This is a genomic window from Amycolatopsis anabasis, from assembly GCF_009765355.1.
Taxonomy (GTDB): Bacteria; Actinomycetota; Actinomycetes; order Mycobacteriales; family Pseudonocardiaceae; genus Amycolatopsis; species Amycolatopsis anabasis.
Map to the genome: position 1 here is coordinate 56244 of NZ_VTHK01000026.1, position 56304 is coordinate 112547.

Consider the following 56304-nt stretch of genomic DNA (forward strand, 5'->3'; position numbering starts at 1 on the left):
TCCCGGCGGCGGTCTGGACGTCGGTGCGATGAATCGTGGTCTCATGTGCCATCCGCCTTCGCCAGAATCCGTAGGTTTCGTCCGCCGGCCACCAGGTCGACGCGTGCTCGTCCGGCTCGTGTTCGCCCAGTTCGCCGAGCAGCTCGGCGAGCCCGGTGCTCAGGTACTCGCCGAGCGACTGACCGGGCCCGGGCTCCCGCTGCCATTCCCGCGGCCGGTTTCCCCCGCGGAGCCAGGCCAGTACGACCCGGTAGACGCTGCCGACGTGCCGGACGGTCTCCCCGACGGTCAGCCCCGGGCAGGTCGGCACAGTCGCATCCGCCGGGGCGACGTGCGCCAGGCCGCCCAGCAACTCGCCTTCGATCCCGAGCACGTCCAGCAGCCGGCCGTGATCGATCAGCGCTTGCCCGGCCATCACCCACTCCTGCTTCTCTTCGGAGCACGCGGCCGCTGGGGGCACGGGGTGGCCCGGGCGGACGGACGCTCCGAAGCGGTGCCGATCCCCGCACCACCACGCTGGTAGATCGACCGGCGAGCCAGCTCGACGAACCGCCCGGCCTGGCCGAACAGTTCCGCGGCGGCCTCCTCGGTCACCCGGCGGGTGATCCCGGACTGAGCGGCCGCCTGGAGGGCCGAGTTCGAGGCGAAGAACGCGGCCCACTCCCGCAGCTCCGGCGCGGCCGCCTCGAGCAGGACCCACACGCTCGCCGGTTTGGCCCGGCCGCGGTGCGGCCGCCCGCGCGCGGCGAGGATCGCGGCGGCGGCACGCAACGCGGACAAGTACGAGGCGATGAACCGCTGAGCGGGCTCCCGCTCGCTTCGGGCGTCGGCGAGCCCACGCCTGGCCTGCGCGAGCAACGCCACGGCGGCGGGCGCCACCGGCGGATGCATGGCGATCGGCAGCTCGGGCTGCAACGCGTCCGCGTGGGGCACGACGGCAACGGACATGACCCCTCCTCCCTGGAGCGCGGCGGGTGGCACCCGGCGCCGAGGCGCTTCCCCCGCCCTGCGCCGGGTACCGGTCCGGTGAGCGCTCCACCGAAGCTCGAACGTATGTTCGAGCACCTTCCACAGTAGCTTCGAACACCTGTTCGTTCAACCCTCGCGTCGGGTGACCGCGATTACGGCCTCGACGTGCTCGTAGCCCGAGTTCCCTGCCGAGCGCGGATACGCCTTCGCGGCCACGTTCGGTTCGTGATCTGATAATCACCATGAGCAGCTCCGACCATCCCGCGGTGGCCAAGGTCGCCGCCGCGCTAGCCGAAGCGGGTCAGCAAGAAGCCGCCGAAGGAATCCGCATCCTGCCCGCCGAGGTGCGCACCGCCGCGCAGGCCGCGGAGGCGCTCGGGACCGAGGTCGGCGCCATCGCGAACAGCCTCGTCTTCCGCGCGGACGGCGCGCCGCTGCTGGCGCTCACCTCGGGCGCGCACCGCGCCCGCACCGAAACCCTCGCCGCCCTCACCGGGGCCGCGCACGTCGAAATGGCGGACCCCGCGTTCGTCAAGGAGCACACCGGCCAGACGATCGGCGGAGTGGCGCCGGTCGGGCATCCCGCCCCGCTGCGCACGCTGGTGGACACCGCGCTGCGGCGCTACGACGTGATCTGGGCCGCCGCGGGACACCCCAAATCGGTTTTCCCCACCACGTTCGACGAGCTCGTCGCGCTCACCGGAGGACAGGCCGCAGGTGTCGCGGAGGCGAGGCCGTGACCGCGATGTCCGCGAGTCACACCCGGTTCGTCCAGCTCTCCGCCGACGAATTCCGCGCGAGGTTGCGCGAGGCGCTGGACATCTACGTGAGCGCGATGCGCTACCCGGCGGGCACGGCGGAGCAGCGGGCGCCGATGTGGCTGACCCACGCGCTGCGCGAGGGCTGGCGGTGCATCGCGGCGCTGGACGCCGACGGGCGGTTGCTCGGCCTCGCCTACGGTTACCGCGGCTCCCCCGGCCAGTGGTGGCACGAACAAGTGCGCCGGGGCCTGCTCAAGGCCGCGGGCGAGCACGCCGCCACGCACTGGCTCACCGACTACTTCGAGCTGACCGAGATCCACGTCCGGCCGGCCAGCCAAGGACTCGGCATCGGCGAGGATCTGTTGCGCCGGCTGCTCGACGGCGTGCCGCACCAGCACGTGCTGCTGTCGACCCCGGAGGGGACCAGCCGGGCCTGGAAGCTGTACCGCCGGGTCGGCTTCGCCGATGTCCTGCGCGACTACCACTTCGCGGGCGATCCGCGGCCGTTCGCGATCCTCGGCCGGACGCTGCCACTACCCGATTCGGGCGCGACCGGAACGTGTGATTCGCACTAGCTGTCCGCTATGGGCGGAACGCACCGGGCGGGGTCCCGCGTTGACGTCCCATGGACGTTTCGACCACGGATCACCGGCCCACCGGCTCCCTCCGGCTGCTGATCGAACGACGGGAGCTTCTGGTCGTCGCGGGATTGCCGGGCGCGGGGAAGAGCACCCTGCTCCGCAACACCCGGGCCAGCGCGCCGGTCGAGATCCTGGACACCGACCAGATGCGCGCCTGGCTGGCCGCGCGGTTCCCGCCGGGCACGCCGTACGGCCGGTACCGTCCGCTGGTCCACGTGCTGCACGAACTGCGGGTGCTGCGCGCCCTGCTGCGGGCGCCCGGCCCGGTGGTGGTGCACGATCCGGCGACCGGCGCCGCGGCCAGGGCCGTGCTGGCCGCGCTCGGCGCCCTCACCGGACGCCCGCGGCGCCTGCTGTGGATCGACTGCTCGGCGGAGGAAGCGTTGCACGGCCAGCGTTCCCGCGGCCGGGTCCTGCTCGGCTGGTCGTTCTCCCGGCACGCGCGCCGGGCGCCCCGCGTCCGCGAGCGGCTGCTCGCGGGCAGGTCACCGAGGGGCTGGCGCACCGCCTCGGTGACCTGCCGCGCCCAGACGCGGGGCGGCCTGTACCTCCAGGTCGCTAGCGCCGCCAGTAGCTGACCGCCAGCGCGCTCACCAGCAACGCCGCCCCGCACCAGCCCGGCACGCCGAGCCGCTCACCGAGCAGCGCCGCCGACAGCAGGGCGGCGGTCAGCGGTTCGAGCAGCGCCGACAGGGCGGCCAGCACCGGTTGGGCGTCCCGCAGGCCGCGGAAGTACGCGCCGTAGGCCACCGCGGTCGGCACCAGGCCGAGGTAGAGCGCGACGGCCAGCACGTCGAACCGCGACGGGAGGGCCATCCCGAACCACAACGCCACCGGCAGCAGCAGGAGCCCGCCCACCAGCAGCCCGAATGCCGTGGTGCGCACCGGATCCAGGCCCTCCACCGGGCGGCGCGTGGCGAGCGTGAGCGTCGCGAACCCGCCCCCGGCCAGCAAGGCGAACGCCACCCCGCCGGCCAGCCGCCACCCACCGCCCGTGCCGTCCGGCGACCAGCGCAGCAGCACCAGCCCGGCGATCGCGGCGCCGATCGACACCACGGTCGCCGTCCCGGGCAGGCGCCGGTCCCGGACCGCGGACGCGAACGCGACGAACACCGGCACGCTGCCGATCGTCGTCATCGTCGCGATGCTCACCGAACTCAGGGCGACCGCGGCGAAGTAGCACGCCTGGAACATGCCGAGCAGCGCGCCCGCGACGCCGAGGCGCCGCACTACCGGCCGCGTGCACCGGAATCCGCGCAGGCCACCGCTCAGGGCGAGGAACAGCACCACGCAGGCGCCGCCGATCAGCAGGCGATAGGCCGCGACCGAGAACGGGTGCAGGTCCGCCCGGGCCGCGAGGATCGATCCGGCCAGTCCCCCGGTACCCCACAACACTCCGGCAACGATCAGCGTCAGCGCCGACCGTTGCCGCACGGGCACAGCAACAACCGAAGACATGAGAATTCCGCTCCAACGTCGAAGTAATGGGGAAATCGACGACGGGGCGAAACCGCACGGGTCAACGCGCGCTGCGACTGGACGTCAAAGATCAGCCGTGCGACGACCGCACGGCTGGTGTCCCGCCCCGCTCAGGAGCGCGGCGGTGGGGTGACGAGAAAAACCCGGTGCATGATCCGCACTCTACCCGCCGGTCACGGCAGATCGGCGAGTTGTTCGCGCAGGGTGTCCAGGCCCATCCCGCCGAGCCGCAGGGCGCGGGTGTGGAAGTCCTTGATGTCGAAGGACTCCCCCTGGCGGCGGCGGGCGTCCTCGCGCGCGGCCAGCCACAGGCGTTCGCCGAGTTTGTACGACGGCGCCTGCCCGGGCCAGCCGAGGTAGCGGTCGATCTCGTCGTGGACGTGGTCCGCGTCGGTGATGGTCCGGGTCAGCATGAACTCCAGGCCGAGCTCCGGGGTCCAGCGTTCCCCCTCGTGGAAACCGGTTCCGGCGGGGATCTCCAGCTCCAGGTGCATGCCGAGGTCCACGATCACCCGCGCCGCGCGGAACAGCTGCGAGTCGAGCATGCCGAGCAGGTTTCCGTCGTCGGCGAGGAAACCGAGGTCCTGCATCAGGCGCTCGGCGTACAGGGCCCAGCCTTCGCCGTGCCCGGAGGTGAACGACAGCATGCGCTGGAACTTGTTCAGCGTGCCGGACTGGTGGACGGCGGTCGCGATCTGCAGGTGATGACCCGGGACGCCCTCGTGGTAGACCGTGCTCACCTCGCGCCAGGTCGGGAAGACCTCGCGGTCGGCCGGGACCGACCACCACATCCGCCCGGGGCGCGTGAAGTCCTCGCTCGGGCCGGTGTAGTACGCGCCGACCGTGCCGCCGGGCGGGGCGATCTTGCACTCCAGCGCCATGACCCGGTCCGGGATGTCGAAATGCTTGTCCCGCAAGGACTGCAGCGCGGCGTCCGACAGTTCCTGCATCCACGCGGCGAGCGCCTGCTGACCGCGCACCTGGTAGCGCTCGTCGGCGTCGAGGGCCGCGGCGACCTCGGCGAACGGGGCGCCCGGTTTGATCCGGTCCGCCACCTCGCGCATTTCGGTTTCCAGGCGGGAGAACTCTTCCCAGCCCCATTCGTAGGCCTCGCGCAGATCGAGCGCGGCGCCGGTGAAGTACCGCGACCAGAGCCGGTACACGTCCACGCCGACCGCGTCCTTCGACGGAGCCTTCGGGGCCAGTTCGGCCCGCAGGAAACCGGCCAGTTCGGCGTAGGCCTGCTGGGCCCCGTGGGCGCTCTTGTCGAGTTCGGCGCGCAGCGACTCGGGCACGCCGTTCGCGCCCGCCACGAACCGGCGGAAGAAGCCCTCGCCGCCGTTCAGCCCGGCCCATTCCTCGGCCTGCTCGGCCACCTTCGCGATCTGCCGCAACGCCGCGACCTGCCCCGCGTCCGCGGCGGCCAGGAACGAGGCACGCAGACCGTCCAGCGCGTCCGGGACCTTGGCCAGCCGGGCGTTGATCACGCTCCACTGCTCGGCGGTCTCGGTCGGCATCAGGTCGAACGCCATGCGCAGTTCCTGCACCGGGCTCGCGATCACGTTCAGCTGCGCCAGATCCAGCCCGGCTTCGTGGAGTTCCACGTCCAGGCCGACCCGCTCGGTGAACACCGCCTTGGCGGCGCGTTCCGACTCGTCGGCGGGCTCGGTTTCGCCGATCGCCCGCAACGCCCGTTTGGCCAGCGCCGCGCGCGCCGCGTGGCCCTCGGGCGAGTAGTCGGTGAGCTGGTCTTCGTACCCGGTGATCCCCAACTCCGTCGCCGCGACGGGGTGTGCCGCGGCGAAGTCGTCGACGAACCGGTCACAGATCTCGTGCACGCCGGTGCGCGCGGACGTATCAGCCATGTCCGGCACGCTACCGGGAAAGGGCTCAGGTGCGCGCCGGGACCAGCCCCAGCCTGCTCACCACTTCCCGGGTCGCCTTCGACCGGTTGAACGTGTAGAAGTGCAGGTCGGGCACGCCCTCGGCGAGCAGCCGCTCGCAGAGTTCGGTGACCACGTCGATGCCCTCGGCCCGGAACGCCTTGGCGTTCTCGGTCAGCGGCTCCAGCCGATCGAGCAGTTTGCGGGGCGCCTGGGCCCCGGACAGTTCGATCGTCTTGCGCAGCGTGCGCGGGGTGGTCAGCGGCATGACCCCGGGGATCAGCATCGCGTCGCAGCCCGCCGCGGCCACCCGGTCCCGCAACCGCAGGAAGTCGTCGGCCTCGAAGAACAACTGCGCGATCCCGAAGTCCGCGCCCGCCCGGAACTTCCGCACCAGGTACTCGGTGTCGGTGTCCAGATCCGGGGATCGCGGGTGGCCGTAGGGAAACGCCGAGACCCCGACGCAGAAGTCGCCGAGCGAACGGACCAGTTCGACGAGCTCCTCGGCGTAGTTCAGGCCCTCCGGATGCGCCACCCACTCGCCGTACGGGTCGCCGGGCGGATCGCCGCGCAGGGCGAGGATGTTGCGCACGCCCACGGCGGCGTACCAGCCGATCACGTTGCGCAGCTCGGCGACCGAGTGGTTGACCGCGGTCAGATGCGCCATCGGCACCAGGGTGGTCTCGGTCGCGACCCGGGCGATGTTGCGGATCGTGCCGTCCCGGCTGGTGCCGCCGGCGCCGTAGGTGATCGACATGTAGGCGGGGTCGAACGGCTCGAGTTCGCGCACCGAACGCCACAGAATCGCCTCGTCGGCGGCGTCGCGGGGCGGGAAGAACTCCACCGAGAACACGGGGCGCTCGCCCCGGATGCGCTCCACTACCGACGTCATGGCACTCATGCTATCGGCCGAAGTCCGCAGAATGGGAGAATCCTCCCGCAACGTGGAACACAGTTCCGCCCACCGGGCACCTCCGTGGCGTGTCGTCGTCACTCCTCGCGATCACTCATAGTGCCGCAGTGACGAGGGCGCTGACTACCCTTATTCTTCGCAATCCCCAGGATGGCAGGCATCCCTCAAGGCGCGCTGGAACCCGGACCGTCCACAGTGGAGCAGGCACCCCGGCGACAGCCGGTGCGGGCCGAACCTTGACGATAGGTCCATGACCGAGCCGGGCTACGACCACGACCTGCCGGAGCACGTGGAACGCGTGCTGACCGGCTTCCTCCGCGAGGCCGCCGAACCGATCCTGGACGTCGAGCCCGGCGTCGGCGCCGGGGTGGCGGCGCTCACGGACTTCGTGCTCGGCGGCGGGAAGCGGCTGCGGCCCACGTTCGCCTGGTGGGGATGGCGCGGGGCGGGCGGCGATCCGGCGGGCCCGCTCGCGGACGGGGTCCTGCGTGCGGTCGCCAGCCTGGAGCTGATCCAGGCCTGCGCGCTGATTCACGACGACCTGATGGACTCCTCCGACTCCCGCCGCGGCTTCCCGACCGTGCACGTGGCCTTCGCCCGCCGGCACGCCGAACAGGGCTGGCTCGGCTCGCCCGCGAACTTCGGGCTGGCGGCCGCGGTGCTCATCGGCGACCTGGCCCTGGCCTGGGCCGACGACATGTTCGCCGACGCCGGGCTGCCCGCGGCCAGGCTCGCCGCCGCCCGGCCCGCCTGGCGGGCGATGCGCACCGAGGTGCTCGCCGGGCAGTACCTGGACGTGCGCACGCAGGCCATCGGGGACGCGTCGGTGGAGGCCGCGTTGCGGATCGACCGGCTGAAGACGGCGGCCTACACCGTGCAGCGGCCGCTCCACCTGGGCGCCGCGCTGGCCGGTGCGGACGAGAAGCTGATCGACACGCTGCTGGAGTTCGGCGGCGACCTCGGGGTGGCCTTCCAGCTCCGGGACGATCTGCTCGGGGTGTTCGGGGATCCGTCGGTCACCGGCAAACCGGCCGGGGACGATCTGCGCGAAGGCAAGCGGACCCTGCTCGTCGCCCTCGGGCTCCGGCACGCGAACGACCAGGGACGCACCGCCGAGGCCGAGCTCATCGCCGGCGCGATCGGCGACGCCGGGCTCACCGAGTCCACAGTGGACGCGGTGCGCGAGGCGCTGACCTCGGTCGGCGCGGTGGACGCGGTGGAGCGGCGGATCGACGAGCTCACCGGCAGCGCATTGGCCGCGCTGGAGCGGGCCGAACTGGCCGAACCCGCGGCGACCCGGCTCACCGAGCTGACCGCCAAGTCGACCCAGCGCAACTACTGACAGGCATGCTGGACTTACTCGAGGTCGCGGGCTCGCGGGCGCCGGGCATAGGGTGCGAAACATGACCACTGTCAAACGACCCGTGCGCGTGGGTGTCCAGATCCAACCCCAGCACGCCGAATACGCGGCCATCCGGCGAGCGGCGGCCGAGGCCGAAGAACTCGGCGTCGACATCGCGTTCAACTGGGACCACTTCTACCCGCTCTTCGGCGATCCCGACGGCCTGCACTTCGAATGCTGGACGATGCTGGGCGCCTGGGCGGAGTCCACCTCCCGCGTCGAAATCGGCGCCCTGGTGTCCTGCAACAGCTACCGCAATCCGGAACTGCTCGCCGACATGGCCCGGACCGTCGACCACATCAGCGGCGGGCGCCTGATCCTCGGCATCGGCTCCGGCTGGTTCGAGAAGGACTACGACGAGTACGGCTACGAGTTCGGCACCGCCGGCGGCCGCCTGGACGACCTGGCCGAGGCCCTGCCGCGCATCGAAAACCGCCTCGGCAAGCTGAACCCGGCGCCGACCAGGAAGATCCCGGTCCTCATCGGGGGCGGCGGCGAGAAGAAGACGCTGCGCATGGTCGCCGAGCACGCCGACATCTGGCACGGCTTCGGCGATCCGGACGTGGTGGAACGCAAGGTGAAGATCCTCGACGAGCACTGCGCCGCGGTCGGCCGCGACCCGGCGGAGATCGAACGCTCGGTCGGAGTGGACGGCACGCCCGAGGAGCTCGGCGACCGGCTGCTCGGACTGGGAGTCAGCCTCTTCACCGTCGGCACCGACGGCCCGGACTACGACTTCGGCAAGCTGCGCGAGTGGGTCGCGTGGCGCGACGAGCAGAACAAGAACGCCTGAGTCACCGGGCGCGCTTCCGGTGCGCGGCCACGCGTTCGCGGGTCGCGCACCGGGCCGAGCAGTAGCGCCGCGGCCCGCCGCTCCCGGTGTCCACAAAGGACTTCCGGCAGGACGCCGACGCGCAGATCCCGCCGGGCCGGGCCTGCCGGTCGGCCAGCAGCACGGCGAGCGCCAGGCAGGATGAGGTCAGCAGCCATTCGCCCCACGGGGCGTCGTCGTGGCTGTCCACGTGCAGATGCCACGGGAACGTGCCGCCGTGCGTGGTCAGCCGCGGCGCCCGGGCGTGCCGCGCGAGCAACTCGTTGAGCACCTCCGCCGCCCGGTCCACGTCGGGGGCCGCGAACACCTCGTACAGCGCGAGCGCGGCCTCGTGCAGTTCCTCGACATCCGCCGCGGTCAGCGTGATCGGCTCCGGCTCCCCGTAGGCCCGCAGCACCGCCAGCACGCTCGCGACGTCGCCCGGCCCGGGCAGCAGCACGTCGAGCAGGTCCACCGCGCGCTGGGCGGCCGTCCGCGCGGAACGCCCGGGAAGAAAATCCTGTTGGGGTACGGGCACGCCCACAGTGTAACGTGCTGACAATGCGAGGCCGTTACCAGCTCGTGCGTTACCTCGGCGGCGCGGCGCTGGCCAGGACCGGCGACGAGATGTCCGGTCCGGCGCTGCTGTTGCTCGGGCTCGCCGTCACCGGTTCGGCCACCGCCGCGTCCGCCCTGCTGGCCGGGCTGACCGTGTCGGCGGCCGTGGGCGGTCCGGTGTTCGGCGCGCTGCTCGACCGCAGCCCGCGCCCGGGACGATTGCTGGCCGGGGCGCTCGTCGCCTACGCGGCCGGACTGGCCGCGATCCTGGGCGGACTGGGGCACGTGCCGGTCGCCGCCGCGGTCGCGGCGGCGGTGCTCACCGGCCTGCTCAACCCGGCGCTCACCGGCGGCTGGACCGCCCAGCTGCCGCACGTCCTCGGCGGCACCCCGCTCGAGCGCGGCAGCGCGCTGGACGCGCTGACCTTCACCGCCGCGAGCCTGGCCGGCCCCGCGCTGGCCGGGCTCGCCGCTCAGCTCCTCGGCGCGCCGGTCGCGGTCGCCGCGGCGATCGCCCTCGTCGCGCTCGCGACGCCCGCGGCCTGGTTCCTGCCCCGGCGCCCGGCGCCCGCCCGCGCCACGAACCTGGGGCGCGAGCTGGCGGCCGGATTCGCCGCGATCGCCGCCCGCCGCACCCTGTTGCGGGCCACGGCGGCCTCGGCGGTGTCGTTCGCCGGGGTCGGCATGCTGACGGTCTGTTGCCCGCTGCTCGGCGAGCAACGGCTCGGCGGGGCCGCCCGGGGCACGCTGCTGCTGACCGTGATCGCCGTCGCGGCGCTGCTCGCCAACGCCGCGCTGGCCCGGCGCCCGCCGAAACCGGACGCGACCGTCCTGGTCAGCGTCCTGGCGCTGGTCGCGAGCACGGCACTGGCCGCGGTGAGCTCGTCCGCCGCGCTCCTGGTCGCCGCCGCGGCACTCGCCGGGCTGAGCGAGGGCCCGCAGCTGACCGCCCTGTTCGCGATCCGGCACCGGGAAGCCCCGGACCACCTGCGCGCGCAGATCTTCAGCACGGGCGCGAGTGTGAAGATCACCGGGTTCGCACTGGGATCCGCGATCGCGGGACCACTCGCCACCTGGTCGGTGACCGCGTGCCTGCTCGCCGCGGCGGCCGTCGAACTGACCGCCGCGCTCGCCTATCTGGCGTTGGGCAGGGCTAGAAGGCCCTAGAAGGCCATTGCCTGCGCGCGCCGCTTGACTTCCGTGCCGTGGCTGGTTCGCAGGGCCATGATCGGCGTGCTGCCGGGCAGGGTCTCGTCCGCGGTGAACAGCCACCGCAGCATTTCGGTCCGGCTGAACCCGGCGTCGGCCAGCACCGTGATGGTGCCGCCGAGTCCCTTCACAACACCATCCTTGACCAGGAAGTCCGCCGGGACGAGCAGTTCACCGTCGCGGCGCACCGCGATCAGCTGGCCGTCCCGCAGCATCTGCCGCACCTTGTTGGCCGACAGCCCGAGCGCGGTGCCCACCTCGTCGAGAGGAAGCACGGCGACCGCGGCGTCGAGCACGTCATCAGCGACTGGGATCGCACTCACAGCTGACACTGTGCCACACCTGGCGTCACACGCAGCAATATCGCACCAATGGCGTAACGAAACCTGAACCTAACGGGTCCGATTCAGAACCCGGGGCGCGTCCACTCCGCACACCGCTATCCGTACGATCGGTAACCGTGACAAGCACGGACACCAGCCTGGTCGGCACGCTGCTCGACCGGCGGTACCGGGTCGACCGGCTGCTCGCCCGCGGTGGCATGTCTTCGGTGTACCGGGGCATGGACACCCGGCTGGATCGTCCCGTGGCGATCAAGATCATGGATCCGCGGTTCGCGGACGATCGGTCCTTCGTGGAGCGCTTCGAGCGCGAAGCCCGGTCGGCGGCGAAACTGCACCACCCGCACGTGGTCGCCGTGCACGACCAGGGTGTGGACGGCGTCGGGGAGAACAGCCGCGCGTTCCTGGTGATGGAACTGGTCGACGGCGGCACCCTGCGCGACCTGCTGGACGAACAGGGCGCGCTGGACGTCCCGCTGGCCCTGAGCGTCGCCGAGCCGGTCCTCTCCGCGCTCGCCGCCGCGCACCGGGCGGGCCTGGTGCACCGCGACGTCAAACCGGAGAACGTGCTCATCGGCCGCGGCGCCACCCCGGGCGCCGGGGTGGTCAAGGTCGGCGACTTCGGCCTGGTGCGCGCGGTGGCGAGCGCCGGGACCACGAGTTCGAGCATCATCCTCGGCACGGTCGCCTATCTGTCGCCGGAGCAGGTGACCACCGGCGCGGCGATGGAACGCGGCGACGTGTACTCGACCGGGATCCTGCTCTACGAGATGCTCACCGGCCAGGCGCCCTACACCGGCGACACCGCGATCTCGGTGGCCTACCGGCATGTGAACGACGACGTCCCGGCCCCGAGTTCGGTGCGGCCGGGCATCCCGCGGGCGCTGGACGATCTCGTCCTGCGCGCCACCCGGCGGGACGACCAGGCCCGCCCCGCCGACGCGGGCGCCTTCCTCGAAGAACTGCAGCAGGTCCGCACCGCGCTGGGGATCTCGCCGGTGCCCGTGCCGGTGCCGCCTCCGCCGGATGTCGACAAGGTTTCCGACGTCGAGGCCACCACCCCGAACATCCCGGCCGTCCAGGACACGTCGCCGATGTCCGGCCCGCGCGGCACCCGCGCCCTGATGCGCGGCGAAGCCCCGCCGTGGCAACGGACTCCCCCGGCCGTTCCGCCGCCCCCGGGGACGCCGCCGCCCGGGAACCCGATTCCCGCACCGGAAACCCCGGACAAGAAGAAGAGCAGAACCGGCCGCCTGATCGCGTTGTGGGCCGTGGTCGCGCTGGTGCTCGGCGGGCTGATCGGCGCGGGCATCTACATCTTCGCGGGCGATAAAACGGTCCCGGTGCCCCAGGTCGCCGGGCTGAGCCAGGCCGACGCCGGGAGCGAGCTGCGCAAACTCCAGCTGAACCCGAAATACGCGCCACGGGAGCGGAACAACACCGTGGCGATCGGCAAGGTCATCCGCACCGATCCGGAGGCCGGGACCAAGCTGAACCCCGGCGAAGAGGTCACCGTGGTGGTCTCGGCGGGCCGTCCGGCCGTACCGGACATCCAGCCGGGGACGACCGTGGAGTCCGCCGAACAGCAGATCCGGGCGCAGCAGCTGGAGCCGGTGCGCGCGGCCGAGGCCTACGACGCCAAGGTCGCCAAGGGCCAGGTGCTGAAGGTGGATCCGACGCCGGGCACGCAACTGGACATCGGCACCAAGGTCAACCTGACGATTTCCAAGGGCCCGCCGCCGAATCCGGTGCCGAACGTGGTCGGCAAGCCCAAGGACGACGCGTTCAAGGCGTTGCGCGCCGCCGGTTTCGAACCGGTCGACGGCGGCGCCGAGTTCTCCGCCGACGTGCCCGCCGGCAGCGTCACCCGGATCAACCCCGCGGCCGGGACCACTCCGGCCGAGGGCGGCGACCGCCGCGTGACGGTCTGGGTGTCCGAGTCCTCGGAGGTGCCGTCGGTCATCGGGCGCATGATCCCGGAGGCGATCCAGATCCTCACCCAGGCGGGGCTGCAGCCCGACGTCAAGGGCCGCGGACACGGCGACGATGACGACGGCGGCAGCGGTTTCGGCTGGGTGATCGACCAGGATCCGAAGCCGGGCTCGCGCGTGCAGAAGGGCACCACCGTCAAGCTGAAGACGTTCCCGTGATCGGGAGAACGTTTCGAATCCGGTACCGAAATTCCGGTCGTCGGCTTCGAAGCGCCGCGTACGGTCTACGGGGAAGGCGGTAACCGATTACCGGGGGTGACTCGGCGATGAGCTTCTTCGACGCCGACCCGGTGGAACGGTCCCTTCCCGAACCGGACCGCGAACTGTACGCCTACGCGGACGGCTCGGACTTCGGCCCGACCGGCGACCACTTCGTCCCCGCGCTGCTGCCGTGGCGGGTGGAACTGGCCCGGGCCGACCGGGTGCTCGTGCGGCTGCAGGGCGTCCGGGTGTGGCCCGCGGCGGTCACCCTCGTCCTGACCGTGCACAGCCGGGACGATTTGCCGCGCCCGCCGGGTATCTCGCTGTTCGACCGGCGCCGCCCAGCCGAACCCGGTGACTTCCGGATCGGCGTGCTCTTCGCCGACGGGGCCCGGGCCGCCGTGACCGGGCACCTCACCAGCGGCCCGGCGCGGCCGGAGCAGCCGAGGCTGGTGGTCATCGGCGGGACCGGCGGCCAGTTCCACACCCAGCACGACCTGCGGCTGCGACCGCTGCCGCCGGAGGGCCCGCTGACCGTGGTGACCCAGTGGCCGGCCCGGGGCGTCCCGGAGACCCGCACCGAGCTGGACGGCACGGCGATCCGGGCGGCCGCCGCCGAGGCGCTGGAGCTCTGGCCGGACCTCCCGCGGCGGCCGACCTGAGAGTCCTTTGTGGACTCAACGCGGCGGCGATGGTCCCGCCGGGCGCGGAAATCGATTACCACGGCCGCTGAACGGACCAATACCGGGCCCCGGTGTTTCGACACGTTCGGGTGTTGCGGTATCCGTTAGCACCGTGGAAACACGTCGACCACTTCCCGGTCACGTCCGGCTGCTGGAGTGGTGATCGGCGCCGCACCCCTTGTGAGGAGGTCGATCATGACCGGAACCCAGCTCAGTGGACTGGATGTCGCTTTCCTTTGCCTGGAAAGCGAAAGCTCTCCGATGCACATGGGTGCGGTGGTGACCTTCCGCCCGCGGCGGCCGGTCGATCCGGATCGGCTGGCGGCGCTGCTCGCCGAGCGGGCGGCCCGGACTCCCCGGCTGCGCCGGCAGGTCCGGCCGACGATCTTCCCGCCCGGCGGTGCCATGTGGACGGAAGATCCGGCGTTCGACGCGCGCGAGCACATTCACGTGCACCGGCTCACCGATCTGTACGAATCGGAACCGCTCGCCGAGTACGCCGCCGAATGGATCGAGCAGCCGCTGGACACCGGCCGCCCGCTGTGGGACGCGCACGTGGTGACCGGGCTGCCCGGCGACCGCTTCGCGCTGCTGCTGAAACTGCACCACGCGCTGACCGACGGGGCCGGGGCGTTCGCGGTGGCCTGCGGGCTGCTGGACGAGACCGCGGTGACCCGGCGCGCCGCGGCGGCCGAAGCCCGGACCGAGGGCCGGGCCGCCTCACCGCTCGCCGCGCTGCGCGCGGGGGTTTCCGCGGCGATCAGCGAGGCCGGGGAGAACGCCGGGATCGCGTCCGCGGTGCTGCGCGCCGCCCGGCCGTACCCGGTGTCGCCGCTGTCCGCGCCGAATTCGCCGAGCCGTCGGCTGGGCTTCGTCCGGCTCGACCTCGCCGACGTCCGCCGGATCCGCGGGGCGCACGGCGGCACCGCGAACGACGTGCTGCTCGCGGTGCTGAGCGGGGCGCTGCGCGAGTGGCTGCTCAACCGGGGCCGGCGGGTCGACGACCGGCCGCTGCGCGCGCTGGTCCCGGTGAGCCTGCGGGGCCGGGAGGGCAACCGGGCGGCGAACCAGCTTTCCGGCTACCTGTGCGAGCTTCCGGTGCACGTCGACGATCCGGTGGAACGGTTGCGCGCGGTCCGGCGTTCGATGAACCGGAGCAAGGCGGCCGGATCGTCGGCCGGAGCCGGCGCGATCCCGATCCTGGCCGACCGGCTCCCGCCCGCGGTGCACCGCGTCGCCACCCGGTTCGCCGGTCAGGCCGCCGGCCTGCTGTTCGACACGGTGATCACCAACGTGCCCCTGCCGAGCGTTCCGCTCGCCCTGGACGGCGCGCCGCTGCGCGAGGTGTACCCGCTGGTGCCGCTCGCGCCCCGGCACGCGGTGGGCATCGCGGTCTCGATCTACCGCGACTGGGTCCACATCGGACTACAGGCGAACGGCGAGGAGGTCCCCGACCTCGGTTCCCTGCGCGACGGCGTCGTCAAATCCGTCGCCGCCCTGCACGACCGCTGCCCGTGAGGTCAGCTGCGCAGCATCTCGGCGACGAGGAACGCCAGTTCGAGTGACTGCTGCGTGTTCAGGCGCGGGTCGCAGGCCGTCTCGTAGCGGCCGGACAGGTCGAGGTCGGAGATGTCCTGCGCGCCGCCGAGGCATTCGGTGACGTCCTCGCCGGTCAGCTCGACGTGGATCCCGCCGGGGTAGGTGCCCAGTTTGCGGTGTACCTCGAAGAAGCCCTGCACCTCGTCCACGATCCGGTCGAAGTGCCGCGTCTTGTACCCGGTCGACGATTCGTGCGTGTTGCCGTGCATCGGGTCGCACTGCCAGATGACCTTGTGCCCGGCCGACTCCACCTTCTCCACGATCGCGGGCAGCACCTCGCGGACCTTGCCGTTGCCCATCCGCGAGATCAGCGTCAACCGGCCCGGTTCGTTGCGCGGGTCCAGCCGGCGGACGTACTCGACGGCCTGCTCGGGCGTGGTCGTCGGGCCGATCTTCAACCCGATCGGGTTGGACAGCAGCTCGGCGAACGCGATGTGCGCGCCGTCGAGCTGGCGGGTCCGCTCGCCGATCCACAGGAAGTGCGAGGACAGGTTGTACAGCTTGGGGTTCGCCGCCTCCGAGTTGTCCAGCCGGAGCAGCGCGCGCTCGTAGTCCAGCAGCAGCGCCTCGTGGCTGGAGAAGATCTCGGTGGACTGCAGCGAGCTGTCGGTGACCCCGCACGCGGACATGAACCGCAGCCCGCGGTCGATCTCGGCGGCCAGCGCCTCGTACCGCTCCCCCGCCGGGGAGGTGACCACGAAGTCCTTGTTCCAGTCGTGCACCTGGTGCAGATCGGCCATCCCGGCGCCGGTCAGCGCCCGCACCAGGTTCATCGCGGCGCCCGCGTTCGCGTACGCGCGGATCATCCGGCCCGGGTCCGGCACCCGCAGCTCGGGCTTGGCGACCAGCGAGTTGATGATGTCGCCCCGGTAGACCGGCAGCCCGAGCGCGTCGGTGGTGTTGGACCGCGGCTTCGCGTACTGGCCCGCGATGCGGCCGACCTTGACCACCGGCAGGCTCGCGCCGTAGGTGAGCACCACGGCCATCTGCAGCAGCGTGCGCAGGTTGGCCCGGATGTGCGGCTCGGTGTTGGACTCGAACGTCTCCGCGCAGTCACCGCCCTGGAGCAGGAACGCCTCACCCCGCGCGACCATGGCCAGCCGGCCGCGCAACCGGTCGATCTCGGCCGGCACGGTGATCGGCGGCACGCTCTCCAGCACCGCGCGCACCCGCCGGGTCGCCTCGGGATCCGGCCACTCCGGCTGCTGCGCGGCCGGCCGGGCGAGCGCGTCGTCGAGCCGTTTGCGCAGCTCGGGGGGCAACGGAGGCAACTCGGGGAGGGTGTCGACGGGGACGTCCACTGTCCAGTTCACGGCCTCCAGGGTATCCGCCCGCGAATCCCCCGCGAACTTGGTCATCGATCGCCGACGGCCTGCAGCTGTTCGGTCGGCTCGGGTGCGCCGTTCGCGCGATCGCCGTGCCCGGGCCACCACGCGGCGTGACCGATCAGCGCGGTGACGCTGGGCACGAAGAACAGCGCCATCACGAACGCGGCGACCAGGATGCCGAACGCGAGCGCGAAGCCCATCTGGGCCAGCATCGAGTTGCCGGCGAGCATCAGCGCGCCGAGCGAACCGGCGAGGATCACCCCGGCGGCCGCGATCGTCGGACCGGTGTGCCGCACCGCCTTCGCGGCCGCCTGGCGCGGCGTCAGCCCCTCCCGGACCTCCTCCCGCAGCCGGGCCATCATCAGGATGTTGTAGTCGGTGCCCAGCGCCACCACGAACATGTAGATGATCAGCGGGATCATGAAGATCAGCCCGGGTTCGCCCGCGAAGTTCTGGAAGATCAGGGTCGTCGCGCCGAGGGTGGCGGCGAAGCCGAGGCCCACCGAGGCCATCACGTACAGCGGCGCCACCAGGCTGCGCAGCATCAGCGCGAGCACCAGCATGATCAGCAGCCCGGCCACCGGGAACACCAGCGCGTAGTCCCGGTTCATGATGTCCTTGATGTCCACGTAGACCGCGGTCATCCCGCCGACCAGCGCGGTCGTGCCCGGCGGCGCGGCGGCGTGCGCGGTTTCCCGCAACGGCCCGCCCACCGTGGCGATCGCCGCGTCGGAATCCGGGGCGCTGGTGAGCGGCACCAGGAAGTTGGCCACCGTGCGATCGCCGTTCACCGCCGGGGGCGCGACCGGGCCGATCCCGTCGACGCCGCGCAGCTTCGCGGCGTATTCGTCCAAAGTGGACTGATCCAGTGCGGACCCGTTGTCGGCGCGCAGGTAGACGTTGGTCGGGTTCGTCGCGCCGGGCGGCATCCCCTTCTGCAGGTCCTTCATGGCCACCTGGGATTCGGCCGTCTCCGGCAGCGAGCCCGAGGACAGGTCGAAGGTGGGGTTGAAGTTCACCAGGCCGAGCGCCAGCGCGACCATGATCGCCCCGGAGACCCCGGCCACCAGGCCCGGTTTGCGGCCCAGCCCCCGCCCGACCGCGGCGAACCGCGCGGCCTCGGGTTCGCGGCGCCAGGCCTTCGACGGCCAGAACACCTTGGTGCCCAACAGGGAAACCACGGCCGGCACCAGCGTCAGCCCGGCCAGCAGGGTCGCGCCGACCGCGATCGCGAGGGACGGCCCCATCGAGCGGAAGAACCCGAACGACGACAACGTCATCGCGAGGAACGCGATGATCACCACGACCGCCGCGGTGGCGATCGCCTCGCCGACCCGGCTCACCGCGGCCACCATGGCCGACTTCGGATCGTCCCCCGCTCGCAGACGTTCCCGGTAGCGGAACATCAGGAAGAGGATGTAGTCGGTGCCCACGCCGAACAGCACGACGATCAGCATGGACGAGATCGAGGCGTCGGTCTCGAGACCGAACAGCTTGACGGTGTGCGCGATCAGCCCGTTGGCCACCTGCGAGACGATCCCGATCAGCACGATCGGCAGCAGCGCGATGATCGGGCTGCGGAAGATCACCAGCAACAGCACCAGGATCAGCAGGATCGTGGCGATGAACACGATGGCGTCCCCGCTGCTGGCGGACTCCGCCTGATCGATCTGCTGCGCGGCCGCACCGGTGGTGCCGACCTTGAGCCCGGTGCCCGCGACCAGTCCCTTGACCTCGGTACGCAGTTGTTTGGCCGCGTCGGTCAGTTCCGTGAGGTTCGACTGGGTGAACTGCGGCATCTTGACCGCGGCCAGTTGCACCGCCCCGTTCGGCGACGGGTTGCCCGGCAGGACCTGCTCGACGTGCGGGATGCGCTTGGCTTCGAGGCCGCGCACGACCTCGGCCACCTTCGCCGAATCCGCCGCGCCCAGTGGGTTCTCGTCGGCCCGCTGGAAGACCATGACCATCGACGGGGTGAACGCGCTCGGAAAGGCCTGCTGCCCCAGGGTCATCGCCTGGATCGACTCGTAATCCCTTGGCAGCGCGTCACTTTGGTCGGCGGCCTTCGGCAACGCGGGCGCCGTGGCGAGCACCACCGCGGCGAGCAGCACCCAGGCGCCGATCACCCACCACGGTTTGTGCACGACGAAAACGCCCAGGCGCGCGAAAAACCCGCGCTCAGCAGGCGGACGCACGTCGGAATGCGCGATCGACCCCATGATTCCCCCATCGTGAGCGGCGAACCATCCCGGTTTGCCCCCACCGGGTTCACTGGTTTCACGCCGTGTTGACACCAGTGAACCAGAACCCGCCTCCGCCGTTCAGGTGACGGCCGTCACTCTGGGGAACAACTCACCACGCGGCAATTCGCCGCCGAATTTCCTTGCGGTAGCTAAGGAAACTCGGCGGCGAACCGACCGTCTACAAAGGTATTACGCGGCCTGCGCGGTGTTGTAGAGCTTCTCGACGTCCGCGCCGAAGTACGGGCCGAACATGTAGTTCGGCAGGAACGTGTAGCCGAAACTGTTCACCGAGGCCTGCACGCCGGTGCCCGCGCCCTCGTTGAAGGACAGGAACCACGGCCCGCCACTGGAACCGCCGGTCATGTTGCACGACATCGCGTGGTCCCGGGTGAGCAGGAAATCGGTGAACGTGCTGCCGCTGCAGTAGATCAGCTTGGATCCGTCGTAGGGCGCCGCCGCCGGGTAGCCGAACGCGTACATGTTCTGGTTGCGCGCCTGGTTGAAGCCAATGCCTTGACTACCGACCACATCGGTGAGGGATTTTCCGTCCAGCTGGTTCACCACGCCGATGCCGACGTCGTAGTTCATGTCCTCACTGGCCTCCCACTGCGGGGTGGTCAGCGTCTTGCGCGCGGCCCACTGGCCGTACGGCGCGTTTCCGTTGTCGTAGGCGGGAACGAAGACCCAGTCGGTGTGCCAGCTGCCCTGGTACTTCACGCAGTGCCCGGCCGTCACCACGACGCTCTTGTTGCCACTGGTGACCGCGTCACCGCTGCAGGAAGCCTTGCGGCCACCGAAAGTGAAGAAAACGCGGCCCGCCGTCGAGACGACCTTGCCGCCGCCGGTCCAGGCCCCGCCCGCGTTCGGGAACGCCATCGGCAGCACGACCGACGGCAGTCCTTTCGCGACTTCCGCGACGCTCACCCGCCGCTTGCCGACGAGCTGGTCCATCGGAATCGCGGCGCGCATGCTCTCCGCGGTCCAGGTCGCCGTGCTCGTCGCGTTGTGCACGGCCGCCCCCCGCGGGGCCGCCGAGACCGGCGCGGCGAACGCCGCCACGGTCAGGGCCGTCGCGGCCAGCACGATCGCCGATCGGATTGTTCCTCGCTTCATCGCGCCTCACCTCTTTCCGGCGGCGCCCTCACCGCCGGGTCAGCAGGAAAAGGGAATTGTGAACCGAGACTGACGGTAAGCAGGTGACTACATTGCGGGCAATAGACCATTCGGCAGCAAGATGTGATGGGAAACGTGATGACCCGAACGGCCCAGCGGTCGAAATCCCGCCTGGAAACACGACCTCAGGCTGCGCGTGGGCGCCTGCTCCGCGGGGCCACGGGGAACCGAGCACTGGGGGTCGTGAGTGGACAGACCGGTTAGAACCGGCCGAAACACTCACGACCAGGTCAGGGAGTGCCGTCAGACCGTGGCCAGGGGCAACGCCGTCGGGTGGACCGGGGCGGGCAGGTCCGAGGCGCCGGTGAGGTAGGCGTCCACCGCGTGCGCGACCGAGCGGCCCTCGGCGATCGCCCACACGATCAGCGACGCGCCGCGGTGGGCGTCGCCGCAGACAAAGACGCCCGGGGCGGCGGTCTGCCAGTCGGCGCCGCAGGACAGCGTGCCCCGCTTGGTCAGCGACAGCCCGAGTTCGTCGAGCAGCGGCATGTGCTCGACGCCTTCGAACCCGATCGCCAGCAGCACCAGGTTGGCGGGCAGCTCCTCGACCTCGTCGCTCACCGGCACGACCTCGCGCCGCCCGGTGGCCGGGTCCTTGGTCACCCGGACCTGCTGCAGTTCGATCGCCCGCACGTGGCCGTTCTCGTCGCCCACGAACCGTTTCACCGCGACGCCGAACTTCCGCTCGCCGGTCTCCTCGTGCACCGGGTAGGTGCGCAGGATGTACGGCCAGGTCGGCCACGGCGACCGGTCGTCGTCCCGGGTGGACGGTGGCATCGGGTACTGGTCGAGCTGGGTCACCGAAAGGGCGCCTTGTCGACTTGCCGTTCCGTAGGAATCCGCGCCGGTGTCCCCGCCCCCGATGATCACCACGTGCTTGCCGGCGGCGTTGATCTCCGGCGGCCCGTCGCCCTCGACGTCGCGGTTGGCGGGCACCAGGTGCTCCATGGCCAGGTGGATTCCGGCCAGATCCCGGCCCGGGGTCACCGTGTCGTCCCGCCCGCGCAGCGCGCCGACGGCCAATACCACCGCGTCGTACTGGGCCCGCAGGTCCTCGACGGTCAGGTCGACGCCGACCTCGCAGCCGGTGACGAACTTCGTGCCCTCCTTGCGCAGCTGCGCCAGGCGCCGGTCGAGGTGCTTCTTCTCCATCTTGAACTCGGGAATCCCGTACCGCAGCAGGCCGCCGAGCCGGTCGTCCCGTTCGAAGACGGTCACCTCGTGCCCGGCCCGGGTCAGCTGCTGCGCGGCGGCGAGTCCGGCCGGGCCCGAGCCGACGACCGCGACTCGCTGCCCCGAGGACACCACCGCGGCCTGCGGCTGGACGTATCCGGCCTCCCAGGACTGCTCGGCGATCGTGGCCTCGACGCGTTTGATGGCCACCGGCCCGCCGGACAGCGGCGAGATGGCCAGCACGCAGCCCGCCTCGCACGGCGCCGGGCACAGCTTTCCGGTGAACTCCGGGAAGTTGTTGGTCGCGTGCAGCCGGTCGCTGGCCGCCTCCCAGTCGCCGCGGCGGACCAGATCGTTCCACTCCGGGATCAGGTTGCCCAGCGGGCAACCCGCCGAACCCGAATGGCAGAACGGGATCCCGCAGTCCATGCACCGCGATGCCTGGGTGCGCACCGCCCGGTTGCGCTCGGCCGGGTCGACCTCGGCGTAGACCTCGCGCCAGTCGCTGAGCCGTTCCTCGTGCGGGCGCTTCTTCGGCTCGACCCGCTCGTACTTCATGAAACCGTTAGGGTCAGCCATCCTCTCCCTCGCCCCCTCCCGCTTGTCGAAACGCTTCGCGTTGCTGTGTCATCCTCGGGCCGCCTCCATGATCGCCTCGTCGACGTCGCGCCCGGCCGCGCGCGCCGCCCGCGCCGCGTCCAGCACCCGCCGGTAGTCCTTGGGCATCACCTTGGTGAACGCCGCGCTGCGCCGCGGCCAGTCGCCGAGCAGGGACGCCGCCACCGCGGAGCCGGTCAGCTCGCGGTGCCGCTCGACGGTTTCCTTGAGCCACGCCAGATCATCGGGTTCCGGTGGCAGCAGGTCGACCATGTCCGCGTTGACCTTGGCCTGGTCCAGGTCGAGCACGTACGCGACGCCGCCGGACATCCCGGCCGCGAGGTTGCGGCCGGTCGGCCCGAGCACCACCGCCCGGCCACCGGTCATGTACTCGAACGCGTGGTCACCGACGCCTTCGGAAACCACCAGCGCGCCGGAGTTGCGCACGCAGAACCGCTCGCCGACCTGGCCGCGCAGGAACATCTCGCCGCCGGTCGCCCCGTAGGCGAGCGTGTTGCCCGCGATCACCTGGCCCTCGGCGGCGAAGGTCGCGTCCGGATGCGGCCGGACGACGATCCGCCCGCCGGACAGGCCCTTGCCCACGTAGTCGTTCGCGTCGCCGATCAGGTCGAGCGTGATCCCGCGGGGCAGGAACGCACCGAGCGACTGGCCCGCGGAACCGGTGAGCGTGACGCGAATGGTGTCGTCGGGCAGGCCTTCGCCCCCGTAGCGCCGGGTGATCTCCGAACCGAGCAGCGTGCCGACGGTCCGGTTCACGTTGCGCACCGGCAGTTCGATGTTCACGTGGTGCGCGTCCTCCAGCGCCGCCTCGGCGAGCTGGATGAGCGTGCGGTCCAGGGCGTGCTCCAGGCCGTGGTCCTGTTCGCGCACCTTGCGCCGCGCGCCGCCGTAGGGCAGTTCCTTCGGCATCTCGAAGATCGGCTCGAGGTCGAGCCCGCGCGCCTTCCAGTGCTCGACGGCCTCGTCGGTGTCCAGCAGTTCGGCGTGCCCGATCGCCTCGTCCAGGGTGCGGAAACCCAGTGCCGCCAAGGTTTCCCGGACCTCCTGGGCGACGAACCGGAAGTAGTTGACCACGTGCTCGGCCTGCCCGGTGTACCGCTTGCGCAGTTCCGGGCTCTGCGTCGCGACGCCGACCGGACAGGTGTCCAGGTGGCACACCCGCATCATCACGCAACCGGCCACGATCAGCGGCGCGGTGGCGAAACCGTATTCCTCGGCGCCGAGGAGCGCGGCGATCACCACGTCCTTGCCGGTCTTCATCGCGCCGTCCACCTGCACGGTGATCCGGTCACGCAAACCGTTGAGCAGCAAGGTCTGCTGGGTCTCGGCGAGCCCGATCTCCCACGGCGTCCCGGCGTGCTTGAGCGAGTTCATCGGCGACGCGCCGGTGCCGCCGTCGTGCCCGGAGATCAGCACGACGTCCGCGTGCGCCTTGGACACGCCCGCCGCGACCGTGCCGACGCCCAGCGAACTGACCAGCTTCACGTGGACGCGGGCGCGTTCGTTGGCGTTCTTCAGATCGTGGATGAGCTGCGCCAGATCCTCGATCGAGTAGATGTCGTGGTGCGGCGGCGGGGAGATCAGCCCGACGCCGGGTGTGGAGTGCCGGGTGCGCGCGATCCACGGGTACACCTTGTTCGGCGGGAGCTGCCCGCCCTCACCGGGCTTCGCGCCCTGCGCCATCTTGATCTGGATGTCGTCCGCGTTGACCAGGTACTCGCTGGTCACCCCGAACCGTCCACTCGCGACCTGCTTGATCGCGCTGCGCCGCTCGGGGTCGTAAAGGCGTTCTGGGTCCTCGCCGCCCTCCCCGGTGTTCGACTTCCCGCCGATGCGGTTCATCGCGATGGCGAGCGTCTGGTGCGCCTCCATCGAGATCGAGCCGTAGGACATCGCGCCGGTGTTGAACCGCTTGCAGATCGACTCGATCGACTCGACCTCGTCGATCGGGATCGGCTCCCGACGCCCGGTCCGGAAGGAGAACAGCCCGCGCAGCGCGCCGCCCTCCCGGTAGAGCCGGTGCACCTCGTCGGAGTACGCCCGGTACGCCTCGTCCCGCCGCGACTTGCTGGCGTGCTGCAGCAGGAACACCGTCTCCGGGGTGAACAGGTGCAGCTCGCCCTCGCGCCGGTAGGCGTACTCGCCGCCGGTGTCCAGGCGGCGGTGCACCTTGTCCGTCGGGTTGTCCGGGTACGCGCGCCGGTGCCGCGCCGCGGTCTCCTCGGCCAGCACCTCCAGGCCGACCCCGCCGAGCTTCGAACCGGTGCCGGTGAAGTACTCGTCGAGCAGTTCCTGGGAGAGCCCGAAGGATTCGAACACCTGGGCCGCGGTGTACGCGCCGACGGTCGAGATGCCCATCTTCGACATGATCTTGAGGACGCCCTTGACCAGCGCGCCCACGTAGTTGCGGATCGCCGCGCGCGGCTCGATCCCGGTGATCGCGCCCTGGTTGATCAGGTCCTCGATGGTCTCGAAGGCCAGGTACGGGTTGACCGCCGCGGCGCCGTAGCCGAGCAGCAGCGCGACGTGGTGCACCTCGCGCGCGTCGCCGCTCTCCACGACCAGCGCGACACGCAGCCTTTCCTTGGTCCGCACCAGGTGGTGGTGCACCGCGGAGACCAGCAGCAGCGACGGGATCGGCGCCATCCGGTGGTCGGAATCGCGGTCGGAAAGCACGAGCGTGCGCGCCCCGGCGGCGATCGCCTCGGACGCCTCGCGGCGGACCCGCTCGACCGCCTCGGCCAGCGCCTCCGCACCACCGTCCACCTCATACAGTCCGGAAAGGACGGTGCAGGCGAACCCGGGCAGGTCGCCGTCGTCGTTGATGTGGATCAGCTTGGCCAGCTCGTCGTTGTCGATGACCGGGTACGGCAGCTGGATGTGGCGGCAGGACGCCGGTCCCGGCTCGAGCAGGTTCTGCTCCGGGCCCATGATCCGGCTCATCGAGGTGACCAGCTCCTCGCGGATCGCGTCCAGCGGCGGGTTGGTCACCTGGGCGAAGCCCTGCTTGAAGTAGTCGTAGAGCAGCCGGGGCCGCTTGGACAGCACCGCGGGCGGGGTGTCGGTGCCCATCGAGCCGATCGGCTCGGCGCCCTTCTCCGCCATCGGGGAGAGCAGGATCTTCAGTTCCTCTTCGGTGTAACCGAAGGAGAGCTGGCGCCGCAGCACCGAATCGTGGCTCTGCACGATGTGGTCCCGGTCGGCGAGCTCGGCGATCTGCAGCAGCCCGGCGTGCAGCCAGCTGTCGTAGGGCAGTTCCTTGGCCAGCTCCGATTTGATCTCGTCGTCGTTGACGATCCGGCCGGCTTCGGTGTCCACCAGGAACATCCGTCCCGGCTTCAACCGTCCCTTCGCGACGACCTGGTCCGGCGGGACGTCCAGCACCCCCGCCTCGCTGGCCAGGACGACCCGGTCGTCCGCGGTGCGCCACCAGCGCGCCGGGCGCAGGCCGTTGCGGTCCAGCACCGCCCCGACCAGCGTGCCGTCGGTGAAGGTGACGCAGGCCGGCCCGTCCCACGGCTCCATCAGGCTCGCGTGGAACTGGTAGAACGCGCGACGGTCGGGGTCCATGGTGGCGTGGTTCTCCCACGCCTCCGGGATCATCATCAGCACCGCGTGCGGCAGCGGCCGCCCGCCGAGGTGCAGCAGCTCGAGCACCTCGTCGAAGGAGGCGGAGTCCGAGCCGTCCGGCGAGCAGATCGGGTACAGCCTGGTCAGGTCGCCCGGGATCAGTTCGGAGTCGAGCAGCGCCTCCCGGGCGCGCATGCGGTTGCGATTTCCCCTGATCGTGTTGATCTCACCGTTGTGCGCCACGAACCGGAAGGGGTGCGCGAGCGGCCAGGAGGGGAAGGTGTTGGTGGAGAACCGGCTGTGCACCAGGGCGATCGCGCTGGTCAGCCGCTCGTCGGTGAGGTCGGTGAAGAACAGCGGGAGCTGGACCGGGGTGACCATTCCCTTGTAGACCAGGGTGCGCGAGGACAGCGACGGGAAGTAGGTCCCGCACTCGGCCACCTCGCTCTCCCGCTCGGCGCGTTTGCGCAGGCAGAACGCGAGCCGATCGAGCTCGATCCCGCTCGGCCGCTGCCCGTCGGCGTCCGGTTTGCCCGCGACGAAGAGCATGGTGAAGTGCGGCATCACCGCGCGGGCGCCCCGGCCGATTCCGGCGCGGTCCGGATCGACCGGCAGTTCGCGCCAGCCCAGGACGACCAGGCTTTCCTCGTCGGCGATGCGCTGGATGAGTTCGACGGCCTTGCGGCGCTGGTCGGCGTCGACCGGCAGGAAGGCGATCCCCGCGGCGTAGTGGTGGTTTCCGCGTGCGTCGGGCTGCGGCAGTTCGAAGCCGACCGTGTCGCGGAGCAGTTCGTCCGGCAGCTGCAGCAGGATGCCGGCGCCGTCGCCGGTGGTCGGCTCGGCCCCCGCCGCGCCGCGGTGGTCGAGGTTGGTCAGGGCCCCCAGCCCGTCGGTCACGATGCCGTGCGAGCGGCGCCCCTGCACGTCGGCGACCATCGCCACGCCGCAGGAGTCCTGCTCGTGTGCGGGGTCGTAAAGTCCTTGTTTGCCTGGAATGGCGGAGAAGATCATGCAGGGACCTCCTTCGTCGTCGTGCTCAGTTCGGAAAATCCCCCGGTCCTGCTGCACGGGACGACGATGGCCCGCTTATTAGCGCGACTTTAACACCCTGGAAACATTGCGGCATCCGCTGAAGCCGAATTTTCGCTCATCCGAACGGTAACGATCTGGGTGCTGAGAACGACATCGTTCTTGATGGGGCGTGAGTAGTTCGTCGCGCTAAGTATACCCGAGCGAGCGAACTGGTCGAGTCTACCGCGCATTCGCCCACCTGGCCCTGGTAACTACCCTGGACCCCATGCCCGGTCACTCTTCGCGATCATTTCGGTCGCTGCTCGTGCTGCTCGTCGCCCTGTTCGGCCTCGCCGCGTCCACCGGCTGCGCCACCCGGGAGGAGGACGCGCCCAGCCAGACGCCCGGGAGCACCGCGTTCCCGATGACGCTCACCCCGCCGGCCGGCGCGCCGCTCACCCTGGACAAACGGCCCGAACGGATCGTCTCGCTGTCCCCGTCGGCCACCGAGACACTGTTCGCGGTCGGCGCCGGACAGCAGGTCGTCGCGGTCGACTCGGCGTCGAACTACCCGGAGCAAGTCCCGCACACCCAGTTGTCCGGCCTTACCCCCGATCCGGAGGCGATCGCCGGGCACAACCCCGATCTGGTCGTGGTCCGGGCCGACGTGAACAACCTGGCCGCCGCGCTGGCCAAGACCGGGATCAAAACGCTCGTCCTGCCGGACGCGAAGACCCTCGACGACGCGTACGCCCAGTTCGCGCTGGTCGGCAAGGCCACCGGGCACCAGGCCGAAGGGGACGACCTGGCCCGGCGCACCCGGTCCGAGGTCGACAAGCTGGTGGCGGACGCGCCGAAACCGGCGAAGCCGCTGAGCTACTACCACGAGCTCGACCAGACGTTCTACACCGCGACCTCGGCCACCTTCATCGGCCAGATCTACGGCCGGTTCGGGTTGACCAACATCGCCGACGGCACCGATCCGAACGCCTCGGGCGGGTATCCGCAGCTCTCCCAGGAACGCGTCCTGCAGGCCAATCCGGACCTCATCTTCCTGGCGGACAGCAAGTGCTGCGGCCAGAACCTGCAGACCGTCGGGGCCCGGCCGGGGTGGAACACGCTCGCCGCGGTCCAGCGCGGCAACGTCTTCGCGCTGGACGACGATCTGGCCTCCCGCTGGAGCCCGCGGCTGACCGAACTGGTGCGCGCGGTGGCCGCCGCGGTCGCCAAGGCGGGCAAGTAACCCGCGTTGAAGTCCCACACCACGCGGCTGCGGCCCCGCGTCCTGCTGCTCGGCCTGCTGCTCCTCGCCGTGGTCTTCGCCCTGGCCGTACTCGTCGGCGCGGGTGACCTGGGCTGGCAGCGGGTGCTCGGCGAGATCACCGCCCAGCTCACCGGCGGCCGCTCCCCGCTGTCCGAACGCGAGGCGGCCATCGTGTGGCAGCTGCGCGTGCCGCGGGTCGTGCTGGCCGGGCTCGTGGGCGCCGCGCTGGCCGGCGCGGGAGCGGCGTTCCAGGGCGTGTTCCGCAACCCGCTCGCCGATCCTTACCTGCTGGGCGCCGCGGCCGGGGCCGGGCTCGGGGCGACCGCGGTCATGGTCCTCGCGCCCGCGCTGACCACCTGGGTGATCGGCCCGCTGCCGCTGGCCGCTTTCGCCGGGGCGCTCGGCGGGGTCGGGCTGAGCTGGCTGCTCGGCCGTTCCGCCGGGGGCACGGGAACCGCGACCCTGCTGCTCGCGGGTGTCGCCGTGGCGTCCTTCCTGACCGCCGTGCAGACCTTCGTGCAGCAGCTCAACACGGAAACGGTCCGGCAGGTCTACACCTGGATGCTGGGCGGGCTGAACATCAGCGGCTGGCGCGAGGTCTGGCTCGCGTTGCCGTATATCGGGCTGGCCGCCATGGTGCTCTGCCTGGGCGCGCGCCTGCTGGACGTGCTCACCCTCGGCGACGCCGAAGCGGCGTCCCTCGGGATCCATCCCGCCCGGGTTCGGCTGCTGCTCCTGCTGGCGGCCTCGCTGGCGACGGCCGCCGCGGTCGCGGTCAGCGGGCTGATCGGTTTCGTCGGAATCGTGGTGCCGCACGTGGTCCGCCTGCTCGCCGGATCCGGTTACCGCGTGGTGATTCCGTTGTCCCTCCTCGGCGGCGCGACCTTCCTGATCGCCGCCGACCACCTCGCCCGCACGGTCATGCCCGGGGAACTCCCGGTCGGCGTGGTCACCGCGTTCACCGGCGCCCCGTTCTTCGTCGCCGTGCTGCGCTCCTTCCGGAAGGAGCGGATGTCGTGAAATCGCTGAGCCTGTCCGGGGTGGCCGCGGGGTACGGCGGCGACCCGGTGGTGCGGGACGTGTCGGTCGAGGTTCCGGACGGGGGCTGGCTGGCGATCGTCGGGCCGAACGGCGCCGGGAAGTCGACGTTGCTGAAGACGGTGGCGGGACTGCTGCCCGGGAGCGGCGAGATCCGAATCCACGGGATGGCGGCGGAGTCGTTGTCCCGGAAGGAAAAGGCGCGAGAGGTCGGATATTCGCCGCAGGTCCCGGTGCTGCCGGAGGGGCTTACGGTCACCGACTACGTGCTGCTCGGACGCACCCCGCATCTCGGCCCGCTGGCCCGGGAGGGTGCGCGCGATAGGTCCATTGTGGACGAGACGCTCGTCCGGCTGGACTTGGGAGACCTCGCCGGGCGCCGGCTGAGCACGTTGTCCGGTGGCGAGCGGCAACGGGCGGTACTGGCCCGCGTGCTCGCCCAGCGCACCCGGATCCTGCTGCTGGACGAACCCACCACCGGACTGGACATCGGGCACGCGCAGGCGCTGCTGGAACTCGTCGACCGGCTGCGCCGGGAGGACGGCACCACCGTGGTGTCCACATTGCACGATCTCACGTTCGCCGCGCAGTATGCGGACCAGTTGCTGCTCCTGGACTCCGGTCGCGCGGTCGCGGTCGGCCCGCCCGCCGAGGTGCTCACCGGCGAGGTGGTCGCGAAGCACTACGCGGCCGAGGTCGACGTCATTGACCACCAAGGGAATCCGGTGGTGGTTCCGGTGCGCGCGGCTCGCCGGGACTGATCCCGCCGGGCACCGCGAGCCCGCAGTCGTAGGCGAACACCACCGCCTGCAGCCGGTCCCGGAGCTCGAGTTTGGCGAGGATGCGGCCGAGGTGGGTTTTCACCGTGGTCACCCCGATGAACAGCTTCTCAGCGATCTCGGTGTTGTTCAGGCCGCGCGCCACCAGCACCAGCACGCCGCGTTCCCGTTCGGTCAGCCGGTCCAGCCGGGGATCGGGCGCGGGTTCCGGCCCGGCACGCAGGTGGCGGGCCATCATCCGGTCGATCACCGATGGCGCCAGCACCCGGTCGCCGCGCAGCACCGCCCGCATGGCGACCAGCATCTCCTCGCCGCCGGTGTCCTTGAGCAGAAACCCACCGGCCCCGGCCCGGGTGGCCGCCAGGACGTACTCGTCGAGATCAAACGTGGTCAGCATGAGGACCTTGACGTCCGGATCGGCGGCGCAGATCTCGGCGGTGGCCCGCACACCGTCCAGCACCGGCATGCGGACGTCCATCAGCACCAGATCGGGTTTCAGCTCGGCGGTCAGTTCCACCGCCTCCCGCCCGTTCCCCGCCTCCCCGACCACGGTGAGATCCGGCGCGCTGGAAACCACCATGCGCAAACCGCCGCGCATCAGCGACTGGTCGTCGCAGATCAACACGCGGTGCGGTGTCATGTGGCCTCCGAAACGGTGCTGAGCGGGAGCCGGGCGGCGACCCGGAACCCGCCTTCGGGCCGGGGCTCGGCCGTCAGGCTGCCGCCGAACATCATCGCCCGCTCCCGCATCCCGAGCACACCGTAACCCGCACCTGGCGGGACCGGCTCCGGGCGGTCGGTGCCGTACCCCGCGTCGTTGAGCACCTCGACGGCCAGTTCGCGGGAGACGTCCTCGGGTGTTCCGTAGTCGACGGTGACCGTGCAGTGCGCGCCGAGCGGGGCGTGTTTGAGCACATTGGTCAGGGCTTCCTGGATGATCCGGTGCGCGGTCATCGCCGCCCCGGGCGGGACTTCGGCGGCCTCGCCCAGGACGACCAGCCGGACCGCGGCCCCGGCGGCCCGGGCGCTGTCGACCAGCCCGCTCAGCGCGCCGGTGTCCGGCTGCGGCGCCGTGCTCGCCTCGGATTCGCGCAGCAGGCCGAGGATCCGCCGCAGCTCGCCGATCGCTTCGCGGCCCGTACCGCTGATGGTTTTGAGCGCCCCGTCGACGGCGTCCGGATCCTGGCGGCCGATGAGCCGCGCGCCTTCGGACTGCATGACCATCGTGCTCACCGCGTGCGCCACCACGTCGTGCATCTCCCGGGCGATCCGGGCACGCTCCTCGGCGACCGCGGCGCGGGCCAGCGCGTCGCGCCGCTCCTGGGCCTCGCGGGCGTGGTCGCGGGCCTCGGCGAGTTGTTGCAACCGGACGCTGACGCCGTCGGCGATCGCCAGGGTCGCCACCAGGACGGCGCTGAGCAGGGCGATGAGGAAGAGCGTCCCCTCGTGGAGGCCACCGACCCGGATCGACCAGGCCACGGCGAGCACCTCGGCGGCCACCACGACCGGCCACAAACCGCGCCGGTTTCCGTAGACGACGATGGCGTAGATCAGCGCCATCAGGGCGAGATTCCCCGGAATGAGCCCACTGCGCGGGAGCGCGAAGACGATCTGGGCCGCGAGCGTGGCCAGCGAGATCCAGGTCGCCAGGAGCGGATGGCGGCGGCGGGCCACCAGCGGCGCGATCAGGACCAGGGACAGAACCACGTCCAGCCAGCGCGGCCCCGGGCCCACCACCCCCAGCGGCGCCGACAGGAGCGTGATCACCACGATGATCAGCCAGTCCGTCACCACCGGGTGCGCGCGCACCCACGACATCAACCTCCGCACACGACCACCTAACTACGCGTCGCGCTTGTTCGCGACCACGGCCGAGAGCACGAACAGGGCGACCGCGCACGCCGCGAAGTAGGCGAGCGAACCCCACGGGCCGAGCGGGTCTTCTGGACCGGGCGCGATGAAGTTCTGTCCGACGTGGATCGGCAGCCATTTGTAGATTTCCGGGCCCGCATTGGGAATCAGCGCGATCAGCCGCTCCCCCTGCAGGGAGTAGATCAGCAACAGGGCGACCGCGCCCGCGGTGTGCCGGAGCAGCGTCCCGACCGCGACGGCGAGGACCGCCGCGAATGCGAACAACAGGGAGGCGCCAAGCACGGTCCGCCAATCGGCGAAGCCGTGCAGCCCCTGGGTGCGGTCGGGGTCGAGCACCGCGGCGGCGGCCCAAGCGCCGAACCCGCCGACCAGCCCGGCCAGCCCCGTGGTGACCGCCACGACCACGACCTTGGCCACCAGTGCCCGCGGCCGGTCGGGTACCGCCTGGAAGGTCGTCCGGATGGTGCCGCAGCGGTACTCGGTGGTGATCGCCAGCGTGGCGAGCACGAGCACCACGGCGATGCCGATCTGCACGCCGGCCTGGCTGTCGGCCGGGCTGATCTGCCCCTTGCCCATGACCGCCTGCAGCACCCCGGTGCCGATGAGGACACCGAGCGTTCCGACGAGGCAGAGCCAGGGCGATTGGATGGAGAACAGTTTGATGCGTTCGGCGACGAGCAGTCGCATGGTGGGCTCCTTCAGGACAGGGCGGGGGTTTCCGCGTGGTACTCGACGGCGTCTCCGGTCAGGCGCATGAAGGCCTCCTCCAGGGACGCGCGTTGCGGGCTCAGTTCGAACAGGGTGATCCCGTTGGCGTGGGCGAGCTCCCCGAGTTCCGCACTGTCCATTCCGGACACCAGGATCGCGTCGTCGTCGGTGGCGAACATCGCCCGCTCCCGCTCCAGCGCCGCCCGCAGCTGGGCGGCGTGCGGGGTGCGAATCCGCACCGCGCCGTCCACCGCGCGGGCGATGAACTCCTCGGTCGTGCACTGCGCGATCAGCTTTCCGCGCCCGATCACCACCAGGTCTTGTGCGGTGAGCGCCATTTCCGCGAGGAGGTGGCTGGACACCAGGACGGTCCGGCCTTCCGCGGCGAGCCGGTGCACGAACTTGCGCACCCACAGGATCCCCTCCGGGTCGAGCCCGTTGACCGGCTCGTCGAACAGCAGGACCTCGGGATCGCCGAGCAGCGCCCCGGCGATGCCGAGCCGCTGGGACATGCCGAGCGAGAACCCGCCCGCGGCCCGCCCGGCCACCTCGGCCAGCCCGACGATCTCCAGCACGTCCCGCACCCGTTTCCGCGGTATCCCGTTCGTCGCCGCCTGCCACGCGAGATGCGCCCGAGCCGACCGTTCCGGATGCACCCAGTGCGCGTCGAGCAGTGCCCCCACCGTCCGAAGTGGATTCTCCAGCTCGCGGTACGGACGCCCGCCGATGAGCGCCTCCCCGCCGTCCGGCCGGTCCAATCCCAGAATCATCCGCATGGTGGTGGACTTCCCGGCGCCATTGGGACCGAGAAATCCGGTCACCCGCCCGGGCCAGACGGTGAACGACAGATCGTCCACCGCGACCGTGCTCCCGTAACGCTTGGTCAGGCGCGACGCCTCGATCATGGCCACTCCTCTCGCCGTGCCCGGTCAATCTGCCCTGCTGCCCCCTTTCCGCGCGTCGCCTTCCAAGCCCCACCCGGTCCTCCAGGAAAACGAATCCCGTGTCCTACCGGAGTAGGACGCCACCACGCTGGTCGCAAACCAAATGCACCGACCATGTGACCCACCTGAAACGCGTCGCTTGCTTTCGAACGTATGTTCGATTAACGTAGCGCATGTGATTGACTACGACAAGTTCCTCGACCTTGGCCCCGACCCCGAACCGCCCGACTGGGACATCAACGAGCTGCTCGACATCGAAGCAGACGCCTGCAACGCGACCGAGTCGCTGCAGCTGGCCTGCGCGATCAGTCAGGTGCAGTCCATGCTGGAAGCCGCCCGCCTGCGCGCCTTGAACCGGTTCGCCGAGCAGCGCCCCGACGACCCAGCCGCCGGAGTCCCGGACACCGTCGCCTGCGAGACGAAGACGACCATCGCCAAAGCGGGCCGTGATCTGGCGCTGGCGCACGCGCTGATCCACCGCCTGCCCGGGACGATGGCCGCACTGGCCGAAGGACGGCTGGACCCGGCACGGGCCGCGCAGATCGAACGTGCCACCGCGGTGCTCTCCCCGGAGAAGGCAAGCGAGGTGGAGAAATGGATCTACCCCGACGCGCCGGAGAAGACCCCGCGTCAGCTGTATGACGCGGTGCGATGGGCGGTGCTGAAGCTCGACCCCGATGGCGCCGAAGAACGCTGCCGGGCACGTAAGACCGAGCGGCGGACCGCGGTGAAGCATCGGGAGGACGGTATGTCCTGGTTCCACGCCTTCCTCCCGGCCGAAGACGTCCTCGCGATGGATCACCGCGTGGATGCGATCGCACGAGAACTACGCGGCGCCGACGAACCCCGCACCATGAACCAACTCCGCGCCGACGTCCTGCGGGACCTGGTGCTGGGCAAGAACGCCAACACCGTCACCACCACCGTGTACGTAACGATGAACGCCACTACCCTGCTCGGCTTGGACAACCTGCCCGGAGAACTGCGCGGCTACGGACCCCTTCCCGCCGAGCGCCTGCGGGAGCTCGCCTTCGATTTGAAGGCGACGTGGTCGGGTGTGCTGGTCGACGACCACGGTTACGCGAAGAAGCTGGCCACGAAGCGGTACCGGCCTTCCCTGCGGCTCAAGGAGTTCGTGAATCTGCGCGATCGGTACTGCTCCTACACCGCCTGCAACCGGGTCGCGGAGAAGTGCGATTTCGAGCATCGGATACCGCACGGCGGCCCGTTCTGCCGACGCCACCTCATTTGCAAACAATCGCCCTACTGGCACGTCACAAAGAACAACCAGGGCCAAACGTTCTGGACCTCCGACCTCGGCCGCACCTACACCACTACCCCCGACCCCATCACCAACCCCACACCGCCAAAATCGCCACCCTGCTAATTCGACAAACCGCAGGCTGTGCCGCTTGGAACGTTGTCGCGGTCATGGCTTCGTTTCTCGCGAGTTCGCTGGAGTCACCGCCACCCTGACCAGTGATCGGCGTACTCCTGCGGATGGCCCGTACGGATCAGGTTGGTGACGGGTCAGATTGGCCTAGAAGTGTCGAATTACGTTGCGGAACAACGGAATCGCGCGCTTCCCGTTGGTTGGGACACTCGGATCGATCGGTGCACCAGCAGCAGGTACCGGTGGGCCCCTGGGCCGAGCGACAGCCAGCCACAACCGCAGATCGTTGCTGACCATCCTCGTCACAGCCCGCCATCGCGCCAGACGACCATCAATCACAGCCCGTGACACAGCTACCGCTCGACCGCGACCTCTGGGGCAATGCGCCCCGCGCCGCCACCCGCAACACTTAGCCCTTGCGCTAAGTGTTGTCCGTGTCCAATACTTAGCCACATGGATCAGTATTCGGCTGTGCTCGACGGCGTGTTCGTCGCGCTCGCCGACCCGACGAGGCGCGCGGTGATCCGGCGACTCGGTCGCGGCCGGGCGAGCGTCGGCGACCTCGCCCGGGATGCCCCGATGACGCTGCCGTCGTTCATGAAGCACGTGCGGGTGCTCGAGTCGAACGGCCTAATCCGCACGTCAAAGTCCGGCCGGGTGCGCACGTGCGAACTCAACCGGGAGCGCTTTGCACTCGTCGAGGACTGGCTCGCGGAGCAGCGCCGCATCTGGACGGACCGCACCGACCGCTTGGAGCGGTTCGTCACTACCCCTGAGGAGAATCAGTGAACCCCGATCTCGATCTCGGCATCGACCGCATCATCCGCGCGTCCCGCGAGGATGTGTGGGCGGCGTGGACCCATCCGGCCAACCTGGCGCAGTGGTGGGTGCCGGCCCCGACGTGCTGCCGCGTCGAGCAGCTCGATGTTCGGCCCGGCGGCGCGTTCGTCACGCTGATGAGCGACGACGGCGACACGTTCGTCCCGCACCTGGACGCGTGCTTCCTCGTGGTGGAGAAGTTCGAGCGCATCGTGTTCACCAACGCGATCGACAGCGAGTGGCGCCCCGCGAGTCCCGCCCCCATCCCGATGACCGCCGAGGTCGTCCTGCGGGACTGCCCCGACGGCACCGATTACCGGGTCACCGTGCGTCACGGCGACCCGGCCGCCCGCGCGCGGCACGCCGAACTGGGTTTCGCCGAGGGGTGGGGCACCACCACCGGTCAGCTCGCCAGCCTCGTCGAGGGCGGACCTGTGCGATGAAGGTCGCCATCACCGAATTCGTCACCCTCGACGGGGTGAGCCAGGGGCCGGGTTCGTCCACTGAGGACACCAGCGACGGCTTCACCAGGGGCGGCTGGCTGGTGCCCCACATGGACGAGGCGTTCGTCCGGTGCGCCTCCGAATGGCTCGACCTCGCGGACGGCCTGCTGCTCGGGCGCCGGACCTACGCGGCGTTCGCGCGCGACTGGCCGCGAATCACCGACCCCGACGACCCGTTCACCGAGCGGATGAACTCGCTGCCGAAGTACGTCGTGTCGAGCACGATCGAGGCGGAGAGTTGGCCGCCGACCACGGTGCTTCGCGGTGACCCTGCGAATGCGGTCCGCGACCTGAAGGCGCGGCCGGGGCGAGAGCTGCAGGTGCATGGCAGTGCCCGGCTCGGCAGCGCGCTGCTCTCGGCGGGGCTCGTCGACACGCTCCGGCTCGCCGTGGCGCCCGCCGTGCTCGGGTCGGGCCGCCGCCTGCTCACCCACCCCGCCGCGGCGACCGGACTGCGGCTCGTGCGGCACGAGGCCACGAAGCAGGGCTTGCTGCTCCTGGAATACGAGGTCACCGGCGCCGCGTCCTTCGGAGACTACGAAGGCGTCACGGACCTCAGGTAGGACCGCGGGCCCGCATTGTCCACAAGCGACACATGGGCCGTTCGACTGTGCCGGTCCGGTGGGTGCGCGACGGCCAGCCGAGTACATCCGGACTCGAGCCGGCAACCGGGTCGCCGAGCACCTCATTCACACCGTGGATCATTTCACCCGCACCAGCCAACTAGAACATGTTACAGTTCGAGCCATGATCCTCGACCGTTTCCTGCTGACCGGTAAAGTCGCGGTGGTCACCGGTGCCGGGCGGGGTATCGGGGCGGCGACCGCGATCGCCCTCGCCGAGGCAGGTGCCGATGTGCTGCTCTCGGCCCGGACCGAAGAGCAGCTACGCGAGGTCGCCGGGCGGATCGAGCAGACCGGACGCCGCGCGCGGGTCGTACCGGCGGACCTGTCGGATCCGGAAGCCGCGGGAGCGCTGGCCGCCGCGGCGACCGAGGCGTTCGGCCGCCTCGACGTTGTGGTGAACAACGTCGGCGGCACGATCCCGCGTCCCCTGCTGGACACCTCCGCCGAATATCTCGAAGAGGCCTTCCGCTTCAACGTCTCCACCGCGCACGCGCTCACCGCGGCGGCCACGCCGGCGATGCTCGCGGGCGAAGGCGGTGCGATCGTCAACAACTCGTCGATCATGGGCCGGGTCCACGGGCGGGGATTCCTGGCGTACGGCACCGCGAAGGCCGCGCTCGCCCACTACACCCGGCTCGCCGCCGCCGACCTCGCCCCGCGGATCCGGGTGAACGCGATCGCGGTCGGGTCGGTGGCGACCTCGGCCCTCGAAGTCGTGGTGGGCAACGACGAACTGCGGACGAAAATGGAACAGGCCACCCCGCTGCGCCGGATCGGGGATCCGGACGACATCGCGGCCGCCGCGCTCTACCTGGCGAGCCCGGCGGGTTCCTACGTCACCGGCAAGGTGCTCGAAGTCGACGGCGGCCTCCAGGCGCCGAACCTCGAGCTCGGCCTCCCCGACCTGTGACTCGGTGTTCGAAAGGAGCGGCTGGTGAGTTATCGGGTGGTCCAGTGGAGCACGGGAAACGTGGGGCGGCACGCGATCGCCGGGATCGACGCGCACCCCGAGCTAGAGCTAGCCGGGGTCTGGGTGTCCGGCGAGGACAAGGCGGGCCGCGACGCGGGTGAGCTCGCCGGACTCGGCCGCGCGCTCGGCGTCCGGGCTACCCGCGACGCGGATGCGCTCCTCGCCGGGAAACCCGATTGCGTGGTCTACACCGCGATGGCCGACGACCGGATCCCCGAGGCCCTGGCGGACCTCGAGCGCATCCTGCGCGCTGGGGTGAACGTCGTCTCCAGCAGCCCGGTCTTCCTGCAGTTCCCGGACGGCGTGGTGCCCGACGAAATGATCCGGCCCATCCGGGAAGCGGCGGCGGCAGGCTGGGCTTCGCTGTGGGTGAACGGTGTGGATCCGGGGTTCGCCAACGACTGGCTACCGCTGGTCCTCACCGGCGTCTGCGAACGGATCGATCAGGTCCGATGCCTGGAGATCCTCGACTACAGCACCTACGACAACCACAAGGTCCTCTTCGACATCATGGGGTTCGGCGGGGACCTCGACGACACCCCGATGTTGTTGCAGCCGGGGGTGCTGAGCCTGGCCTGGGGCAGTGTCGTCCGGCAACTGGCGGCCGGGCTCGGGGTCGAACTGGACGGGGTCGAGGAACGGCACGAACGGCTCCCGGCGCCGGAGGCGTTCGAGATCCCGTCCGGCACGATCGGCCGGGGAACCGCGGCGGCGCTGCGCTTCGAGGTGCGCGGGATGCGCGGCGGGCGAGCGGTGTGCGTGCTCGAACACGTCACCCGGCTGCGCCCCGACCTCGGCCCGGACTGGCCGCAACCGGCCGGTCAGGGCAACTACCGCGTCGAGGTGACCGGCGAACCGAACTACACCCTCGACCTCCGCCTGCTCGGTTCGGACGGCGACCACAACACGGCCGGCTTGAAGGCCACCGCGATGCGGCTGGTGAACGCCGTCCCAGCCGTGGTCGAGGCGCCGCCGGGGCTACTGACCGCCCTCGACCTTCCGCTCGTCACCGGACGGGGACTCGTCCGTCGCTGAGCCGTCCTCGGCCGGGGTGTTCTTGGCCGAGACCTCGGCCGGGGGCACCTCGGTCTTCTTCGGCTCGCCGTCGGCGGATTCCGAAGACTCCTCCTCGGCGGGCGCGTCGTTGCTGCGCAGGGATTCCGGGTCTTCGCGGGGACCTCGCTTGGCCGCGAGCACGAGGTAGACCACCGCCCCGGCGAACACCAGGATCGACGTCCACACGTTCACCCGCAGACCCAGCACGTGCGTGGCGTCGTCGGTGCGCATCAGCTCGATCCAGAACCGGCCCGCGGTGTACCCGGCCACGTAGAGCGCGAACGTGCGCCCGTGCCCGAGTTTGAAGCGCCGGTCCGCCCACACGATGATCAGCGCGATCGCGAGGTTCCAGAGCAGTTCGTAGAGGAACGTCGGGTGGACCGGGCTCTCCGGCAGCGGGATGTTGCCGAACGCGACGCCGTTGGGCCCCTGGTCCAGCATCGTCGGGTCGTCCGGGTTGAACCGCTGGTAGACCTCCAGGCCCCACGGCAGGTCCGTGTGCGCGCCGTAGAGCTCCTGGTTGAAGTAGTTGCCGAGCCGCCCGATGGCCTGGGCGACGATGATGCCCGGCGCGATCGCGTCGGCCACCGCCGGGAGCGGGATGCCCTTGCGGCGGCACGCGATCCACGCGCCCACCCCACCCAGGGCGATCGCACCCCAGATGCCGAGCCCGCCGTCCCAGATCTTCAGCGCGTTGAGCGGGTTCTTGCCCTCGCCGAAGTACCGGTAGTAGTCGGTGATGACGTGGTAGAGCCGCCCGCCGACCAGGCCGAACGGCACCGCGAACACCGCGACGTCGACGATGGTGCCCTTGGTGCCGCCCCGCTGCGCCCAGCGTTTCTCGCCCCACCAGATCGCCACCACGATCCCGGCGATGATGCACAGCGCATACGCCCGGATCGGGATCGGCCCGAGGTGCCACACCCCGCGGTCGGGACTGGGAATGGTCGCGAGGAACACAGCCGAGGCGGAATTCACCGGGTCACCGTAACGTGCCGCCCGTGCGCAGCCCAACCGGGCGACGGGATGTTATGGGGTCGGTCAGGCGAGCGCGATCCTGAGCACGGTGAATCCGTCGCGGGCATCGACCAGTTCTGCGCGGCCTCGACACCCGGGCAGGAAGTCGTCGCCGGTACCCGAACTCCAGCAGTTGCCGAGGTCCCGCCCGGCCAGCTCCACCGCGTCGGGGACGGTCGACGATTCGACCAGCGAGCCGGGTGGCACCTGGATCCGCACGCCGGAGCCGGCCCGCACTTCGCCGTCACCGTCGGCGCACGCCTCGAGGTTCACGCCGTCAGCCGTCACGCGGGGGCCGGTCGCCCGTCGCGGCCAGGTACCCGGCGACGTACGCCTGCGCGACCCGCCCGATCGTGGCGTCCGGCGGGAGGAACCGTTCGTCGTGCAGTGCGCCGGCCCCGCCGGTGGCGCCGAGGCCGACGAACATCATCAGCCCGGGCGCCGCCCCGCAGTAGTGCGAGAAATCGTCGGCGCCGAACGAGCGGAACTCGGTGTCGACTGCGATCCCGGCGGATCCGAGCCATTCCCGCGCGCGGGTGGCCAGCGCGAAATCGTTGTGCAGCACCGGTTCGCACGGCATGATCTCCAGCTCCGCCGTGCAGCCGTGCGCCCGTGCGGTTCCGTGCACGATGTCGCTGAGCAGTTCGTGCGCCACCTCCCGATCGGCTTCCCGCATCAGCCGCAGCGAACCGAGCGCGCTCGCCTGGCGCGGCACCACGTTCGCGGCGGTGCCCCCGCTGATCTGCCCGATCGAGCACACCGCGCCGGACACCGGATCGATCCGCCGGCTGGCGATCTGCTGCAGGCTCACGATGATCTGGCTCAGCGCCAGGATCGGGTCGCGCAGCAGATGCGGGTAGCCCGCGTGGCCGGCCGCGCCGGTCACCACGACCGCGAACTCGTCGGTGGACGCGTTGATCGGGCCCGGCACCGCGGCCACCACCCCGGCCTCGACCTGCGGCTGGACGTGCGCGCCGATCACCGCGGCGACCCGGTGCTCCAGCAGGATCCCGGACTCGACGACGTCGAGCGCGCCCGAAGGCGAAGTCTCCTCCCGCGGCTGCAGCAGGGCGAGGATCGGCCTCGGCACCCCGATCCGCACCGCCGCCCGGCACACCGCGACCAGTGCGGCCAGGTGCACGTCGTGACCGCAGGCGTGCATCACCTCGGACATCGACGCCCACGGCACACCGGTGCGCTCGGTCACCGGCAGCGCGTCCAGTTCGGCCCGCAACGCGATCGGTTCGCCGGGCCGGTCGCCGGCGAGCAGCACCGCTCGCCCGGTCTTCGCCACCCGCACCCCGTCCCCGGCGCCGAGCGCGGCGAGGACGGCCTGCGCGGTGTCCTCCTCGTCGCCGGACACGCGGGGATCGGCGTGCAACGCGTGCCGCAGTTCGATCGCGGCGGGCAGTTCGGCTTCGACGGCGGCGAGCCAGGCGGCCCACAGCCCCGTCATGCGGCCGCCAGGCGGTAGACGCGCCGCGCGTTCTCGAATCCGGCCAGCCGCGCGATCCGGACCGCGTCCGCCTCGGACAGCGCGTCCTCGTCGAGTCCCGCGCGCAGGAAGCCGGACAGCCCGCGGCGGAAGAGCAGGGTCCCCAGGTGGTACAGCTCGGCGAGGCCGAAGGCGTCGGTGGAGAACAGGAACTTCCCGAACGGCACGAGTTCCAGTGTCTCCGCGATCAGCGCGGGCGCGCGGTGTCCCGCGTTGTGCGTGGCGAGCCCGACGTCGACGAACACGTGCTCGAAGACCTGTGCCAGGTAGGCCGCGTTGCGGTGGAACGGGTAGTTGTGCAGCAGCAGGATCGGCACGCCCGCGGACCGGGTCGCGCGCAGCAGCCCGGTGAGCAGCAGCGGATCGCATCGGTGCAGATCGACGTCCGAGTCGCCGTAGCCCACGTGGAACTGCACGGGCAGACCGAGGTCGATGCCGGTCCAGATCAGGAACCGGTGCAGCACCTCGTCGGCCAGCCGGACCGGCGCCCCCGCTTCGACGCGCGTCAGCCAGGCGGCCGCGGCGTCGGCGACCTCGGTGGCGGAAGGCCGCTCGCCGGACAGCTCCAGCCCGACCCGGTACGCGGCGATCGATTTGAACCCGACCGCCCCGGCCGCCCGTTCCGCCAGCGTCTCGGCGAACTGCCCGGCGAATCCGGCGGCGGTGGTGCCCGTGCGCAGCACGTCCTCGGCGACCCGCTCCAGCCGGACGACGTCGTGCGCTCGGGCCTGCGCGAGTCCGGCCAGCTCGGGAGTCCCGGTCAGCTTTTCCGGCAGGAAACCGCCGTCCACCAGGAAGTCCGCGGTCCCGGTGGCGCGCAGGAACCGCCGGTTCACCTCGGCCGCCCCCAGTTCGGCGCGCCGGGCCAGGTATTGCTCGGCCGGGCTGTGCGCGGGCAGGTCGAGGACCGGCGCGCACCAGCGGCGCACCGCGAGCCCGATCAGCGAATCGAACAACGTGGTACCCAGCGGGGACACCGTGTCCGCCTCGGTGAGCGCCTCCTCGAAGGCGGTCCGGTCCAGTTCGGCGGTCAGCACGCCGTGGCAGTGATGATCGACGAGCGGAAGCTCCGCCACCCAGGGCAGCAGTTCGGTCATGCTCCTCCTTCCGCGGCTGCCAGCCGCTCCCCAGCGCGCCGGGCGAACGCGGGTGCGGCGAGCACCGCGACCAGTGCGATCAGCAGCACGCCCGCGGCGACCACCGGGAACCACCGGGCCGGGCCGGCGGACGGGTAAGGGATCACGTTCACGTAGACGGTATAGCCGAGCAGCGCCAGCGCGCCGACCGGGAAGATCAGCTGCCAGGCGGGAACCCGCATCCTGCGCCGCACGAACACGAGCAGGATCGAGCCGATCGTGGTGAGCAGGTAGATCACCAGCAGGATCAGTGTGCCGATCGAACCCGACCACGCGAAGGTGTCGGCGGCGGTGGCCCCGAAGAACACCGCGCACACCAGGATGATCAGCGCCGCCGCACCCGCCACCGCGGTCGCCGCGACCGCGGGCGTGCCCTGCGCCGAGACCCGGCCGAGCCCCCGCCCGCCGCGGGCGTCGCGGCCGAGCGCGAACAGCAGGCGGGAACCGCCGACCACGCACGCGAGGCAGCAGCCGAACGCGCTGATCGCCGCGCCGAGGCTGAGCACGTCCCCCACCCACGCGCCGAGATAGCTCGTGCCGAGGTCACCGAGCAGCGACGGCGAATCGTGGAACGCGGTCGCGTCCGCCCCGAAGGCCATCATCTCGACCGCGGTCACCACCACGAAGAACGCACCGCCGAACAGCGCCGTACCGAGGATCGCGCGCGGGATGTTCCGTTTCGGATCGCGTGTCTCCTCGCCGAGGGTGGCCGCCGCCTCGAACCCGGCGAACGAGAGGAACCCGAACACCGCGCCGAGGAACACCCCGGACAGCCCGATGTCCGGGGTGAAGGTGAACACGTCGAGCGTGAAGCGCCGACCGTCCGGGGCGGTCCCGGCCACCAACCTGACCACGATGACCGCGGTGATCAGCAGGATCAGCGTGATCGTCACCCCCTCGACGATCAGCAGCAGGCCGGTCCCGCGCCGCGCCGGGACGACGGCCAGTAGCCAGCTCCCGGCCAGCGCGATCGCGGCGAGCACGAACGGGCCCCAGGACGGCGGGTTCGGCCAGATCCCGGTCGCGGTGAGGAAGGCGGTGCCCAGGTTGCCCGCCGCCGAGCAGGTGACCACCGCGTAGAACGTGTAGGTGCCGAGCAGCCCGATCCCGGACACGACCCCCGCTCGCGGGCCGAGCGTGGACCCGACGAACGCGTAGACCGAGCCCGCGTGCTGGTGGTACTGGCACAACCGGACGAATCCGTACGCGACGAGCAGCACGCCGATCGCCGAGAGCAGGAAGGCGAGCGGGACCGCGCGCCCCGCCGCGGAGGCGGTCTGCTGTGGATTGATGTTGGCCGCCATACTGGGTGCCATCAGCGCGACGGACAGCCCGACGGCCTGCCACACGGACAGCGAACGATGGAGTCCTGGACGGGTTTCCGCGGTTTCTGGCACGATGCGCACCTCGATTCGTCCGAGTTGACGAGCATTCAACCCGTCCGGAGGTCAAAGTGGGAGGGCTCGATCGCCAGGCGCTGGCGGCCCGCGCCGAGGAGTTGGCCGCGGAACTGGCCGTTCACGGCGTCGAGCTGATCGCGATGACGTTCGTGGACAACAGCGGGGTCGTGCGCACCAAGGCCGTGCCGCTGCGCCGGCTCGCCGCGGCGGCGGCCTGGGGCGTCGGCGCGTCCAATTCGTTCGATTTCTTCGCTTTCAACGACGAGATCGTGCCCGGTGCGCATTCCCAGGGGCCGGTCGGCGACCTGCGGCTGCACCTGGACCTGGATCGGCTGACCGTGCTCGCCGCCCAGCCCGGCTGGGCCTGGGCGCCGGCGGACCGGTACGACCAGGACGGCGAGGTCCATCCCCTGGACCAGCGCGGCGTCGCGAAACGCGCGGCGCGCGAACTCGCCGAGCGCGGCCTCACCGCGAAGCTGGCGTTCGAGATCGAATGGATGGTGACCGCGGAAACCACGCCGGACGACCAGAATTCGGCGGTGCTCGGCCCGGCCTACGGCTACGCGCGGCTGTCCCAGCACGCGGACTACCTCCGCACCCTGGCGTCCACTTTGGACAACCAGGGGGTGCGCGTCGAGCAGATCCACCCGGAGTACGCGGCCGGGCAGTTCGAACTGTCGGTCGCACCCGACGGGCCGGTGCACGCCGCGGACACCGCGGTGCTGGTGCGGGAGACGATCCGCACGGTGAGCCGGCAGCACGGGCTGCGCGCGACCTTCACGCCGAAGTTCTCCGCGCAGGGCGTCGGCAACGGCGGCCACGTGCACCTGAGTCTCTGGCAGGAAGGCGAAAACGTGTTCGCCGGGGGCGACGGCCGGTTCGGCCTGACCGGGGTCGCGGAATCCTTCAGCGGAGGCGTTCTGGCGCGGTTGCCCGGGTTGCTCGCGATCGGCGCGCCGTCGGTGGTGAGCTACCTCCGGCTGGAACCCCATCACTGGGTCGGCGTGTACACCGCCTGGGGCCTGGAGAACCGGGAAGCCCCGCTGCGCCTGGTGACCGGCGCGCCCGAGGAGCGGTCGCGCGCGGCCAACCTCGAGGTGAAATGCTTCGACCAGACCGCCAATCCGTACCTGGTCGTGGCGGGCCTGCTGTTCGCCGGGCTGGCGGGCCTGGACGAAGAAACGTCCCTGCCGGAACCGGTGGACGTCGACCCGGGTTCACTGTCCGAAGAGGACCGTCAGCGCCTCGGCATCGCCCGGTTGCCGGTCACCCTGGCCGACGCGGTGGCCGCGTTCGAAGCCGATCCGGTGCTCACCGGTTCGTTCGGCGCGCCACTGGCGACCACGCTGATGGACGTGCGGCGCGGCGAGATCGGAATCTTCGAGGGCAAGACGCCCGAGGAGATCACCGAGGCGATGCGCTGGGTGTACTGAGCGTTCAGCGGCCGAGCGCGGCCTTCACCTCGCCGCGGAGCTGGGGAAGTTTGGCGTACAGCTTTTCGCCGGGGCATTCGGTGTGGTAGAAGTCGCGGTGGCCCTTGATCTCCTCCGGCGGGATGCCGTACTGCTCGCAGAGGTATACGCACAGGGCGACCAGGGACGACCACTGCGCCGCCGGTGGTTCGACCGAGGTGTAGGTGCCCTCGTTCTCGATGCCGATGGCGTTCTCGTTCTGCCCGGGGCAGTGTGCGCCCTTGATCATCTTGTTCCCGGACTTCAGCGCGTTCAGGCTCCCGTGCCGCCCTTCGAGCTGGTAGCCGCCCCGGCTGATGGTGAAGTGCTGGCCGGTGTCGGACCAGCCGTTGTTGTCCATGTGGTCGGCCTGATCGTTGCGCGCGACCTCGAAGGCGTGCGCGAGCGAGTAGTCGGTGCTGTTCGCGCTCGCGATGTGGTGCACGAGGATGCGGTTCGCCCGGTGGTTCAGCGTGACGAGCCGGTCCCGCGGCGGGCGGGCGCCCCATTCGTCGCAGCCGTAGATCCGCGGGACCTCGGCCGCGCCCGCGATGCCCTCGCCCGTGATCCCGGCACCCGCCAGCGCACCCATGCCCAACAGGAACCGTCGACGGTCTAGCGCCCGGTAATCCACCATGCGCGCAGTCTCCGCGCTCCCCGTACACGCCCCGTACAAACGCCCGCGCCCCACCCAGCCGACACAACCTCCTTACGCAGACAGGTAAAGTCGCCGAGTTCGGTTGGCGCGAGTTCCCCGTTCCGGACGTGCGAGTTCCCCGTTTCGGGACACCGAGTTCCCCGTTTCGGTAGGCGAGTTCCCCACCCGGGCCCCCGGCGAGCACGGCGCGAAGGCGCACCCTGAGAAAACCCGCTTGGTCGGCGAAGTGCGGGAACCGGGTCAGCCGAGGGCGATGGTGACGGCGCGACGGAGTTCGGGGAGTTTCGCGTACAGCTTGTCGCCCGGGCAGTCGGTGTCGAAGTAGTCGCGGTGGCCCTTGATCTCGGCGGGTTTGATGCCCGCCAACGGATTTCTAAAACCTGCCCCGCGCCGCAGGTCAGGGGTTCAGGTCGAGGTTGGCGGCGAACGGGCGGATCAGCTCCAGCTTCCCGTCCTGGCTGCGCGCGATCTCCTTGTACCCCTCACTGGCCAGTTCGAACAGCACGACCTCGGCGACCTTCGCCGGGTTGACCAGCAGGTAGTACGGCACCCCGCAGTCGGCGTACAGCTCGCGTTTGAGCACCCGATCGGTCACCTTGGTCGACGGCGACTCGATCTCCGCGGCCAGCAGCACGTCGGCGGCGTCGAAGTACACCGTGTCCACCCCGGGACAGGTCACCACGACGAAATCCGGGATCAGCAGGCGGCGCTCCCCCAGCCGGATGTTCACGCCGGGCAGCAGCTCGGTGCCCGGCGGGACGGCGGCGTCCATGCGCAGCTGCAACCGGTGCAGCAGCCGCTGGTGGCCGGAGGTGGGCGCGGGAGTCACCAGCAGCGCCCCGTCGACCAGCTCGATCCGGTTGCCGTTGTCCTCCGGCAGGGCGAGGACGTCCTCGACCGTCCATTCGCCGTGGTGCTTCGGCAACAGGTAATCGATGTCAGCAGGAGTGGCCACGGCGCTCCACCTCCACGGTCGCGCAAGTCCCTCGGCTCCCAGTGTGACATGTCGGTCCCTCCCCATAGCGATATACACACGGGGAGCGTCCACCACAGGACCGACAGTTTCCGAAACCCCGCCGGCCGTCAGGCAGGCGTGACCGCCTGACGCACGCCCTCGGCGAGCTCGGCGGACAGCGACCGGACCGCGTCCGCGCCCTCGGCAGCGGCCGTGACCAGGGCGGAACCGACGATCACCGCGTCCGCGAACCCGGCCACCTCGGCCGCCTGCTCCCGCGATTTCACCCCGAGCCCGACGCCGATCGGCAGGTCGGTGTGCGCGCGGGTCCGGCGGACCAGCTCGGCGGCACCGGCGCCCACGCTCTCCCGGGCCCCGGTCACCCCCATCACCGCGGTCGCGTAGATGAAACCGGAGGACGCGTTAGCGGTCAGATGCAGCCGCTCCTCCGAGGAGGACGGCGCGACCAGGTAGATCCGGTCCAGCCCGTGCCGCTCGGACGCTTCCGGCCAGTCACCGGCCTCGTCCGGGGTCAGATCCGGCGTGATCAGGCCGAGCCCGCCCGCGGCGGCCAGGTCCCGCGCGAACGCGTCCACGCCGTAGCGGTGCACCGGGTTCCAGTAGGTCATCACGACCGCGCGACCACCCCGCGCGGCCACCGATTCGACCACCTCGAACAGGTGCCGCAGCTTGAAACCGCCGGTCAGCGCCGCATCCGCGGCCGCCTGGATGGTCGGCCCGTCCATCACCGGATCGGAGTACGGCACACCGACCTCGACCAGGTCCGCGCCGCCGTCGATCATCGCGGCGAGCAGGTCCTTCGACCCGTCGACGGTCGGGTACCCGGCCGGGAGGTAGCCGACCAGCGCGGCCCGCCCCGCACCGCGCGTCCGTTCGAACAGCTCGTCCAGCTCGCTCAAGAGAGCTTCTCCTCGTCCACCAGGCCGAAGTATTTCGCCGCGGTGTCCATGTCCTTGTCGCCGCGCCCGGACAGGTTCACCAGGATCAGGCCCTCCGGACCGAGTTCCGCACCCAGTTTGATGGCCCCGGCCAGCGCGTGCGCCGATTCGACCGCCGGAATGATGCCTTCGGTGCGGGACAGCAGCTTCAGCGCGTCCATCGCCTCCGCGTCGGTCACCGCGCGGTACTCGGCCCGCCCGGTGTCCTTGAGCCACGAATGCTCCGGCCCCACGCCCGGGTAGTCCAGCCCCGCCGAGATCGAATACGCCTCGATGGTCTGGCCGTCCTCGTCCTGCAGCAGGTACGAGTACGCCCCGTGCAGCATGCCCGGCGTGCCCTCGGTCAGCGTCGCGCCGTGCTCACCGGAGTCCAGCCCGTGCCCGCCCGGCTCCAGGCCGACCAGCCGCACGTCCGGATCGTCGATGAACCCGTGGAAGATGCCGATGGCGTTGGACCCGCCGCCGACGCAGGCCGCGACCACGTCCGGCAGCCGCCCGGCCTTCTCCAGGATCTGCGCGCGGGCCTCCTCGCCGATCACCTTGTGGAAGTTGCGCACCATCACCGGGAAGGGGTGCGCGCCGGCGGCGGTGCCCAGCAGGTAGTGCGTGGTGTCCACATTGGTCACCCAGTCGCGCAGCGCCTCGTTGATGGCGTCCTTGAGCGTGCGCGAACCGGTCTTCACCGGGATGACCTCGGCGCCGAGCAGCCGCATCCGGGCCACGTTGAGCGCCTGCCGCTCGGTGTCGACCTCGCCCATGTAGACGACGCAGTCCAGATCGAGCAGCGCGCACGCGGTCGCGGTGGCCACGCCGTGCTGGCCGGCCCCGGTCTCGGCGATGACTCGCTTCTTGCCCATCCGCTTGGTGAGCAACGCCTGGCCCAGCACGTTGTTGATCTTGTGCGAGCCGGTGTGGTTGAGATCCTCGCGCTTGAGGAAGACGCGTGCGCCGCCGCAGTGCTCGGCGAACCGGGGCGCCTCGGTGAGCAGCGACGGCCGCCCCGCGTAGTCCGAGAGCAGGCGCGCGAACTCGCCGGTGAACTCCGGGTCCAGCCGCGCCTTGTCGTACTCCGCGGACAGCTCGTCCAGCGCCCCGATCAGCGCCTCCGGCATGAACCGGCCGCCGTACGGGCCGAAGTGACCGCGCTCGTCCGGGTCGTGCTTCCGGCGCTTCTCGGTCACCGGCTCGGCCTCGGGCAGGCGGGGTGGGATCCGGCGGTGACCAGTTTCACCAGCGCACCCTTCGGGTCGCCGGAGGCGACCAGGCCCTCGCCGACCAGCACCGCGTCCGCGCCGTGACCCGCGTAGGCCATCAGGTCACCCGGCCCGCGGACCCCGGACTCGGCGATCTTGAACACGTCCATCGGCAGCCCCGGGGCGAGGCGGCCGAACACGTCCCGGTCGACCTCCAGAGTGTGCAGGTTGCGCGCGTTGATGCCCATCACCTGGGCGCCGGCCTCCAGCGCGCGGTCCGCCTCCTCGGCGTTGTGCACCTCGACCAGCGCGGTCATCCCGAGCGACTCCACCCGGTCCAGCAGCGCCGCGAGCGCGTTCTGCTCGAGGGCGGCCACGATCAGCAGGACCATGTCGGCGCCGTGCAGCCGGGCCTCGTGCACCTGGTACGGGCTGACGATGAAGTCCTTGCGCAGCAAGGGAACATCCACCGCCGCGCGGACGGCGTCGAGATCGGCCAGCGAGCCGCCGAAGCGCCGCTGCTCGGTGAGCACGCTGATCACGCGGGCGCCCGCGTCCGCGTAGTCCCTGGCGAGCGCGGCGGGATCCGGGATCTCGGCCAGCTCGCCCTTGGACGGGCTGCGGCGCTTGACTTCGGCGATCACGCCGATGCCGGACTCCCGCAGCGCGGCCATCACGTCCTTCGGCGGCGGCGCGTCCGCGGCGCGCCGCTTGAGCTCGTCGAAGGGCAGCGCCTTCTCCCGCTCGGCGAGGTCCGCCCGCACCCCGTCGACGATTTCTTCGAGCACGCTCACCGGGCGACCTCACCGGCCGCCGTGCTCACGGTTTCACTCGCAAGGTGCCTCACAAAAACCTTCCCCTTCCCGCCGAAAAGATGCTAACCCGCGCAACTGCGTGTACTGGCTCCGGGTCGAGGTTGTAGTCAGCGACCCGCGGTCGGATCTTCGCCGTCGGACAAGGCCTCCCAGAGTTCGGTGTCGGGGTCGGGCGCCACGCGTTTGGCCCCCGGGGCGGCGTAACGCGCACCGAGCCGCGGCATCCGGCCCGCGCCCCTGGTACCTGCCAACCCACCGAGGATGACCAGAATTCCCCCTGCTGCCGCCAAAATATGCGCGGTCACGATCTCCGCCGACGGGGCGCCGTCCGGGTAACCACTCCATCGCAGACCGTCAACGGCCACCCAGCACGCGGCGACCCCGGCGAGCGCGAGCAGCACGCCGAGCACGCGGCGCGGCCAGCCGCCGGTGGCGACCATCCCGGCCACCCCGGCGAGCGCGAGGATGGCCAGCGGCACCAGCGCGCTCGCCTGTTCCGCGCCGGTCTTGGTTTCCAGCACCAGGCCGCGGACGCCGGCGTCCCGGTTCGCGGCGGTCCAGGTCATCCTGGACGCGCCCCACAACGCGGCCGAGCCGAGCAGGAGCGCGACCGAGACCATCCACAGTGGACGTTTACGGTTCGGCGGGGCCGGTTCGGACACGGGTGCCGTCACCCCCGGAATTCCCGCGCCCTGGCCGGAGCCATGGTCTGCGCGGCGGCGACCGCGGACAGGACCGTGCGCGCCTTGTTCAGCGATTCGTTGTCCTCGTAGTCGGGCTGGGAGTCGGCGACGACCCCGCCACCGGCCTGCACGTAGGCGATCCCGTCGCGCACCAGCGCGGTGCGGATCGCGATCGCGGTGTCGGCGTCCCCGGCGAAGTCCAGGTACCCGACGACCCCGCCGTAGAGCGCCCGCCGGGTGGGCTCCAGCTCCTCGATGAGCTCCATCGCGCGCACCTTGGGCGCACCGGACAGCGTGCCCGCCGGGAAGCACGCGGCCACCGCGTCGAACGCCGTTCGACCCTCGGCCAGTTCGCCGGTGACCGTGGAGACGATGTGCATCACGTGGCTGTAGCGCTCGATGTCGAAGAAGTCCACCACCCGCACGGTGCCGGGTTCGCACACCTTGCCGAGGTCGTTGCGGCCGAGGTCGACCAGCATCAGGTGCTCGGCGCGCTCCTTCGCGTCGGCCAGCAGGTCCTTGGCGAGCTGGGCGTCCTCCTCGGGGTCGGCCCCGCGCCACCGCGTGCCCGCGATCGGGTGCGTGGTCGCCCGGCCGTCGCGCACGGTGACCAGCGCCTCCGGGCTGGAGCCGACGATGTCGAACCCGTCCAGCCGCAGCAGGTACATGTACGGGCTCGGGTTGGAGGTGCGCAGGACCCGGTAGATGTCCAGCGCGTCGGCCTCGGTGGCGAGTTCGAATCGTTGCGAGGGAACGATCTGGAACGCTTCACCGGCCTGGATGGCCTCGACCGCCTTCGCCACCGCGGCGTGGTAGTCCTCTTTGGCGCGGCAGCGGGTGAACTCGGGCGCCGGCCGGTCGAACACCGCGGTGGTCGACGGCGCGGGGGCGCCCAGCAGCTCGGTCATCCGCTCCAGGCGGTCCACGGCGTCGTCGTAGGCGGCGTCCACCCGTTCCGGGGAGTCGTCCCAGTTGACCGCGTTCGCGATCAGCGTGACGGTGCCCTCGTGGTGGTCGAAGGCGGCCAGATCGGTGGCCAGGAGCATGGTCAGCTCGGGGATGTCGAGGTCCTTCTCGGCCAGCTCGGGCAGCCGTTCCAGCCAGCGGACCGCGTCGTAGCCGATATAGCCGACCATGCCGCCGGTGAGCGGCGGCATCCCGGGCAGCGGTTCGGTGTGCAGCGCGAGCACGGTCTCCCGCAGGACGGACAGCGGGTTGCCTTCGGTCGGCAGGCCCACCGGCGGGGTGCCGGTCCAGACGGCCTCGCCGTCCCGCACGGTCAGGGCCGCCGGGCTGTGCACCCCGATGAACGACCAGCGCGACCAGGACTCGCCGTTCTCCGCGGATTCGAACAGGAACGTGCCGGGGCGGTCGGCGGCGAGCTTGCGGTACACGCCGACCGGGGTCTCCCCGTCGGCGAGCAGGCGCCGCACCACCGGGATGACCCGGCGGCCCTCGGCCAGGGCGCGGAAATCCTCCCGCGCGGGGCTGACCGCGCCGAGACCGGCGGCGCTGGCGTTGGTTACTGGGGCACTGGCCATGGAATCATTGTGCCGTCGCGGTCATTCGGGGTTACATCGGGCATAATTCACCACATGTTGAATTATTTCCCCGATGGGTACATCATGGGGAGGTGAGTCCCGCGAAGCAGTCCGCACCGGTCAAGCGCCGCGGCCGTCGTCCCGCAGGCCAGGACACGAAGACGGCCCTCCTCGAGGCTGCCCGCGAGGTGTTCGGCGAGGCAGGCTACGACGGCGCCACCGTCCGCGCGATCGCGAACCGCGCCGGCGTGGACGCGGCCATGGTCAACCACTGGTTCGGCAGCAAGGAGGGCCTGTTCGCGCAGGCCGTGCTCGAACTGCCGTTCAACCCGGCGGAACTGATCGAGACCCTGCTCGACGGCGAACCGGACACGCTCGGGGAACGGATCGTGCGCACGTTCCTGACCAGGTGGGACGCGACCGCGGGCGGGGTGTTCCCGGCGCTGGTCCGCAGCGTCGCCAGCCACGACCAGGTCGCCCACGCGCTGCGGGACATGTTCCTCAAGCAGATCTTCAGCAGGCTCGCGGGCCAGCTCGGCGCGGACCGGCCGGAACTGCGGGCCACGCTGTGCGCCTCGCAGCTCATCGGCATGGGCATGATCCGGTACGTCGCCAAGTTCGAGCCGCTGGCCTCCACCGACATCGAGACCGTGGTCACCGCGGTCGCCCCCAACCTGCAGCGCTACCTCACCGGCGACCTCGGCTGACGGGTGTCATGAGGGGACCCCTCCTGACGAAATCTGTTAGGAGGGGTCCCCTCATGACAGTCGCGGCTAGGCGTCGGCGAGCAGCAGGCGGGCGTCGGTGTCGAAGCAGGTCCGGGTGCCGGTGTGGCAGGCCGGGCCCACCTGGTCCACCCGCACCAGCACGGTGTCCGCGTCGCAGTCGAGCCGGACCTCGCGCACGTGCTGGGTGTGCCCGGACGTCTCGCCCTTCACCCACAGTTCCTGGCGGCTGCGCGAGTAGTACGTGCCGCGCCGGGTGGTCAGGGTCCGCTCCAGCGCCTCGTCGTTCATCCAGGCGACCATCAGCACGTCGGACGTCTCGTGGTCGACGACCACCGCGCAGATCAGCCCGTCCGCGTTGCGCTTGAGCCGGGCCGCCAGTTCCGGGTCCAGGGTCATGCGCGCTCCCCGAGCAGGAACCGGCGCACCGGCATCGAGTTCAGCAGCACCCCGGTGTACACGTACCCCGCCGCCGCGAGCCCGGAGAACAGCTTGAGCCACAGCAGTTCACCCGCCATCAGGACCAGCACGTGCAGGATCGCGAAGATCACCACCACGGCGAACCCGGCGATCCGCGACGACGGCATCCGCAGCGCCAGCCCGGCCGCCACCAGGGAGCCCAGCACGAGCGCGGTGATCGGCAGCATCACCGTCCGCCCGGACGCCTCGCTGGTCGAAACGATGATCACGCCGAGCAGCGTGTGCACCAGGCCGATGCCGACCAGCAGTCCGGCGACGACCTTCACCTCGGCCGGTGACTGCCAGAACTTCACCGGATCTCAACTCCCCCGGCCCGCAGCGTGTCCTTGACCTCGCCGATCTTCAACTGTCCGAAGTGGAACACGCTGGCCGCGAGCACCGCGTCCGCCCCGGCGCGCACCGCGGGCAGGAAGTGGTCGACGGCCCCCGCCCCGCCGCTCGCGATCACCGGCACGCTCACCGCGGCGCGGACCAGCCGGATCAGCTCCAGGTCGAATCCGGCCTTGGTGCCGTCGGCGTCCATCGAGTTCAGCAGGATCTCGCCGACGCCCAGCTCCTGCCCCCGCGCCGCCCATTCCACCGCGTCGATCCCGGTGCCCTGGCGGCCGCCGTGCGTGGTCACCTCGAAGCCGGACGGCGTTCCGCCACCGCGCCGCGCGTCGACCGAGAGCACGATGCACTGGGCGCCGAACCGCCGGGACGCCTCGCCGAGCAGTTCGGGCCGCGCGATGGCCGCGGTGTTGATGCTCACCTTGTCCGCGCCCGCGCGCAGCAGCCGGTTCACGTCGTCGGTCGAGCGCACGCCGCCGCCCACGGTAAGCGGGATGAACACCTGCTCGGCGGTCCGGCGGACCACGTCGTAGGTGGTCTCGCGGTTACCCGAGGACGCGGTGACGTCGAGGAAGGTCAGCTCGTCGGCGCCCTCGGCGTCGTACGCGCGCGCCAGCTCGACCGGGTCACCGGCATCACGCAGGTCGGCGAAGTTGACGCCCTTCACCACCCGGCCCGCGTCGACGTCGAGACACGGGATCACCCTCACCGCTACGGACATGCCTACCAGCGTACTTAGCGGCACCGCCCCCACCCGGCCCTGCCCCGATCGCGGGCCGCCAGCCGCGATAGGAAGGGACCTTTACTCCGGTTGAACCGTAGTAAAGGTCCCCCGCTCCCGGACAACCGGAGCGAAGGTCCCTTCCTACCCCCGGTCGAGGCGGATCTGGTCGGTGCCGGACTCGTAGTCGAACAGCTCCGCGTACCGGCCCCAGTCGATCGCGGTGTCCAGTTGCAGCCGCGCGTCGGCGGCGGAGAAACCCCGCCGCAGCAGGTCGAGGAAGAACCCCGCCCGCAGGCTCCCGTCCCCGCTGCTGGCCAGCGCGCGGCAGATGGTCCGCACCAGCGGCGCCCGCTCCCGCACCTGCTCGGCGAAGATCTTCTTGCTGCGCTGGATGTCCGCGCCCATGAACTCCTCACCGACCTGCGTCAGCTCCAGGTCGGCGCCGGACACCCGCACCAGGTCGAGCAGGGCGGCGGCGTCGACCAGCGGCAACAGGTCGTCGATCTCGAAGTTCAGGTCGGCCGCGATCTCCGGCAGGTCGACCCGCCCGCCCTTGGCCGACACGATCTCCACCAGCCCCGCCAGCCCGCCGACCGACACCGCGGGCAGCGGCCGCGCGGTCGGCGTGGCCTCGGTCGGCTCGGGCACGTGGACGTCCGCCTCCCGCCCGGTGAGCAGGTCGTACAGCCGGTCGACCAGGGCAGCGAACGCGGGCGCGCGCCGGTCCCGCGGCCGCGCCAAATCGATCGGCACCTCGGCGCGGATGTGCCCGGGGTTCGCGCCGAGCACGACCACCCGGTCGGCGAGCAGCACGGCCTCCTCGATGTTGTGCGTGACGATGCAGATGCCCTTGGTCGGGAAGTTCTGCCCGGCCCACAACGAGATCAGCTCGGTGCGCAGGTTCTCCGCGGTGAGCACGTCCAGCGCGGAGAACGGCTCGTCCATCAGCAGCAGATCCGGTTCCAGCACCAGGGCGCGGGCGAACCCCACCCGCTGCCGCATCCCGCCGGAAAGTTCCTTGGGGTAGGCGGATTCGAAGCCGTCCAGCCCGATCAGGTCGATCGCGGCCAGCGCCCGTTCCCGCCGCCGCGCGGGCGGCACGCCCCGCGCGGCGAGGCCGAGTTCCACGTTGTCCTGCACGGTCAGCCACGGCATCAGCGCGAACGACTGGAACACCATCGCGGTCCCGGGATTGGCCCCGTTGAGTTCCTCGCCGCGGTACCGCACGCTGCCGCTCGTCGGCGCGATCAGCCCGGCGATCGTGCGCAGCAGCGTGGACTTCCCCGATCCCGACCGGCCGAGCAGCGCGACGATCTCCCCGGCGCGCAGATCCAGCCCGATCCCGTCGAGCACGCGCAGCTCGTCGCCCGCCGCGCCGGTGAAGCTCTTGCTCACATTCTCGACGCTGACGATCACCTCGGTCATGAATTCCTCCCAGTTCACAAAGAAAAGCGACGTTCGGCCAGCGCGTAGAGGCGGCGCCAGAACAGCCGGTTGAGCCCGACGACGTAGAGGCTCATCACCACCACGCCGATGAGGATGTGCGGAGCGTTTCCGGTGCTGGTCGCGTCCGAGATGTAGGCGCCCAGCCCGGTCGCGGTCAGCGTGGTCGAGCCGTAACTGACGATCTCGGCGACGATCGAGGCGTTCCAGGCGCCCCCGGCGGCGGTGATCCCGCCGGTGACGTAGCTGGGGAAGATCGCGGGCAGCACGAGTTTGCGCCACCACAGCGCACGCGGCAGCCGCAGATCCGCCGCGGCCTCGCGCAGATCGTTCGGGATGGCGCTGGCTCCGGCGATGACGTTGAACAGGATGTACCACTGCGCCCCCAGGCTCATCAGCAGGATCCCGCCCCAGTCCAGGCTGATCCCGGTCGCGACGAGCACCCCGGTGGCGAGCGGGAACAGGAAGTTCGCCGGGAAGGACGCCAGCACCTGCACGACCGGTTGCGCCAGCCGGGAAATCCTGGGGTTGAGCCCGATCCAGACGCCGATCGGCACCCACACCAGGGTCGCGACCACCACCAGCACGATCACCCGGCCGAAGGTGACCAGGCCCAGCAGCAGCGCGTGCCCGACCTCGCCGAATCCCGCGGTGACCGCGACATACCCGACCGCCCGGACCACCCCGTACCCGATCGCGGCGAGCACGACCACCGCGAACGCCACGTCCCCGATCCGCCGCCGCACCGGTGAGGTCCGAAGTGGATGGTC

General features: G+C 70.9%; 54 protein-coding genes (2 of these 54 running past the window's edge). 20 read left to right on the plus strand and 34 right to left on the minus strand.

Translation table 11 applies throughout. The features are described from left to right. Both FXO23_RS29655 and FXO23_RS29660 read right to left on the minus strand, forming a co-directional pair. On the minus strand, positions 1 to 415 hold the 5' portion of the coding sequence (locus tag FXO23_RS29655) for a maleylpyruvate isomerase family mycothiol-dependent enzyme (protein ID WP_158888777.1). Its footprint begins 350 nt before the window's first position; the window shows 415 of its 765 coding nt (coding positions 1-415); the start codon lies at positions 413 to 415; its stop codon lies off the left edge, out of view. Then, positions 415 to 948: an SAV_6107 family HEPN domain-containing protein gene (locus FXO23_RS29660; protein ID WP_158888778.1), complete on the minus strand. Its 534-nt coding sequence runs from the start codon at positions 946 to 948 to the stop codon at positions 415 to 417. Before FXO23_RS29660 ends, FXO23_RS29655 begins: the two co-directional genes overlap by 1 nt. Positions 949 to 1211: 263 nt before the next feature. On the opposite strand from FXO23_RS29660, the gene FXO23_RS29665 reads away from it, so the two are divergent. The 3 genes from FXO23_RS29665 to FXO23_RS29675 are packed head-to-tail and all read left to right on the plus strand — an operon-like array spanning position 1212 to position 2949. Further along, positions 1212 to 1709 carry a YbaK/EbsC family protein gene (locus tag FXO23_RS29665; RefSeq protein ID WP_158888779.1) on the plus strand — a complete coding sequence of 166 codons (498 nt, stop codon included), beginning with the start codon at positions 1212 to 1214 and terminating at the stop codon, positions 1707 to 1709. Continuing rightward, positions 1706 to 2305: a GNAT family N-acetyltransferase gene (locus FXO23_RS29670; RefSeq protein WP_158888780.1), complete on the plus strand. Its 600-nt coding sequence runs from the start codon at positions 1706 to 1708 to the stop codon at positions 2303 to 2305. The genes FXO23_RS29665 and FXO23_RS29670 overlap by 4 nt, the downstream gene beginning before the upstream one ends. Positions 2306 to 2355: 50 nt before the next feature. After that, positions 2356 to 2949 carry an AAA family ATPase gene (locus tag FXO23_RS29675; RefSeq protein WP_158888781.1) on the plus strand — a complete coding sequence of 198 codons (594 nt, stop codon included), beginning with the start codon at positions 2356 to 2358 and terminating at the stop codon, positions 2947 to 2949. Here FXO23_RS29675 and FXO23_RS29680 read toward each other — a convergent pair. From FXO23_RS29680 to FXO23_RS29690, 3 genes are all read right to left on the minus strand, one after another. Continuing rightward, entirely contained in the window at positions 2930 to 3829 is a 900-nt protein-coding gene (locus FXO23_RS29680) for a DMT family transporter (RefSeq protein WP_158888782.1), read from the minus strand. The two genes, FXO23_RS29675 and FXO23_RS29680, sit on opposite strands and share 20 nt — an antisense overlap. A gap of 194 nt (positions 3830 to 4023) precedes the next feature. Further along, complete coding sequence (locus FXO23_RS29685; RefSeq protein WP_158888783.1) at positions 4024 to 5715, minus strand: DUF885 domain-containing protein; 1692 nt, start codon at positions 5713 to 5715, stop codon at positions 4024 to 4026. A 25-nt stretch (positions 5716 to 5740) separates the two neighbouring features. Beyond that, complete coding sequence (locus tag FXO23_RS29690) at positions 5741 to 6625, minus strand: methylenetetrahydrofolate reductase (protein ID WP_158888784.1); 885 nt, start codon at positions 6623 to 6625, stop codon at positions 5741 to 5743. A 271-nt stretch (positions 6626 to 6896) separates the two neighbouring features. On the opposite strand from FXO23_RS29690, the gene FXO23_RS29695 reads away from it, so the two are divergent. Together FXO23_RS29695 and FXO23_RS29700 are read left to right on the plus strand one after the other, a co-directional pair. Further along, a complete protein-coding gene (locus FXO23_RS29695; protein ID WP_158888785.1) occupies positions 6897 to 7988 on the plus strand; it encodes a polyprenyl synthetase family protein in 1092 nt (363 codons plus the stop codon). 61 nt (positions 7989 to 8049) lie between these two features. Then, positions 8050 to 8841 (plus strand): LLM class F420-dependent oxidoreductase, encoded by a 792-nt coding sequence (locus FXO23_RS29700; RefSeq protein ID WP_158888786.1) that lies wholly within the window; start codon positions 8050 to 8052, stop codon positions 8839 to 8841. A 1-nt stretch (position 8842) separates the two neighbouring features. On the opposite strand, the gene FXO23_RS29705 is transcribed toward FXO23_RS29700, so the two are convergent. After that, positions 8843 to 9397, minus strand: coding sequence for a CGNR zinc finger domain-containing protein (locus FXO23_RS29705; protein WP_158888787.1), 555 nt, complete (start codon positions 9395 to 9397; stop codon positions 8843 to 8845). A 23-nt stretch (positions 9398 to 9420) separates the two neighbouring features. On the opposite strand from FXO23_RS29705, the gene FXO23_RS29710 reads away from it, so the two are divergent. Continuing rightward, on the plus strand, positions 9421 to 10584 hold the full coding sequence (locus FXO23_RS29710; protein WP_158888788.1) for an MFS transporter: 1164 nt from the start codon (positions 9421 to 9423) through the stop codon (positions 10582 to 10584). On the opposite strand, the gene FXO23_RS29715 is transcribed toward FXO23_RS29710, so the two are convergent. After that, a complete protein-coding gene (locus FXO23_RS29715) occupies positions 10581 to 10949 on the minus strand; it encodes an Rv2175c family DNA-binding protein (RefSeq protein ID WP_158888789.1) in 369 nt (122 codons plus the stop codon). The two genes, FXO23_RS29710 and FXO23_RS29715, sit on opposite strands and share 4 nt — an antisense overlap. A gap of 137 nt (positions 10950 to 11086) precedes the next feature. On the opposite strand from FXO23_RS29715, the gene FXO23_RS29720 reads away from it, so the two are divergent. From FXO23_RS29720 to FXO23_RS29730, 3 genes are all read left to right on the plus strand, one after another. Beyond that, complete coding sequence (locus FXO23_RS29720) at positions 11087 to 13117, plus strand: Stk1 family PASTA domain-containing Ser/Thr kinase (protein WP_158888790.1); 2031 nt, start codon at positions 11087 to 11089, stop codon at positions 13115 to 13117. Positions 13118 to 13224: 107 nt separating this feature from the next. Next, entirely contained in the window at positions 13225 to 13821 is a 597-nt protein-coding gene (locus FXO23_RS29725; protein ID WP_158888791.1) for a hypothetical protein, read from the plus strand. Between the two features lie 216 nt (positions 13822 to 14037). After that, positions 14038 to 15360 (plus strand): wax ester/triacylglycerol synthase family O-acyltransferase, encoded by a 1323-nt coding sequence (locus FXO23_RS29730; protein ID WP_158888792.1) that lies wholly within the window; start codon positions 14038 to 14040, stop codon positions 15358 to 15360. Positions 15361 to 15362: 2 nt separating this feature from the next. Here FXO23_RS29730 and FXO23_RS29735 read toward each other — a convergent pair whose 3' ends face one another. The 5 genes from FXO23_RS29735 to gltB all read right to left on the minus strand — a co-directional run bounded on the left by FXO23_RS29735 (position 15363) and on the right by gltB (position 26557). Next, positions 15363 to 16799, minus strand: a complete 1437-nt coding sequence (locus FXO23_RS29735; RefSeq protein ID WP_179956920.1) for a class II 3-deoxy-7-phosphoheptulonate synthase — start codon at positions 16797 to 16799, stop codon at positions 15363 to 15365. Next, on the minus strand, positions 16796 to 18988 hold the full coding sequence (locus tag FXO23_RS29740; protein ID WP_158888793.1) for an MMPL family transporter: 2193 nt from the start codon (positions 18986 to 18988) through the stop codon (positions 16796 to 16798). Before FXO23_RS29740 ends, FXO23_RS29735 begins: the two co-directional genes overlap by 4 nt. A 213-nt stretch (positions 18989 to 19201) precedes the next feature. Then, positions 19202 to 20125 carry a trypsin-like serine peptidase gene (locus FXO23_RS29745; protein ID WP_158888794.1) on the minus strand — a complete coding sequence of 308 codons (924 nt, stop codon included), beginning with the start codon at positions 20123 to 20125 and terminating at the stop codon, positions 19202 to 19204. Between the two features lie 303 nt (positions 20126 to 20428). Then, on the minus strand, positions 20429 to 21937 hold the full coding sequence (locus FXO23_RS29750; RefSeq protein ID WP_158888795.1) for a glutamate synthase subunit beta: 1509 nt from the start codon (positions 21935 to 21937) through the stop codon (positions 20429 to 20431). A 48-nt stretch (positions 21938 to 21985) separates the two neighbouring features. Further along, complete coding sequence (gene gltB, locus FXO23_RS29755; RefSeq protein ID WP_158888796.1) at positions 21986 to 26557, minus strand: glutamate synthase large subunit; 4572 nt, start codon at positions 26555 to 26557, stop codon at positions 21986 to 21988. 286 nt (positions 26558 to 26843) lie between these two features. On the opposite strand from gltB, the gene FXO23_RS29760 reads away from it, so the two are divergent. Genes FXO23_RS29760 through FXO23_RS29770 form a run of 3 tightly spaced genes read left to right on the plus strand, consistent with a single transcriptional unit; the run spans position 26844 to position 29620 of the window. Beyond that, entirely contained in the window at positions 26844 to 27800 is a 957-nt protein-coding gene (locus FXO23_RS29760) for an ABC transporter substrate-binding protein (RefSeq protein WP_158888797.1), read from the plus strand. Between the two features lie 6 nt (positions 27801 to 27806). Then, positions 27807 to 28841: a FecCD family ABC transporter permease gene (locus FXO23_RS29765; protein ID WP_158888798.1), complete on the plus strand. Its 1035-nt coding sequence runs from the start codon at positions 27807 to 27809 to the stop codon at positions 28839 to 28841. Beyond that, positions 28838 to 29620, plus strand: coding sequence for an ABC transporter ATP-binding protein (locus FXO23_RS29770; protein ID WP_158888799.1), 783 nt, complete (start codon positions 28838 to 28840; stop codon positions 29618 to 29620). The genes FXO23_RS29765 and FXO23_RS29770 overlap by 4 nt, the downstream gene beginning before the upstream one ends. Here the strand turns inward: FXO23_RS29770 and FXO23_RS29775 are convergent. Genes FXO23_RS29775 through FXO23_RS29790 form a run of 4 tightly spaced genes read right to left on the minus strand, consistent with a single transcriptional unit; the run spans position 29562 to position 33123 of the window. Continuing rightward, the gene (locus FXO23_RS29775; protein ID WP_158888800.1) at positions 29562 to 30278 is read right to left on the minus strand and encodes a response regulator; all 717 of its coding nucleotides are present in this window, start codon (positions 30276 to 30278) and stop codon (positions 29562 to 29564) included. The two genes, FXO23_RS29770 and FXO23_RS29775, sit on opposite strands and share 59 nt — an antisense overlap. After that, positions 30275 to 31468: a sensor histidine kinase gene (locus tag FXO23_RS29780; RefSeq protein ID WP_158888801.1), complete on the minus strand. Its 1194-nt coding sequence runs from the start codon at positions 31466 to 31468 to the stop codon at positions 30275 to 30277. Before FXO23_RS29780 ends, FXO23_RS29775 begins: the two co-directional genes overlap by 4 nt. A 12-nt stretch (positions 31469 to 31480) precedes the next feature. Further along, a complete protein-coding gene (locus FXO23_RS29785; RefSeq protein WP_158888802.1) occupies positions 31481 to 32197 on the minus strand; it encodes a hypothetical protein in 717 nt (238 codons plus the stop codon). Between the two features lie 11 nt (positions 32198 to 32208). Then, the gene (locus FXO23_RS29790; protein WP_158888803.1) at positions 32209 to 33123 is read right to left on the minus strand and encodes an ABC transporter ATP-binding protein; all 915 of its coding nucleotides are present in this window, start codon (positions 33121 to 33123) and stop codon (positions 32209 to 32211) included. 178 nt (positions 33124 to 33301) lie between these two features. Here FXO23_RS29790 and FXO23_RS29795 point away from each other — a divergent pair, with 178 nt between their 5' ends. From FXO23_RS29795 to FXO23_RS29820, 6 genes are all read left to right on the plus strand, one after another. Beyond that, a complete protein-coding gene (locus FXO23_RS29795) occupies positions 33302 to 34549 on the plus strand; it encodes a DUF222 domain-containing protein (RefSeq protein WP_158888804.1) in 1248 nt (415 codons plus the stop codon). Positions 34550 to 35008: 459 nt separating this feature from the next. After that, positions 35009 to 35344 carry an ArsR/SmtB family transcription factor gene (locus FXO23_RS29800; RefSeq protein ID WP_158888805.1) on the plus strand — a complete coding sequence of 112 codons (336 nt, stop codon included), beginning with the start codon at positions 35009 to 35011 and terminating at the stop codon, positions 35342 to 35344. Next, positions 35341 to 35817, plus strand: coding sequence for an SRPBCC domain-containing protein (locus FXO23_RS29805; protein ID WP_158888806.1), 477 nt, complete (start codon positions 35341 to 35343; stop codon positions 35815 to 35817). The genes FXO23_RS29800 and FXO23_RS29805 overlap by 4 nt, the downstream gene beginning before the upstream one ends. Further along, the gene (locus FXO23_RS29810) at positions 35814 to 36440 is read left to right on the plus strand and encodes a dihydrofolate reductase family protein (protein ID WP_158888807.1); all 627 of its coding nucleotides are present in this window, start codon (positions 35814 to 35816) and stop codon (positions 36438 to 36440) included. Before FXO23_RS29805 ends, FXO23_RS29810 begins: the two co-directional genes overlap by 4 nt. Before the next feature lie 184 nt (positions 36441 to 36624). Beyond that, positions 36625 to 37413, plus strand: a complete 789-nt coding sequence (locus FXO23_RS29815; protein ID WP_158888808.1) for an SDR family oxidoreductase — start codon at positions 36625 to 36627, stop codon at positions 37411 to 37413. A 24-nt stretch (positions 37414 to 37437) separates the two neighbouring features. Next, positions 37438 to 38508, plus strand: a complete 1071-nt coding sequence (locus FXO23_RS29820; RefSeq protein WP_158888809.1) for an NAD(P)H-dependent amine dehydrogenase family protein — start codon at positions 37438 to 37440, stop codon at positions 38506 to 38508. Here the strand turns inward: FXO23_RS29820 and lgt are convergent. The 5 genes from lgt to FXO23_RS29845 form a co-directional block, all read right to left on the minus strand. Beyond that, positions 38452 to 39507, minus strand: coding sequence for a prolipoprotein diacylglyceryl transferase (gene lgt, locus FXO23_RS29825; protein ID WP_246258000.1), 1056 nt, complete (start codon positions 39505 to 39507; stop codon positions 38452 to 38454). The genes FXO23_RS29820 and lgt overlap by 57 nt on opposite strands. 63 nt (positions 39508 to 39570) lie before the next feature. After that, positions 39571 to 39834, minus strand: coding sequence for a hypothetical protein (locus FXO23_RS29830; protein WP_158888810.1), 264 nt, complete (start codon positions 39832 to 39834; stop codon positions 39571 to 39573). Next, positions 39824 to 41002, minus strand: a complete 1179-nt coding sequence (locus tag FXO23_RS29835; protein ID WP_158888811.1) for a M20 metallopeptidase family protein — start codon at positions 41000 to 41002, stop codon at positions 39824 to 39826. Before FXO23_RS29835 ends, FXO23_RS29830 begins: the two co-directional genes overlap by 11 nt. Continuing rightward, entirely contained in the window at positions 40999 to 42138 is a 1140-nt protein-coding gene (locus FXO23_RS29840; RefSeq protein ID WP_158888812.1) for an amidohydrolase family protein, read from the minus strand. Before FXO23_RS29840 ends, FXO23_RS29835 begins: the two co-directional genes overlap by 4 nt. After that, on the minus strand, positions 42135 to 43574 hold the full coding sequence (locus FXO23_RS29845; RefSeq protein ID WP_246258002.1) for an APC family permease: 1440 nt from the start codon (positions 43572 to 43574) through the stop codon (positions 42135 to 42137). The genes FXO23_RS29840 and FXO23_RS29845 overlap by 4 nt, the downstream gene beginning before the upstream one ends. Positions 43575 to 43630: 56 nt before the next feature. Between FXO23_RS29845 and FXO23_RS29850 the strand changes: the two genes are divergently transcribed. Further along, the gene (locus tag FXO23_RS29850) at positions 43631 to 45010 is read left to right on the plus strand and encodes a glutamine synthetase family protein (RefSeq protein ID WP_158888814.1); all 1380 of its coding nucleotides are present in this window, start codon (positions 43631 to 43633) and stop codon (positions 45008 to 45010) included. 4 nt (positions 45011 to 45014) lie between these two features. Here the strand turns inward: FXO23_RS29850 and FXO23_RS29855 are convergent, their stop codons facing one another. The 8 genes from FXO23_RS29855 to FXO23_RS29890 form a co-directional block, all read right to left on the minus strand. Further along, a complete protein-coding gene (locus FXO23_RS29855) occupies positions 45015 to 45665 on the minus strand; it encodes a peptidoglycan recognition protein family protein (protein ID WP_158888815.1) in 651 nt (216 codons plus the stop codon). A gap of 261 nt (positions 45666 to 45926) precedes the next feature. After that, positions 45927 to 46052: a hypothetical protein gene (locus FXO23_RS29860; protein ID WP_425484921.1), complete on the minus strand. Its 126-nt coding sequence runs from the start codon at positions 46050 to 46052 to the stop codon at positions 45927 to 45929. 31 nt (positions 46053 to 46083) lie between these two features. Then, positions 46084 to 46641 carry a Uma2 family endonuclease gene (locus FXO23_RS29865; RefSeq protein WP_246258003.1) on the minus strand — a complete coding sequence of 186 codons (558 nt, stop codon included), beginning with the start codon at positions 46639 to 46641 and terminating at the stop codon, positions 46084 to 46086. Between the two features lie 128 nt (positions 46642 to 46769). After that, positions 46770 to 47561, minus strand: a complete 792-nt coding sequence (gene trpA, locus FXO23_RS29870; protein ID WP_158888817.1) for a tryptophan synthase subunit alpha — start codon at positions 47559 to 47561, stop codon at positions 46770 to 46772. After that, a complete protein-coding gene (trpB, locus tag FXO23_RS29875; RefSeq protein WP_158888859.1) occupies positions 47558 to 48799 on the minus strand; it encodes a tryptophan synthase subunit beta in 1242 nt (413 codons plus the stop codon). Before trpB ends, trpA begins: the two co-directional genes overlap by 4 nt. Beyond that, positions 48778 to 49587, minus strand: a complete 810-nt coding sequence (gene trpC, locus FXO23_RS29880; protein ID WP_158888818.1) for an indole-3-glycerol phosphate synthase TrpC — start codon at positions 49585 to 49587, stop codon at positions 48778 to 48780. Before trpC ends, trpB begins: the two co-directional genes overlap by 22 nt. Before the next feature lie 128 nt (positions 49588 to 49715). After that, entirely contained in the window at positions 49716 to 50228 is a 513-nt protein-coding gene (locus FXO23_RS29885) for a Trp biosynthesis-associated membrane protein (RefSeq protein ID WP_158888860.1), read from the minus strand. Positions 50229 to 50278: 50 nt separating this feature from the next. Next, complete coding sequence (locus FXO23_RS29890) at positions 50279 to 51832, minus strand: anthranilate synthase component I (RefSeq protein ID WP_158888819.1); 1554 nt, start codon at positions 51830 to 51832, stop codon at positions 50279 to 50281. 92 nt (positions 51833 to 51924) lie between these two features. Between FXO23_RS29890 and FXO23_RS29895 the strand changes: the two genes are divergently transcribed. Beyond that, the gene (locus FXO23_RS29895; RefSeq protein WP_158888820.1) at positions 51925 to 52539 is read left to right on the plus strand and encodes a TetR/AcrR family transcriptional regulator; all 615 of its coding nucleotides are present in this window, start codon (positions 51925 to 51927) and stop codon (positions 52537 to 52539) included. A 66-nt stretch (positions 52540 to 52605) separates the two neighbouring features. On the opposite strand, the gene hisI is transcribed toward FXO23_RS29895, so the two are convergent. The 5 genes from hisI to FXO23_RS29920 form a co-directional block, all read right to left on the minus strand. Beyond that, complete coding sequence (hisI, locus tag FXO23_RS29900) at positions 52606 to 52956, minus strand: phosphoribosyl-AMP cyclohydrolase (RefSeq protein WP_158888821.1); 351 nt, start codon at positions 52954 to 52956, stop codon at positions 52606 to 52608. Then, positions 52953 to 53330: a hypothetical protein gene (locus tag FXO23_RS29905; RefSeq protein ID WP_158888822.1), complete on the minus strand. Its 378-nt coding sequence runs from the start codon at positions 53328 to 53330 to the stop codon at positions 52953 to 52955. Before FXO23_RS29905 ends, hisI begins: the two co-directional genes overlap by 4 nt. After that, positions 53327 to 54088, minus strand: a complete 762-nt coding sequence (hisF, locus tag FXO23_RS29910) for an imidazole glycerol phosphate synthase subunit HisF (RefSeq protein WP_158888823.1) — start codon at positions 54086 to 54088, stop codon at positions 53327 to 53329. The genes FXO23_RS29905 and hisF overlap by 4 nt, the downstream gene beginning before the upstream one ends. Before the next feature lie 144 nt (positions 54089 to 54232). After that, positions 54233 to 55516, minus strand: coding sequence for an ABC transporter ATP-binding protein (locus tag FXO23_RS29915; protein WP_158888824.1), 1284 nt, complete (start codon positions 55514 to 55516; stop codon positions 54233 to 54235). Positions 55517 to 55530: 14 nt separating this feature from the next. After that, positions 55531 to 56304, minus strand: the 3' portion of a protein-coding gene (locus FXO23_RS29920; protein ID WP_158888825.1) for an ABC transporter permease. Its footprint extends 963 nt past the window's final position; the window shows 774 of its 1737 coding nt (coding positions 964-1737); its start codon lies beyond the right edge, outside the window — the gene reads right to left on this strand; it ends in the stop codon at positions 55531 to 55533.

What these genes read in the sequence shown, in the direction of transcription:
- FXO23_RS29725 (WP_158888791.1), top strand. Translation starts at nt 13,225, where the DNA reads ATGAGCTTCTTCGACGCCGACCCGGTGGAACGGTCCCTTCCCGAACCG.
- FXO23_RS29665 (WP_158888779.1), top strand. Translation starts at nt 1,212, where the DNA reads ATGAGCAGCTCCGACCATCCCGCGGTGGCCAAGGTCGCCGCCGCGCTA.
- FXO23_RS29800 (WP_158888805.1), top strand. Translation starts at nt 35,009, where the DNA reads ATGGATCAGTATTCGGCTGTGCTCGACGGCGTGTTCGTCGCGCTCGCC.
- FXO23_RS29915 (WP_158888824.1), bottom strand. Translation starts at nt 55,516, where the DNA reads ATGACCGAGGTGATCGTCAGCGTCGAGAATGTGAGCAAGAGCTTCACC.
- hisI (WP_158888821.1), bottom strand. Translation starts at nt 52,956, where the DNA reads ATGACCCTGGACCCGGAACTGGCGGCCCGGCTCAAGCGCAACGCGGAC.
- FXO23_RS29855 (WP_158888815.1), bottom strand. Translation starts at nt 45,665, where the DNA reads ATGGTGGATTACCGGGCGCTAGACCGTCGACGGTTCCTGTTGGGCATG.
- FXO23_RS29750 (WP_158888795.1), bottom strand. Translation starts at nt 21,937, where the DNA reads ATGGCTGACCCTAACGGTTTCATGAAGTACGAGCGGGTCGAGCCGAAG.
- FXO23_RS29690 (WP_158888784.1), bottom strand. Translation starts at nt 6,625, where the DNA reads ATGACGTCGGTAGTGGAGCGCATCCGGGGCGAGCGCCCCGTGTTCTCG.
- FXO23_RS29885 (WP_158888860.1), bottom strand. Translation starts at nt 50,228, where the DNA reads ATGGTCTCGGTCGCGCTCCTGCTCGGCTCGGCCGCGTTGTGGGGCGCG.
- FXO23_RS29815 (WP_158888808.1), top strand. Translation starts at nt 36,625, where the DNA reads ATGATCCTCGACCGTTTCCTGCTGACCGGTAAAGTCGCGGTGGTCACC.
- FXO23_RS29760 (WP_158888797.1), top strand. Translation starts at nt 26,844, where the DNA reads ATGCCCGGTCACTCTTCGCGATCATTTCGGTCGCTGCTCGTGCTGCTC.
- FXO23_RS29660 (WP_158888778.1), bottom strand. Translation starts at nt 948, where the DNA reads ATGTCCGTTGCCGTCGTGCCCCACGCGGACGCGTTGCAGCCCGAGCTG.
- FXO23_RS29680 (WP_158888782.1), bottom strand. Translation starts at nt 3,829, where the DNA reads ATGTCTTCGGTTGTTGCTGTGCCCGTGCGGCAACGGTCGGCGCTGACG.
- FXO23_RS29785 (WP_158888802.1), bottom strand. Translation starts at nt 32,197, where the DNA reads ATGCGACTGCTCGTCGCCGAACGCATCAAACTGTTCTCCATCCAATCG.
- FXO23_RS29730 (WP_158888792.1), top strand. Translation starts at nt 14,038, where the DNA reads ATGACCGGAACCCAGCTCAGTGGACTGGATGTCGCTTTCCTTTGCCTG.
- FXO23_RS29840 (WP_158888812.1), bottom strand. Translation starts at nt 42,138, where the DNA reads ATGACCGAACTGCTGCCCTGGGTGGCGGAGCTTCCGCTCGTCGATCAT.
- FXO23_RS29775 (WP_158888800.1), bottom strand. Translation starts at nt 30,278, where the DNA reads ATGACACCGCACCGCGTGTTGATCTGCGACGACCAGTCGCTGATGCGC.
- FXO23_RS29675 (WP_158888781.1), top strand. Translation starts at nt 2,356, where the DNA reads ATGGACGTTTCGACCACGGATCACCGGCCCACCGGCTCCCTCCGGCTG.
- FXO23_RS29835 (WP_158888811.1), bottom strand. Translation starts at nt 41,002, where the DNA reads ATGACGGGGCTGTGGGCCGCCTGGCTCGCCGCCGTCGAAGCCGAACTG.
- FXO23_RS29735 (WP_179956920.1), bottom strand. Translation starts at nt 16,799, where the DNA reads ATGACCAAGTTCGCGGGGGATTCGCGGGCGGATACCCTGGAGGCCGTG.
- FXO23_RS29790 (WP_158888803.1), bottom strand. Translation starts at nt 33,123, where the DNA reads ATGATCGAGGCGTCGCGCCTGACCAAGCGTTACGGGAGCACGGTCGCG.
- FXO23_RS29745 (WP_158888794.1), bottom strand. Translation starts at nt 20,125, where the DNA reads ATGAAGCGAGGAACAATCCGATCGGCGATCGTGCTGGCCGCGACGGCC.
- FXO23_RS29740 (WP_158888793.1), bottom strand. Translation starts at nt 18,988, where the DNA reads ATGGGGTCGATCGCGCATTCCGACGTGCGTCCGCCTGCTGAGCGCGGG.
- hisF (WP_158888823.1), bottom strand. Translation starts at nt 54,088, where the DNA reads ATGTCCGTAGCGGTGAGGGTGATCCCGTGTCTCGACGTCGACGCGGGC.
- FXO23_RS29710 (WP_158888788.1), top strand. Translation starts at nt 9,421, where the DNA reads ATGCGAGGCCGTTACCAGCTCGTGCGTTACCTCGGCGGCGCGGCGCTG.
- FXO23_RS29695 (WP_158888785.1), top strand. Translation starts at nt 6,897, where the DNA reads ATGACCGAGCCGGGCTACGACCACGACCTGCCGGAGCACGTGGAACGC.
- FXO23_RS29810 (WP_158888807.1), top strand. Translation starts at nt 35,814, where the DNA reads ATGAAGGTCGCCATCACCGAATTCGTCACCCTCGACGGGGTGAGCCAG.
- FXO23_RS29700 (WP_158888786.1), top strand. Translation starts at nt 8,050, where the DNA reads ATGACCACTGTCAAACGACCCGTGCGCGTGGGTGTCCAGATCCAACCC.
- FXO23_RS29890 (WP_158888819.1), bottom strand. Translation starts at nt 51,832, where the DNA reads ATGGCCAGTGCCCCAGTAACCAACGCCAGCGCCGCCGGTCTCGGCGCG.
- gltB (WP_158888796.1), bottom strand. Translation starts at nt 26,557, where the DNA reads ATGATCTTCTCCGCCATTCCAGGCAAACAAGGACTTTACGACCCCGCA.
- FXO23_RS29685 (WP_158888783.1), bottom strand. Translation starts at nt 5,715, where the DNA reads ATGGCTGATACGTCCGCGCGCACCGGCGTGCACGAGATCTGTGACCGG.